A 54,949-nucleotide genomic window follows, 5' to 3' on the forward strand; every position below is an offset into this window, starting at 1 on the left:
GGCATCAACAACACCATCAAGGTCATCAAGCGCCGTGCCTACGGGTACCGCGATCAGGAGTACTTCTTCCTGAAGATCCGCGCAGCCTTCCCCGGAATTCAGCGATGAACCTTTTTTTTGGGCGCGAGATCAGCGCGCTCTGGTGAGCGCGGCGTCGAGTTCGGCGAGCCGCTCGGGAGTGCCGACATCCGTCCAGGCACCGCGGTGATGCTCGCCCGAGACTGCGCCCCGGTCCATCGCCGCGCGCAACAGTGGCGCCAGCCGGAACCGTGGCGGCGTGGCGTCGGCCCCCGGTGTGTCACCGATGATATCGCGCCACCCCGCCAGCAACGTGGGGCGATAGACCCCAATGCCGGCGAAAGTCAGCCGGTCCGAGCCCGCTGCGCGTACGCGGTCGCCCTCGAGCACGAAGTCGCCCTGCGTGTGGTGCGCCGGATTGTCGACCAGCACCAGGTGCGCGTCGCCGGCCGGCTCGCGCGGCAGCGACGCGGGGTCGTGGTCGCTCCAGATGTCGCCATTGATCGCCAGGAATGGCGCCTCGCCCAGCAGGGGCAGCGCCTGCAGCATGCCACCGCCGGTTTCCAGCGGCGGTGCGCCCTCGTGCGAATAGTGCAGGCGCAGGCCCCAGCGCTCACCGTCGCCCAGTGCGGGAGCGAACTGCTCGGCCAGCCACGAGACGTTGAGGACGACCTCGCGCACGCCCGCGGCCGCCAGGCGCTCCAGGTGCCAGACGATCAGCGGCTTGCCGCCTGCGACCAACAGTGGCTTGGGCGTGTGGTCGGTCAGTGGCCGCATGCGTTCGCCCAGGCCGGCCGCGAAGATCAGCGCCTTCATCGGGCGGCGTTCGTGCCGAATGCGCACGTCCGGTCAGCGGGGGGATAAAAGGCGGGAAGCAACGCAGCGGCCTGCTCAGGTGACGGGCCGCCAGCTTACCGACTGGAATGCGGGAGTGCTGGACCGAGCGTCCGAAGCTCAGCGGGCGGCGCCGGCCACGTGATCGAACAGTCCGCCGGCGGCGAAGTGCACCCGCTGGGCGTGTTGCCAGCCGCCGAAGGCCGCGTCGACAGTCACCATCGGGACCGCGCGAAAGCGCGCGCGTTGCGAGGCCGGGACCTGGCTCGGGTCGACAGGGCGATAGTGGTGCTGCGCGGCCAGCCGCTGGCCGGTCGGCGAGTACAGATACTGCAGATAGGCGTCCGCGCGCTCGCGGGCGCCGTGGGCGTCGACATTGCGGTCGATCCGTGCGACCTGGGGCTCGGCGCGAATGCTCAGGCTGGGATAGACGATTTCCAGCGCCTGGCTGGTGCGCGGATCGGCGAGCAGGCGCAACGCTTCGCTTTCCCAGGCCAGCAGCACGTCGCCGCGACCGCCCTCGACGAAGGTCGTGGTCGCCGTGCGCGCGCCCGCATCCGCGGCCACGACGTTGCGAAACAGGCGCCGCATCCAGTCCAGCACCTGCGTGCCGTCGCGATGCGCGCGCGAGGCCCAGGCCCATGCGGCGAGGTAGTTCCAGCGTCCGCCGCCGGAGGTCCGGGGATCGGGCGTCACCACCCGCACGCCGGGCCGCACGAGATCGCCCCAGTCGTGAATCCGCTGCGGGTTGCCCTTGCGTACGAGCAGGACGATGGTCGAGGTGTAGGGCACGCTGGCGTCGGGCAGGCGTGTGCGCCAATCCGCAGCCAGCAGCCCGGCCTGGGCCAGTGCGTCGATGTCGGCAGCCAGCGCCAGTGTCGCCACGTCCGCGTCCAACCCGCCCAGGATCGCCCGAACCTGCTCGCCCGAGCCGCCATGGTGCATGCGGATGTCCACGGCTTCGCCGGTGCGCTGGCGCCAGTACGAGGCGAACGCACGGTTGTAGTCGACGTAGAACTCGCGGGTCGGATCGAACGACGCGTTATACAGCGCCGTCTCGCGCGCGGCCGCATGGCCACAGGCCACGAGCGACGCCAGCGTCAGGACGAGCAGGGCGATCGCGTGTGGACCAGAGCGCATACGCGAGTGACGGAAAGAACCGGGGCGTCCGACCTTAGCGTGCCGCTGGGCGGGGCGACAGTGCGCACCGCCGGGACGATGCCGCGGCATCGTCCCGGTGGGCGGTCAGCAGCAGCCGTGATCGCCGTGACGCTTGCCGCTGTCGGCGGCGACCGCCGACCCCGAGGTCTCGCCGCGCTGGCTGGCGTGGTGATGCTCGGCGATCACACGGGCCACGCACGCGGTGACCCGCTTGCCCATCTCGATGTGCAGGAACTCGTTCGGCCCGTGGGCGTTGGAGTGCGGGCCGAGCACGCCGGTGATCATGAACTGCGCGCCGGGAAACTTCTCGCCCAGCATGCCCATGAACGGGATCGAGCCGCCTTCGCCCATGTACATCGCCGGCTTGCCGAAGAATGCCTGGCTGGCCCCTTCGATCGCCTCCGACAGCCACGGCGACATCGCCGGCGCATTCCAGCCGGTCGCGGCCTTCTCCAGCGACAGCGTGACCGTGGCGCCATTGGGCGGGTTCTGGGTCAGGGCCTGCTGCAGCAACTCGCCGGCGTGCTTGCCGTCGACCGTCGGCGGCAGGCGCAGCGACAGCTTGACCGCGGTATGCGGACGCAGCACGTTGCCGGCCGACTGCAGCGACGGCAGCCCGTCGACGCCGGTCACCGACAGCGCCGGGCGCCAGGTGCGGTTGAGCACGAGTTCGGCAAGATCCTCGGAGACCGTGCCGTCGGCATCGACGGGGAACATCGGTCGCAGCGCGCCGGTCAGGGGGAACTTGTCGTAGATCGCCGTATCGAGCACCTCGGCGGCGCGGCGCGCCTGCTCGAGCCGCTCGGCCGGGATGTCGGCATGCAGCCCTTCGGGCAGGATCCGGCCACTGCGCTCGTCCTCGATGCGCGACAGCAGCTGGCGCAGCAGGCGGAAGCTCGAGGGGACCACGCCCGAGGCGTCGCCCGAATGCACGCCCTCGTCGAGCACCTTGACCGTCAGGTTGCCGCCGGCCAGGCCGCGCAGCGAGGTGGTGCACCACAGTTGGTCGTAGTTGCCACAGCCTGAGTCCAGGCAGACGACCAGCGACGGCTTGCCGATGCGGTCGGCGAGATGATCGACATAGGCGGGCAGGTCGTAGCTGCCCGATTCCTCGCAGGCCTCGATCAGCACCACGCAGCGTGCGTGCGGCAGGCCCTGCTCGTGCAGGGCCAGGATCGCGGTCAGCGAGCCGTAGATCGCGTAGCCGTCGTCGGCGCCGCCGCGCCCGTAGAGCTTGCCGTCGCGCAACACCGGCTCCCACGGGCCGAGGTCGTCGTCCCAGCCAGTCATCTCCGGCTGCTTGTCGAGGTGGCCGTACAGCAGCACGCAGTCGGCGTCGCTGCCGCCGTTGGCGGCCGGGATTTCGATGAAGATCAGCGGCGTGCGCCCTTCCAGGCGCACGACCTCCAACTGCATGCCGGGGATCGTCTGGGCGCGGGCCCAGCCGGCCATCAGCTCGACGGCGCGCTCCATGTGGCCATTGGCCACCCAATCGGCGTCGAACATCGGCGATTTGTTCGGAATACGGATGTATTCGACAAGCTGCGGGACGATCTCGTCGTCCCATTTGGCGCCGACGAAACGGTCGGTGCGGCGGGTATCCATGGCGCGAGCTCCACTTGCGGCGTAGGTGGCCATTCTACCGCGCGGGCGTTGTAGGACTTTTCCTACACGAAATTGGGGAGTCGGCCTGCTTCGCGATGTCGGACAGGCGGATAGGCTGTGTTCATGGCGTTGGGGAGACTGGCAACACCGGCAGGGATGACAGATCGCCAGTCGGGAAAGGAATCCACCCAATCGCCAAGGAGTTCGCCATGAAGCCGTTCAAAGCCCTCATCGCCGCTCTCGTCCTCTCGCTGTTGATGGCCGGTTCGGCCTTCGGCGCAGACGGGGTCGAGAAGGTCAACGTCAACACCGCCGATGCCACGACCCTCGCCCGGGTGCTGCACAACATCGGGCCGGCCAAGGCCGAGGCGATCGTGGCCTACCGGGATGAGAACGGGCCGTTCCGCAGCGCCGAGCAACTGGCCATGGTCAAGGGCATCGGTCTGCGCACGGTCGAGAACAACCGGGATCGGATCGAGTTGGGGTCGCCGATGGCGCGCCAGCAGCAGACCGCCCAGCGGGCGTCTGGGACGCCGGGCAAGGGCGCAGCGCAGCAGCGCTGAGCCAACCATCGCCCGCACCGGGGCAAGGAGCATCGGTGCAGGTCGAGGAGCGGGATGCTCCATTGGATCCGGCAAGGACGCCATTACATGGATGTAGCCGTCGCCCGCCCCGCATTGGATGCGTGGCGGGCGACCTCTTTTGGGCGCAACGCGCCGATTGTAGGACGCGCCCATCTCGGAGCCAGCGTCGGCCTGGTGGCGCGCTGCGGCCCCGGTCGTCTACCCGGGCCCACCCGATCCGGGTTGGTCTTGATCGGGGCCTGTTGTCGATCAGGCTTTAGACTCGCGCGATGCCTGTCCCTGAGACCGTCCGGATCGTTCCCGCCGCCGCCGCACGCTCCGTGCGCTGGCGCAATGGCCACGGCTGGACGCGCGAACTGTTCTGCGCGCCTGCGCTGACGGCCGCGCCTTCGGTCGACGATACCGCGGCCCCCTGGCCGTGGCGGATCTCGATTGCACGAATCGACCGCGATGCGCCGTTCTCGGCATTTCCCGGCGTCGATCGCGAGCTGATGCTGCTGCGCGGCGGCCGGCTGGATCTGCGGGTCGCGGACCGCCGCGTCGCGCTGGCGTCGCGATATGCCCGGCATCGCTTCGCCGGCGAACGCGATGTGGCCGCCTGCGTGCCGACAGGCGGCGTCGAAGTGTTCAACCTGATGTGGCGGCGCGACGCGTACCGGGCCCGGCTCTGGCATCTGCCGCTGGCCGGCGCCCTGGCATGGCGTGCCGACCCGGCGACGACCTGGGCCATCCACCTGCTGGCCGGACACGCGCGATGCGGCAGCGGCGTGGCGCATGCGGCGTTGGCGGCAGGCGATACCGCCGTGCTGACCGGTGCCTCTGCGTCCGGCCGGGTGTCGATCGAGGGCGAGGGCGCCTTGCTCGCGGTCTGCTTGCGTGACCGGTCGGGGGCCGGCCCGGACGAGGCGTGTGCGCCTGCCGGGCCGGACCTCACTCCAGGGTTCAGAAGCTGACGTTCACGCTCAGCCAGACATTCCGCGCCTTGTCCTTGTTGTTGTAGTCGTCCTGGGCCGACAGCGTGTAGCTGCCGCTGTCTTCGACGAAGCTGTACTGGTAGGACGTGAAATCGCGATCGAGCAGGTTGTTGATCCGGCCGTTGACGGTCACTGTCTCGTTGATGCGGTAGGAGGCGCCGAGGTGGAGCACCTCGTAGTCCTTCCAGTACAGCTCCTGCGCCAGCACCGTGTCGAAGCCGCGATAGCGCTTGGAGCGCGCCTCGGCGGTCAGGAAGACCGTGAAGGCTTCGGTCGCGCGCCAGTCGAGCGTGGCGTTGGCCATGTGCCGGGCGCTGTTGCCCAGCGGCCGTCCGGCATTGCTGCCGCTCTTCTGCTCGCTGTCGGTGAAGGTGTAGTTGGCGCGGAAGCCCAGAGCGTCGCTGATCTGCCAGCGTCCGGCGAGTTCGGCGCCCTGGACCACGACCTCGTCGATGTTGACCGTCTTGTTGGAGTTCGAGTACCCCAGATCGGCGTAGTCGCCGGTGCCGCTGCAGGCGATCGTGAGCGTCGGACCGCAGGCTTCCTGGCCGATCTTGTCGTCGAACTTGTTGTGGAAGATCGTCGCATTGAAGCTGTGGCCGCCGGGGTGCTGCCAGTACGCGGCCAATTCGGTGCTGGTGCTGGTCTCGGGTTGCAGGTTGGGATTGCCGAACATCGGCGACACGCCCTGGGCGCCGAAGCCGGTGATGCCGTCGTAGAGCTGGGTGGTCTTGGGGGTCTTGAATCCGGTGCTGACACCGCCCTTGACCGTCCATTGCTCGCTCAGCGTCCACACGCCGTACAGGCGCGGACTGAGGTGGTTGCCGAAGGTCTTGTGATCGTCGTAGCGCAGACCGGCGGTGATCGACACCGGCTCGGCGATGGTCCAGGTGTCCTCGGCGAACAGCGAGACCATGTCGTGCTTCTGCTTGGCGCCAGCAACACCGCGCTCCATGCCGAACACGCCATCGATCAGTTCGCCACGGATGAGCTGGGCACCGACCACGGCAACGTGAGTGCCATTCCACTCGAAGGGCAGGTCCAGCTTGGCGTCGAGCGTGTACTGATTGCTCTCGAGCGTGCGATCGGGGCGGGGCAGGTAGGCCAGCAGTTGAGCGTACTGCTCGGATGTGAGATTGGCCGCCATGACCGCCAGTTTCTGGGCCTCGGAAAGCCCGTTCCATGCGGGAGGGCTGTAGCCAGTGCCGGCGGCCGAGTTGGGGCAGCGGCCGGCAGCGTTGACCGTGCCGCCCAGGTTGCCGCAGGCCGTGTTCCACAGCGACTGCAGGTGCTGGCGGTCGGCCACGGTGTAGGGCAGCGTGCGGCCCTCGTTGCGGGTTTCGACATAACCCAGCGACACCAGGCTGTTGCCGAACGACCAGCGGCCCTCGTGCGCGATCGACCAGTTGTCGCGGGTGAACTCCTGGCTGGGCCGATAGCCGGCACGCGGTTCGATGCGACCGTTGTTGCCGATGCGCAGCATCGCGCCGTAGTCGTCGACGGTGCCCACCGGATACTCCGCCACGCCGTTGTCGTTGAGCCGGGTGCTGTTGTCGTACTTCTGGCGCGAGGCATCGATATCGAAGGTGATCGTCTGCGCCTGCGTCGGTGTCCAGCTCAGCGAGATGCCGGCGGCCTTGTTGGTGTTGTCCACGGTCTTGCCGCCGCCGCCGAAGCCCAGTGCGCGGGTGTGGACCTCGCCGTTGGGGTCGGTGACCGGCGCGTACACCGGATTGGAGGCCTCGCGGTCGTACCAGCTGGCGCGCGCGCTCAGGTTCAGCACGCCCGGCACCAACGGCCCGGTGACGAAGAGGTCGGCGGTGGTGTCGTCGCCGAACTGGTCGTCGGTCTCGAAGGTGCGGCCCAGCGTGAGCGACCCGGCCCAGCTGTCGAGCTCGCGTTTGGTGATGATGTTGATCACCCCGCCCATTGCGTCGGCGCCGTAGAGCGTGGACATCGGGCCGCGGATCACTTCGATGCGCTCGATCGCGTCCAGTGGCGGAATGTGGTTGAACTGGTTGCCGGCGAAGTTGTTGGGGTAGATGTCGCCGTGGTTGTTCTGGCGCCGGCCGTTGATCAGGATCAGCGTGTAGTCCGCGCCCATGCCGCGCATCGAGATCGTGCCCTGGCCGGTCTTGTCGCGGGTCTCGCCGACGTCGATGCCTTCGATGTCGCGCACCGCATCGAGCAGGGTCATGTAGGGACGATGGGTCAGGTCTTCCTGCGTGATCACGCTGATGCTGGCCGGGGCGTCGGTGATCTTCTGCTCGAAGCCGGCCGCGGTGACGACGATGGTGTCGAAGTTGCGGGCGTCGTCCTGGGGCAGAGCGGTATCGGCCAGTGCAGGGGTGGACAGCAGGGCGAGCAGGCTCGCGGCCAGCGCACGGCGGCGCGGGGCGGTCGAATCAATCATGGGAGGTCCTTGTCGAAACATGGGAAAGCGGCCGCGCGTGCGGCCTGGCGCGCCACCGGGCGGCGGCGTCGCAAGACGGGGGCATCAAACGCTGGGGCGTACGCGTGCGCCGGCCTCGGCGGCGCGCGGCCCCACGCTGGCTGGCGGGGGCTTCAGGCGTGCGGAGGCGCGTGGCCGGGCGGCAATGTCAGATCCGGACGCAGCGCCTGTGGCGCGTCGACGGCGTCGGGGGGCGGTCGGTCGGCCAAGGCCCGCATGGCGTCGACGCGCGACATCGGCGGTGTCGACGCCACCGCCGGACACGGCGGCAGGCTGGCGCCGGGCGCGGCATCCCGCGGCGCGACGCGGGCCGACAGGGGCAGCGGACGGCGGAACTTCGCCTCGGGCGGTGGATCCTGCGTGGCCGGGAGGTCGGGCAGCGCGGTCGCATCGCCGAGCCCGGCAGACATGAGCGGCAGGTCGCAGGAAGCGACACCGAGGACGACAGCCAGCGACAGCAGGGCCGCCAGGGCCAGCCTGATGCGCCCCGATGCCGTCCACTGCGATGTAGGCCGCGTCGTCACGAACCGGGCACGCTCGAGCAAGAAAGCTGACGCGCAATTATATGAGAATGATTTTCATAAGCAAGTCTTAACGCAATTCATTCGCATGTATGGCACGGCAGCGGGCGCGACGGATCCGCCGGATCTCGTACTGGTGCAGCGCGACGATCACTGCAGGACCGTCAGTCCCGGTCGTCGCGCGTCCAGACCCCGCCGTGCTCGATCTTGGTCGGGAACTTCGCCACCGGTTCGTAGGCTGGTGCGCACAGGGCGCGGCCATCGCGCACGTCGAACTTTGCACCGTGCAGCACGCATTCGATCGTTGCCTCGCCCGGGTCGAAATCGCCCCCGCCCGACAGCGCGAAGTCCTCATGGGTGCACTGGTCCTCCAGCGCGTACAGGTCGCCATCGAGGTTGAACACCACGATCGGCGCCCCGGTCACCTCGTCGAAGGTGGTCCGCATCTCGCCGGGCAGCAGTTCGGCGGTCGCGCAGACGAAGGTCCAGGTCTCGCTCATGGTGCGACTCCGACGGGTGAGGCGCCGAAGGTCTTCTCCAGCACTTCGAAGCGCAGATCGTCGCGCAACGGGATGCCGAAACGTGCGTCCCCATAGGGAAATGGCTTGTGACGCCCGGTGCGGCGATAGCCGCGGCGTTCGTACCACGCGATCAACGCCTCGCGCAGGTCGATGACGGTCATGCGCATGCCGGGCAGGCGCCAGTCGTCGCGGACGATGCGCTCGCATTCGGCCAGCACCGCATCTCCGGTGCCCAGGCCCTGCAATCGCGGGGCGACGGCGAACATGCCGAAGTAGCCATGGCCGTCCTCGATCGCGACATGCGCGCAGGCCTGCGGCATGCCATCGGAGCCGTCGACCACGACCACACGGCTGTCGGGACGCACGATGTCGGCGCGCAGCACGTCCGGGTCGATCCGGGCGCCGTCGAGCAGGTCGGCCTCGGTGGTCCAGCCGGCGCGGCTGGCATCGCCGCGGTAGGCGGACGTCACCAGCGCGACCAGCGCGGGCACGTCGTCGAGGTTGGCGAGGCGAAACGCGGGAGAGGCGGGCATCGTGACGAAGCTGGCGGGGAAGGGCGGCCATTATGGCCGTCGGCGCGCGTGGCGCCGATCGGCATGCCGCAATGCGGCGCGTCAGCCCAGCAGCCGGCGGACCTTGCGCAGCGCGGCGACGAAGGCGTCGATCTCCTCGTGGGTGTTGTAGAACGCCGGCGATGCGCGACAGGTGGCCGCGACACCGTAGAACTGCAGCAGCGGATGTGCGCAGTGCTGGCCCGAGCGCACGGCCACGCCTTCGAGGTCCAGCAGTGTCGCCAGGTCGTGCGCATGCGCGCCTTCGACCAGGAACGACACCACGGCGGCCTTGTCCGGTGCCGCGCCGAGGATGCGCAGGCCGTCGATCGTGCCCATCGCCTCGGTCAGGTGTGCGAGCAGCGCGGCCTCGCGCCGCTCGACGTGGTCCATCCCGAGGCGTTCGAGATAGTCGACCGCAGCGCCCAGGCCGACGAAGCCGGCGATGTTCGGGGTGCCGGCCTCGAAACGCTGCGGCGGGTCGTTGTAGACCGTGCCGCTGAAGGCGACCTCCTTGATCATCTCGCCGCCGCCCAGGAACGGCGGCATCGCCTCGAGGTGCTCGCGGCGCGCCCATAGCGCGCCGGTGCCGGTCGGCCCGCACATCTTGTGGCCGGTGAAGGCGTAGAAGTCGCAGCCGATCGCGGCGATGTCCACCCTGCGGTGCGGCACCGCCTGCGAGCCATCGACGACGGTCGTCACGCCGTGTCGGCGCGCCAGGCGACAGATCTCGCGCACCGGATTGACCGTGCCCAGCACATTGGAGACGTGGGTGATCGCGAGCAGCTTCACGTCCGGCGTCATCGCGCGGCGCAGCGACTCGAGGTCGAGCGTGCCGTCTTCGCCGATCTCCGCCACGCGCACGGTCGCGCCGGTGCGCTCGGCGACGATCTGCCAGGGCACGATGTTGGCGTGGTGCTCCATGCGCGAGACCAGGATCGTGTCGCCGGCCTTCAGTCGCGGCAGCGCCCACGAGTACGCCACCAGATTGATCGCGAACGTGGTGCCGCTGCACAGCACCAGGTCGTCGGCGCGCACGTTGAGGAACCGCGCCAGTTTGCGCCGCGTACCTTCGTAGGCCTCGGTCGCCTCGGTGCCGAGCTGGTGCACGGCCCGGCTGACGTTGGCGTTGTGGCGGCGGTAGTGGCCGTCGACCGCGTCGATCACGCACGCCGGCTTCTGGCCGGTGTTGGCATTGTCGAAGTAGATCAGCGGCTTGCCGTGGACCTCGCGCAGCAGCAGCGGGAAGTCGGCGCGCACGCAGGCCCAGTCGACCTCGCCATCGTGCCGGTCCGGTGCGCTGGGGCCATCGAACGGCGGCTCGAGCGGCGGCAGGGCGCTCATGCGCGCACGAGCGCGGTGAGCGCGCGATCCAGTGCGGACTCGGCCAGCGTGCGCAGCGCGTCGTCGACGATCGCGGCCAGCGGCTCGCGTACGAAGGCGGCGGTGAGCAGTCGCTGGGCATCGGTCGCGGGCAGGCCGCGCGAGCGCAGGTAGAACAGCGCGCCGGGATCGAGCTGGCCGACCGTGGCGCCATGCGCGGCCTGGACCTCGTCGGCATGGATCACCAGCACCGGCTGGGTATCGATCTCGGCGGTTGCCGACAGCAGCAGGTTCTTGTTCGACAGTCGCGCATCGGTGCCGTCGGCACCGGCGTCGATGGTGATGCCGCCGTGGAAGACCACCCGGCCACGGCCGTCGCCGATGCCGCGCCACAGCAGCTGGCAGGCGGTGTCCCGGGCGATGTGGCGGATGCCCAGGCGCGTGTCCAGATGACCACGACCGCCGGCCAGCAGCACGCCGTTGGCGGTCAGGCGCGCGTCCGGGCCGAGCAGGCGCACGTCGAGTTCGTGGCGCGACAGCGCCGCGCCGGCCTCGACGTCGACGCGGTCGTAGATGGCGCCGGCCTGCAATTCGGCGTCGGTGCGCAGGAACGCAGTCGCGCCGGCCTCGCGCCGTTGCAGTCGCAGATGACGCAGGTGCGCGCGATCGGCGAGGCGCAGTGAGCACACGCCGTTGTCGAGATGGCGATGGGGGCCGGCATCGAGATGGTGTTCGACCACGGTCAGCCGCGCGCCGGTACCGAGCGCGATGTGGTGACGCAGGTGCCACGCCTGGTCGGTCTCGGTCGGCGCACCGACGAACACCAGATGCAGCGGCGCCGCGACCTCGGTATCGGCGTCGACGGTGATCGCGACCCCATCGGTGGCGAGCGCGGCGTTGAGGCGCACGAACACCGCGTCGTCCCGATCCTCGATCGCCGGCAGTGCGTTAGCAGACAGGCCGGTGCCGATCGACAGCCCGGCGATAGCGGGGCCGGGATCGGACAGCGCGGGCGCGGCGCGGCCGTTGACGAACACCAGGCGCGGCGCCGGGATGTCGGCCAGCAGCGCCGGATCGATCGCGGCGTCGCCAGCCGGCGCGAAGCTGCGGCGCTCGAGCGCGCGCAGCGAGGTGTACTTCCACGACTCGCTGCGCGGGCCGGGCAGGCCCGCCGCCAATGCGGCGTCGAGCGCCGGGCGGCGCGCAGCGTCGCCGTCGAAACCCGCGGCAAGGGACTCGAGCAGGGCGCTCATCACGCCGCTGCCTCGGGCGCGACGCGGTCCTTGACCCAGGCGTAGCCCTTTTCTTCGAGCTGCAGGGCCAGTTCCGGGCCGCCACTCTGCACGATGCGGCCATCGGCGAGCACGTGCACCACGTCGGGGCGGATGTAGTCGAGCAGGCGCTGGTAGTGGGTGATCACGATGAACGCGCGATCGGGCGAGCGCAGCGCATTGACGCCGTCGGCGACGTTCTTGAGCGCGTCGATGTCCAGGCCCGAATCGGTCTCGTCGAGAATTGCCAGCTTCGGCTCGAGCACGGCCAGCTGGAAGATCTCGTTGCGCTTCTTCTCGCCGCCCGAAAAGCCCTCGTTGACGCCGCGGTGCAGCAGGCGGTCGTCGAGGTGCAGCACCGCGAGCTTTTCGCGCACCAGGCGCAGGAACTGCATCGAGTCGAGCTCCTCCTGGCCGCGCGCCTTGCGCTGGGCGTTAAGCGCGCTGCGCAGGAAGTAGGTGTTGTTCACGCCCGGGATCTCGACCGGGTACTGGAACGCCAGGAACACGCCGGCCGCGGCGCGCTCCTCGGGCTCGAGCGCCAGCAGGTCATGGCCCTCGAACGCGACCGTGCCGGCGGTGACGTCATAGCCGTCGCGACCGGAGAGGATGTTGCCCAGCGTGGACTTGCCCGCGCCGTTGGGGCCCATGATCGCGTGCACCTCGCCCGGTTTCACGTCGAGCGAGAGGCCCTTGAGGATGTCGCGTTCGCCGATGCGGGCGTGGAGGTTGTCGATCGTCAACATAGGAATGCCTGGATGGAAAATTCAGCCGCGAGGGGCGAGATAGGCGTCGCGGAGGAACCGCGAGCGCGCGTTGTTCAGACGCAGGATCAGGTCGTTGTAGAGCACCGAGCCGCGTGTCCGGGGTCATCTTCGGGCAGCACCGCGCCCCAGCTCGCCCCAGGCGCCTCGAGGTCGCGATCGCGCAGCGCGATCCAGCTGCGCTGCGCGTCGCGGATCGCCTCGACCGCGCCCGGCACGTCGGCGTACTCGGCCAGGACGGCACGGTAGGTGCGGTTGAGCTCGGCGTCGGCGTCGATGCCTGCCTTGACCGGATCGGTCTGGGGACCGGTGCAGCCGCCGACGCAGCAGATGTTGTCGCGTTCCGCGTCCGCCGCCAGCACCGGCAGCGCGATCGCGGGGGCGGCCACAAGGGCCAGGGCGCCGCGGGCCGCAAGTGACAGGACCGCGCTCATCCGACCGAGCCTTCGAGCGAGACCTCCAGCAGCTTCTTGGCCTCGACCGCGAACTCCATCGGCAGCTCGCGGAAGACCTGCTTGCAGAAGCCGTCGACGATCAGGCTGACCGCGTCTTCCTCGGAGATGCCGCGCGCCCGGCAGTAGAACAGCTGGTCGTCGCTGATCTTGGAGGTCGTCGCCTCGTGCTCGACGGTCGCGCCGGGGTGGCGGACCTCGATGTAGGGGAAGGTGTGTGCGCCGCAGTCCTTGCCGATCAGCAGCGAGTCGCACTGGGTGTAGTTGCGCGCGCCCTCGGCGCCGCTGCCGACCTTGACCAGACCGCGGTAGGTGTTCTGGCCGCGGCCGGCGCTGATGCCCTTGCTGACGATCTTGCTCTTGGTGCGCTTGCCGACGTGGATCATCTTGGTGCCGGTGTCGGCCTGCTGACGATGGTGGGTCAGCGCCACGGAGTGGAACTCGCCCGAGGAGTCGTCGCCCAACAGCACGCAGGAGGGGTACTTCCAGGTGATCGCCGAACCAGTCTCGACCTGGGTCCAGGTCACCTTGCTGCGCGCGCCACGGCACTCGGCGCGCTTGGTCACGAAGTTGTAGATGCCACCCACGCCGTTCTCGTCGCCGGGGTACCAGTTCTGCACCGTCGAATACTTGATCTCCGCATCCTCGAGCGCGACCAGCTCCACCACCGCGGCGTGCAGCTGGTTCTCGTCGCGCATCGGCGCGGTGCAGCCTTCCAGGTACGAGACGTAGGCATTGTCCTCGCAGACGATCAGCGTGCGCTCGAACTGGCCGGTGTGGCCGGCGTTGATACGGAAATAAGTGCTCAGCTCCATCGGGCAGCGCACGCCCTTGGGGATGAACACGAAGCTGCCGTCGGAGAACACCGCCGAGTTGAGCGCGGCGAAGTAGTTGTCGCCGACCGGCACCACGGTGCCCAGGTACTGGCGCACCAGCTCGGGGTGTTCGTGGACCGCCTCGGACATCGAGCAGAAGATCACGCCCTTCTCGGCCAGCTCCTTGCGGAACGTGGTGCCGACCGAGACCGAGTCGAACACCGCATCGACCGCGACCCCGGCCAGCTTGGCGCGCTCGTGCAACGGCACGCCGAGCTTGTCGTAGGTGTCGATCAACTCCTTGGGCACCTCGTCGAGCGACTTGTACTTCGGCCCCTTGGGCGCGGAGTAGTAGCTGACCGCCTGCAGGTCGATCGGGGCGATCTGCAGCTTGGCCCAGTGCGGCACCGGCATCGTCAGCCAGTGGCGATAGGCGGCGACGCGCCAGTCGGTCATCCACTCAGGCTCGCCCTTCTTGCGCGACAGCGCGCGTACGACGTCCTCGTCCAGGCCCGGCGGGAAGCTGTCGGACTCGATATCGGTGACGAAGCCGGCGTCGTAGCGACGGCCGAGCTGTGCGTGGATCTCCCGGTTGGTCTCGGGGGCTTCGATGATGTCGGTGGCCATGGGGGCGGCTGCCTACTGTCTATGGGTGCGCGAGGCGGGCGTCGATGCGCTTCGCCCCGGCAGGGGTGGGAAAGGAAGGGACGCGCGGGGCGTCGTCGAGCATCTGCGCCAGCGTCACGCCGCGCAGGGCCTCGGCGACGACCTCGTTGATGCGGCGCCAGTTGCCCTGGACACCGCACTGGTCGGAAATCCCGCACTGGCTGTCGTGCAGGCTGCATTCGGTCATCGCCAGCGGGCCTTCCATCGCCTCGACGATCTGCACCAGGTTGATCGCCGATGGCGCGCGCGCCAGCCGGTAGCCGCCGTTGGCGCCGCGGAAGCCCTCGACCAGTCCGGCCTGGGCCAGGGGCTTGAGCAGCTTGCTGACCGTCGGCGTCTCCAGGCCCGCGCGCTCGGCCAGATCGGTCGCGCTCATCACCGCATCCGGCCGTGCGGCGAGCACGGTCAGAACCACGGTGGCGTAATCGGTGAGCTTGGTGACCCGGAGCATCGGAAGAAGCTGACTGCGGAATGCGGACCAAAATTGTACTTTTTTGACCGGCCGACCACAACGTGCGCATGGGCCGGCGTTCAGCGCGACGCGCCAGTGGCGGCCGGCGTGCGGGTCCGCGACAATGCGACGCTTGTCCTCATCGCCCCAGAGCGCACGATGCCCAAGAAGAAGACCAGGAAGATCGAGGCCCGCCGCTCGGCGATCCACGGCAACGGCGTGTTCGCCACCGAAGCGATCGCCAAGGGCGAGCGGGTCATCCGCTACAAGGGCTTCCTGCGCAGTCACGCCGACGTCGATGCCCAATACGGCGACCAGGAGGAGGACGGCCACACGTTCCTGTTCACGCTCAACGACGACTACGTCATCGACGCGAACATCGAGGGCAACGTCGCACGCTGGATCAACCACTCCTGCGATCCGAACTGCGAAGCGGTGGTCGAGGAGGACGCCAAGGACCGGCGGCACAAGGACAAGGTCTTCATCGAAGCGCTGCGCGATATCGCCCAGGGCGAGGAGCTGACCTACAACTACGGCATCACCCTGGCCGAGCGGCACACGCCCGCGCTCAAGAAGCTGTGGGGCTGCCGCTGCGGCGCCGCGAACTGCACCGGTACCATGCTCCAGCCCAAGCGCTGACCCAGCAGATGTCCGCCCGCGCCCACGATCAGGGCGCGGCCACCTCGCGCAGGTCCGCCGACGCGATGTGCCAGGCGCGCTGGGTCTGGCTGGCGCCGTCGACCACCGCTGCGCGCAGGACGTAGCGCCCCTCGTAGCGTCGGATCGAGCCGTCCGCCTGCTGGGCGCGCAACGACACCGGCACCTCGATATAGCGCGAGCCGGCGGCCCCCTCGATGGCGCCCGGCGTGCCGATGTCGACCATGACCGTGGACGTCTGCGCGAAGCCGGCCGCGAACTGCTCCGGTGTCTGCCCGCTCGCCCGGCCGCCATCCGACCACTGGGCATAGGCGCTGGCGTAGTCGAGCGCGTTGATCGCCGCGTAGTAGGTGCGAAGCGCCGCCACCGCCGCCTCCGGGCTCGGCGGTGCCATGTCCACGGCGGGGTCCGTCGCTCCCGGCAACAGGCCGGTCTCGGGATTGTCCTCGAGTGGGACAGCCGCCAGGTCGGGAACCGCGGGCGCCGGGGCCCGGCCGCCCAGTGGCACGTCGCCGGGGCCCGGGGCACCGGGCATGCCGGTCACCGGATCGCCGGTGGCGACGGGCTGCGGCAGACTGGCGGTGTCCGCACTGTTATCCGCGGTGTTGCCGCGCTGGGCGTCGCGGTCGCCGCAGGCCGCTAGCGCCAGCGCGGCGCACAGCGCCAGCGCAGTGCGGTCAGCGCGCAAGGTGCACCACCACGCGGCCGTCGCCGACCGCGACCTCGCCGATGCGTTTGCCGGCCGGCAGCTTGGACAGCAGGTCGTCGTCGAGCCGGTAGATCGGCTCGCTGCGCGCGTATTCGGCCAGTAGGCCGTTGACGATGCCCTGCGCGCCGCCCTTGAGCAGCGCATGGGTTCCCGGCAGGTCGAATTGCAGCAATTGCGGATCCTCCAGATGCAGACCGCGCGTGGCGGCGTCATAGCGCAGGCCGCTGACCAGTGTCAGGTGGCCCGGACGGTCGTCGGCGAGCGCGCCGCCCACGCCCAGATCAAAGTCCAGTCGCAGCCGGTGCTCGCCCTGCGGAATCGTCAACTGCGGGTTCTGCAGCGTCACCGAAACCAGCCCGCCGACGCGCTCGAACGTCCGGGGGAAGCGTGTGTCGAGCTGGCGCTGCAACTGCGGCGCGGTGAAGGCGACCTGGTCGCCGAGCCAGGCCGAGACCACGCCCAGCGATGTGCAGGCGGTCAGGACGAGCAGCAGCGACAAGGCGACGGGACGGGCGAGGGCACGCATGCGACGGTTTCCTGGTGCAGTCCTGCGCACCCTACGTGTCGGCAGTGAATGCCGGGTTAGCGGGGGCTGCGCTCATCGGGCGCGGGCGCGAGCACGCGGCGATGCGGTTGCAGCCACGCCAACAGCAGGCCGAGCAACTGCATCGCGATCACATCGAGCACGATCTGGCGCAGCGTCAGGCCGAGCGGGAACGGCTGGCCGGCATGGGCCAGCAGGTGCCAGGGCACGAACGACACCAGCGCCAGTGCCAGCCCGAAGCGGGCGCCATGCCAGCGCTTGCTGCGCACCGGCGGCGGCAGCCAGCGGTAGAGCCAAGTCATCGCCAGGCCGAGCGACAGATACGCCAGCAGGATCCAGCCGACATTGGCATTGGCATCCTCGCGCGTGCGGAACAGATGGGACAAGGCCAGGTAGTCGGCGCGCAGCAGCACGCCATGGACCAGCAAGCCCAGCAGCAGCGCGCTGGCCGAGAGCGTCAACCCGCAGATCCAGAAACGCTTGTCCATCTCCAACTCCGATGATGCACGCCGGCGCCGCGCGCAGGGTAACCCGGAAGTGCGGCGCGGTGCCGGCCGCGGCGGTGCCGCGATGCACGCCGCAGGTGGCACTTCAACGCATCGCGGCGGTGTCGTCGGCCGCCGCGGCGGCGGCGCGCAGCAGCGGCAGCGGATCGAACGCGCCGCCGGCCGCGTAAATGCCGTAATGCAGATGTGGCGGCGTGCCGCGCGCATTGCCGGTGTCGCCGACCGTGCCCAGCATGTCGCCCGGGCGCACCACGTCGCCGACCGAGAGCAGTTCGGCGAAGTCGTCCAGATGCGCGTAGTAGTGGCGCTGCCGCCCCGGGCCGACCACCCACACCTGACGTCCGCCGAGGCCAGCATCGCGAATGCCCACGACCAGGCCTTCGGTGGTGCTGCGCACCGGCGTGCCGCGGGGCGCGAAGATGTCCACGCCCTCATGTTGCCGATCGCGCCCGCGTGGCGCACCAAAGGTGTCGGCGACGCGGTGGGGGGCGACACCCTCGACCGGCATCGGCAAGGCTTCCGGCGCCGGCGCGGCGGCGATCCGGGCGACGGCGCGCGGTTGGGCCATGAAGGGTTGATGCCAGGCCCAGTGGCCAGCGGCGGCCAGCACTGCCAGCACCAGCAGCGCGCGCAAGGTGCGGCGCAGCTGCGGCGTGTAGTCGCGGGGGCGGGATGGGGAAGGCGGCGTCATCGCAGCGACGGTAACCGCGTCGCTGCGAAGATCGGGTCGGCGCGGACGCGTCAGCCTCCTGCGGCGGCGCGCACTTCCTGCTCGAGGCGCGCCTTGAGTTCAGGCGCGATGCCCAACTGGCGCGCGAGCTCGTCGAGATAGCTGCGCTCCATGAAGCTCGTGTCGTCGGCCACCAGCACGCTGGCCAGGTACATCTGCGAGGCGATCTCCGGCGACGTCGCGGCGCGTGCGATCTCGGCTGGATCGAGCGGCTTTTCCAGCTCGGCGTGCAGCCACGACTGGATGTCGGCGGCGCTGTCGATGCGGCGGAACTCGGCCTCGATCACCTCGCGCTCGCGTGCGTCGAGATGGCCGTCCGCCTTGGCGGCGCCGACCAGCGCCTTGAGGATCGCCTGGCTGTGAAGGTCGGCCTGCGGCGGAGGCAGCCGGTCGACGGTTTGTGGCGCCGGTACGGCCGCGCCCGCTTGCTGCTTCTGGTAATCGCCGTAGGCGCGGTAGGCCATCATGCCGATCGCGGCCAGACCGCCGTAACTGGCGAGCTTGCGGGTCTTGCGGTGCTTGCCGAGCAACAGGCCGAGCGCGCCGCCGGCGACCGCGCCCTTGCCGAAATCCGCATTGAGCAGGCTGCTGCCCGGCTTGCCGCCGCTCTGGGAGGTGAGGAGATGGTTGAGAAATCCCTGGAAACTCATGGCGACGATCCGACGTGACGGGGCGCACAGGCGCGGGGCGGCGAGCTTGCGATGCAAACCGTTCGCATCGTGTGCACGTTGCGCGACAGCATCCATGCACGATGCCCGCGGCGGGTTGGGCACCCATTGGGTGGCAAGGCGCGACAGCGCCAGGCCCTGAAACGCGATCGGGACGGCCAAGGCCGTCCCGATCGGGCAACGCAGCGTCCGCCTGGGATCAGGCAGCGGCGTCCTTGAGCTTCTTGAGCGGGCGCACCTTGACCTTGACCGAGGCGGGCTTGGCGGCGAACCACTGCTCTTCCTTGGTGAAGGGGTTGATGCCCTTGCGCTTGGGCTTGGCCGGCACGCTGACCGAGGTGATCTTCAGCAGGCCCGGCAGGGTGAACGAACCGGCGCCCTTCTTGCTGATCGAACCGTGCACGGCGCCTTCGAGTGCGGAGAACACCGCACGGACGTCCTTCGCGGCCAGGCCAGTGGAGTCGGCGATGTGTGCGACCAGGCCCGACTTGCTCAGCGCTTCCTTGATCGGCTTGGGTGCTGCGGACTTGGCGGCGGTCTTCTTCGGCGCAGCCGCCTTCTTGGCCGGCACTTTCTTGGTGGTGGCCTTCTTCGTTGCCATGGGTCTGTGGTTCCCTCGTCAAATATGGATTGGATGATTCCTGGCCGAGCGAGCCGGCAAGCGAAATGTAGGGCATCCCTGCGCACCCGCCAATAGGAAAACGCAAAAAAAACAGCGGTTTTAGGCGGCCCACGGTGCCGCCAATCACATTTGCGCCTGTCTGGCGGCTGTCCGCACGCGCAAGCGTGGCCCGTTGACAGCCCCGCGACCGCCTGGCGGCCGGCGCGTTGCCGCCCCGAAACGTCCGCGTCACGTCCGCGCCGATACGATCGCCGGCTCCTGTCTCGATGGAGAACGCGTCATGGGTATTTCCCGCCACGCCACCGCCCGCTGGAGCGGCGACCTGAAATCCGGCAAGGGCGCTTTGTCGACGCCGCAAAGCGGCCTGCTGGACGCCGTGCGCTACGGGTTCAACAGCCGATTCGGCGACGAGAAGGGCACCAATCCCGAAGAGCTCATCGCCGCCGCGCATGCCGGCTGCTTCACGATGGCGCTGTCGGCCAAGCTCACCGAGGCCGGTTTCGCGCCCGAATCGATCGACACGCGTGCCGACGTCGATCTGTCGATGGAGGGCGGTCCGCAGCTGAGCGCGATCCGCTTGAAGACGCGTGCCAAGGTGCCGGGCATCGACGCTGCGAAGTTCCGCGAGATCGCCGACGACGCCAAGCAGAACTGCCCGGTCTCCAAGGCCCTGTCGGCGGTGCCGCTGTCGCTGGAGGCCGAACTCGACGGCTGATGGACCATGCCCTGCCGTGCCGCACTGGCGGTGCGGCAGGGGCCTTGCGGCGTGGAATGGCGGCGTGGAATGGCGGCGGGCCGCGCTCAGCTCAGCGCCAGTCGATCGTGCCGCGCACCACGCTCTGGACGCGCCCGCCCGACCAGACCTCGCCCTCGGCGTCGACGCGCAAGTCGAGGATCGCATCGTGACCGACCTCGCGGCCCTGGCTGACGCGGTAGCGACCGGCTGTCCCAGGCAATGCGTCGCGCGCCGCCAGCCAGGCGGCCAGCGTCGCATTGGCCGCGCCCGAGGCGGCGTCCTCGAAACACGCGGTGGCGCCGACGAACGCGCGCACCGCCAGGTCGTAGTCGCGACTGCCCGCGCTGCGCGCAAAAGCGCAGACGCCCATGCTGCCGGTGGCCTCGGCCAGGGCGGCGATCGCCTCCCACTGCGGGGCGGCGGCGCGCAGCGCCGCCTCGTCGGCCACCTCGGCCAACCACCAGCGACGCCCGCCGTCCATCAGCACCGGCGGTAGCGCCCCCGGCGGTAGCGACCCCAGCGCTGCGCGCAGTCGCGGGTCCTCGTTGCGCGCGACGTCGACGATCCGTGCGCGCGGCGTGCGTACGGCGATCGTCCGGTCCGCGCCTGCGCCGACCACCGCCAGCGGCAGGCTGCCGGCGATGCCCTCCTGCACCAGCACGCCGTCGCGCGGGCGCGCCAGGCCGGCGTCGAGCACGACATGCGCGGTACCGACGCTCGGGTGTCCGGCGAACGGCACTTCGCGGCGGGGCGAGAACATGCGGATGCGGTAGCTGGCCGCGTCGCTGGCGGGCGGGAACACGAATGTGGTCTCGGGCAGCCGGGTCCAGCGGGCGATGGCCTGCATCGTCTCGTCGGTCAGCCCGTCGGCATCGAGCACCACCGCCAGCGGATTGCCGGCACCGGGCCGGTCGGCGAACACGTCCACCTGGACGAAACGTCGGGAAGTCATGCGCGGGCGGGCGTCGTGCGGCGCGACAGCTTACCCAAACTGTCGCCCGAATCGAGCGGTTCGATTCCCTCCGCCTCCGCCAGCGCTAGAATCGGCGGTCCGCCGCGCTTGGCCTTGTGTCGGCGACGTGTCCGCTGCAGCGCCTGCGCGGTGCTGTTCTCTTCCTTCCGTCCGAGACCCCACCTCCGATGTCCTCACCCTCCGACGATCGCTGGATCGTGCTCAAGTTCGGCGGCACTTCGGTGTCGCGCCGCCACCGCTGGGACACCATCGGCCAGCTGGCGAAACGCCGGGCCCAGGAGCACGACGCGCGCGTACTGGTGGTGGTGTCGGCGCTGTCGGGGGTGACCAACGCACTGACCGCGATTGCCGATGGCGATGCGGCCGACGGGATCGTCGATGCGCTGGTCGAGCGCCATCGCGCGTTCGTCGCCGAGTTGGGACTCGACGCCGACACGGTGCTCGGCGCCCGGCTCGCCGCGCTGCAGGCCCTGGTGCGCGATGCGCGTGCGCCCACGCGGGCGCTGGACTGGCAGGCCGAGGTGCTGGGGCAGGGCGAACTGCTGTCATCGACGATCGGCGCGGCGTACCTGGCTGCGCAGGGCCTGGATTTTGGTTGGTGCGATGCGCGTGACTGGCTCGACGCGGTGGCGTTGCCCAACCAGAGCGGCTGGGCGTCGCGGCTGTCGGTGAACTGCCGGCGCGAGTCCGACGGCGATTGGCGTGCGCGTTTCTGCGCGCAGCCGGCACGCATGCTGCTGACCCAGGGCTTCATCGCCCGGCATGGCGACGGCGGCACTGCGATCCTCGGCCGCGGCGGCTCGGACACCTCGGCGGCGTATTTCGGGGCGTTGCTGGGCGCGCGCCGCGTGGAAATCTGGACCGACGTGCCGGGCATGTTCAGCGCCAACCCGCGCGACGTGCCCGATGCGCGCCTGCTTGCGCGGCTCGACTACGCCGAGGCGCAGGAGATCGCGACCACCGGTGCGAAGGTGCTGCACCCGCGCTCGATCAAGCCCTGCCGCGACGGCGGCGTGCCGATGGCGATCCTCGACACCGAGCGTCCGGACCTGCCGGGCACGGCGATCGACGGCAGCGCCGAGCCGGTGCCGGGGGTCAAGGCGATCAGTCGGCGCAACGGCATCGTGCTGGTGTCGATGGAAGGCATCGGCATGTGGCAGCAGGTAGGCTTCTTAGCCGACGTGTTCGAGCGCTTCAAGCGCCACGGCCTGTCGGTCGACCTGATTGGCTCGTCGGAAACCAACGTCACCGTGTCGCTCGACCCGAGCGAGAACCTGGTCAGCACCGATGTGCTGGCGCGATTGAGCGACGACCTGGCCGAGGTGTGCCGGGTCAAGGTCATCGCGCCGTGCGCGGCGATCACCCTGGTCGGGCGCGGCATGCGCTCGCTGCTGCACAAGCTCTCCGACGTCTGGGCGACGATGGGGCGCGAGCGCGTGCATCTGATCTCGCAGTCGTCCAACGACCTCAATCTGACCTTCGTCATCGACGAGGCCGACGCCGACGGCCTGCTGCCGGTGCTGCATGCCGAGCTGATCGGCAGCGGCGCGATGCCGGTCCACGACAGCGCGGTATTCGGCCCGAGCTGGCGCGAAATCGCCCACGGCCGCCGCGAACGCCCGACGCCGTGGTGGCAGCACGCGCGCGCGCGCCTGCTCGCACTGGCGACGCCTGGGACGCCGCGCTACGTCTACCACCTGGCCACGGTGCGCGAGCGGGCGCAGTCGCTGGCGGACGTCGCCGCGGTCGACCGGCGGTTCTACGCGATCAAGGCCAACTCGCATCCGGCGGTGCTGCGCACATTGGTCGAGGCCGGGTTCGGCCTGGAATGCGTCTCGCGGGGCGAGCTCGAGCACGTGTTCGCGACGTTGCCGGACCTCGACCCGGCACGCGTGTTGTTCACGCCGAGCTTCGCACCGCGCGACGAGTACGCTGCCGCCTTCGCGCTCGGCGTCACGGTGACCCTGGACAACGTCGAGGCGCTGCAGCGCTGGCCCGAGGTCTTCCGCGGCCGCGACCTGTGGCTGCGGCTCGATCTGGGCCGCGGCGACGGCCACCATGCCAAGGTCGTCACCGGCGGCGCGGCCTCGAAGTTCGGGCTGGCGCTGCCGGCCTTCGACGCCTTCGTCCATGCCGCCACTGATCTCGACGTACGCATCACCGGGCTCCACGCCCATCTGGGCAGCGGCATCGAAACCGTCGCCCACTGGCGCGAGGTCTACGCCGAGCTGGCAGCGTTTGCCGATGCGGTGGGCACCATCGACACCATCGACATCGGCGGCGGACTGCCGATTCCCTACCGCCCCGACGACGCCCCGTTCGACCTTGCGGCCTGGGGCGTGGGCCTGGCCAGCATCAAGGCCGAGTACCCACGCTATCGCCTGGCGATCGAGCCCGGGCGCTTCCTCGTCGCCGAGGCCGGCGTGCTGCTGGCGACGGTGACCCAGGTCGTCGACAAGCTCGGCACGCGCCGCGTCGGCCTCGATGCCGGCATGCACAGCCTGATGCGACCGGCGATGTACGACGCCTGGCACGGCATCCACAACCTGTCGCGGATCGACGACGAGCGCCAAGTCGTCTGCGATGTCGTCGGCCCGATCTGCGAATCGAGCGACGTCTTCGGCACCCGGCGCCTGCTGCCCGCGGCGACCGCCGAGGGCGACACCGTGCTGCTTGCCGACGCCGGCGCCTACGGTTTCGCGATGGCCAACACCTACAACCTGCGGTCGCTGCCGCAGCAGGATGTGATCGAATGACTTCCGGATTCGACCGCAGCGCCATCCGCTGCTTCCGCTTCGTCGACTGCGACCTCGACGCCGCGACCGGCGTGGCGCGGTTGCGCTACGCGTTCGACGATGGCCCGGAGCTGGTCGAGACCGTGACCGTGCCGGGCGCCCCGTTCGAACTCGACGGCGCGCGCGCGCAGGCCGCGACCCATGCGCTGCGCCTGCTGCACCTGCTCGCCGGCGTGAGTTACTACAAGGCCGCCGTGCCGCCGCAGATCCGCATCGACGGCTATACGATCGACGCTGCCACGGCGGCCCTGCTCGAGGATGCCTATGTGCATGGGCTGGGCGAATTCGCCTACCGCAACGGGCTCGACCTGCACGGCAAGATCCGCTTCCCGGCCGACGCCGCGGCCGATGAGGTCACGGCACCGGCGCTGGATCTGCGTGCCCATGCGCTGGTCGCGATCGGCGGCGGCAAGGATTCGCTGGTCTCGATCGAGGCGCTGCGCGCGCTGGACGTGGCGCAGACCGTGGCATGGATCGGCGGCTCGCAGCTGATCCGGGTCTGCGCCGAGCGCACCGGGCTGCCGACGCTCAACATCGGCCGCCAACTGGCGCCGCAGTTGTTCGAGTACAACCGCCATGGCGCACTCAACGGTCACATCCCGGTCACCGCGATCAACTCGGCGATCCTGGTGCTGGCCGCGGTGCTGCATGGTGTCGACCAGGTGGTGTTCTCCAACGAACGCTCGGCCAGCTACGGCAGCCTGATCCAGGCCGCCGATGGCAGCACCACCAACGAGGTCAATCACCAGTGGTCGAAGGGCTGGGCGTTCGAGCGCGCGTTCGGTGAGCACGTGCAGCGCCACGTCGCCGCCGATCTGCACTACTACTCGCTGCTGCGGCCGCTGTCGGAGCTGGCGGTCGCGCGCCAGTTCGCCAGGACCGACCGCTATGACGCGCATTTCTCCAGCTGCAACCGCAACTTCCACCTGCTCGGCGAGCGGCCGGTCAACCGCTGGTGCGGCATCTGCCCCAAATGCCATTTCGTGTTTCTCGCGCTGGCCCCGTTCATGCCCAAGCCGCGGCTGGTAGCGATCTTCGGCCGCAATCTGCTCGACGACGCGGCCCAGGTGGCCGGCTTCGACGCGCTGCTCGAGTACCGCGACCACAAGCCGTTCGAATGCGTCGGCGAGGGCCGCGAATCGCGTGCGGCGATGGCAGCGCTGGCGCAGCGCCCGGAATGGCGCGAGGACGCGGTGGCCGCCCGCTTTGCGCGCGAGATTGCGCCGCGGCTCGACGCGGGCGAGCTGGACATCGCGCCGCTGCTGGTGGTCGACGAGGAACATCGCGTGCCCCCGGCCTTGTGGGAACGCCTGCGTGCGCATCTCGCCGCTTGACGCGCTCGCCGCCGACGGCGGTCGCATCGCGCTGTGGGGCTGGGGACGCGAAGGCCGGGCCGCGTATGCCGCGCTGCGCACCGCGCATCGGGCAGGCTCCGCTCTGTCCGCGCCGTCGTCCGGCCAGCGCTTGGCGTCGACGGCGGCGCTGCCGCTGACCGTGTTCTGCACGCCCGCCGAAGCCGACGAGGTGCGCGGGCTGGGCGATCCGGCCCTGTCGGTCGAGACCGAGGCGAGCGCCGAACGCCTGGCGCGCTTTGCCGTGGTGATCAAGTCGCCGGGCATCAGCCCGTACCGGCCCGAGGCCTTGGCCGCGGCGGCGCAGGGCACACGGTTCATCGGCGGCACCGCGCTGTGGTTCGCGCAGCGCGCAGCGCCCGGTGAAATCGCTGAGGGCACGGTCTGTGTCACCGGCACCAAGGGCAAGAGCACCACGACGGCGCTGCTCGCCCATCTGCTGCGCAGCGCCGGCCGGCGTACCGCGCTTGCCGGCAACATCGGCCTGCCGTTGCTGGAACTGCGCGATGTCCAGGCCGACGCCTGGGCGATCGAGCTGTCGAGCTACCAGACCGGTGATGTCGCCGCGAGCGGCGTGCGGCCGGACGTGGCAGTGGTCACCAATATTTTTCCCGAGCACCTGGACTGGCACGGCAGCGAGCGGCGCTATGTCGAGGACAAGCTCGCGCTGGTGACCCGGGCCCGGCCACGGATCGCGGTGCTCAACGCCGCCGATCCGCGTCTGGCCGCGCTGACGCTGCCAGACAGCGAGGTGCGTTGGTTCGCGCGCGCCGATGGCTGGCACCTGCGCGGCGACGTGCTGTATCGCGGTGATGCCAGTGTGCTCGACACCGCCGGCCTGCCGCTGCCCGGGCGCCACAACCGCGGCAACCTGTGTGCGGTGCTGACCGCGATCGAGGCGCTCGGTATCGACGCCGCGCCACTGGCCGCTGCGGCCGCCGGGTTTGTGCCGCTGCCGCACCGGTTGCGGGCGCTGGGCACCCGCGACGGCGTGACCTGGGTCAACGATTCGATCAGCACCACGCCGCACGCCACGCTGGCCGCGCTGGACGTGTTTGCCGGCCACCGGGTCGCGCTGCTGGTCGGCGGTCACGACCGCGGCCTCGACTGGCAGGCCTTCGCCGATGCGATGCAGGTGCGCGCGCCGCACGCGATCGTGACGATGGGCGCCAACGGCCCGCGGATCCATGCGCTGCTTGCGTCGGTCGCGCGCACGCGGGGCTTCGCGCTGGCCGAGGCGGCGGATCTCGCCTCGGCGGTGCGGCAGGCGCGCGCCGCACTCGGCGGCGACGGCGTGCTACTGCTCTCGCCCGGCGCCCCAAGCTTCGGCGCCTACCGCGACTACACCGCGCGCGGCCGCCATTTCGCCGAACTCGGGGGCTTCGACCCCGATGCCATCACCGCGATCCCGGGCCTGGGGATCGCCTGACGGCGCACGCCCGGCCGCGCGTCGGGCGGAGTAGGCTGGACCGGTCCCCGCCGCCCGGAGCCGTCCGATGAAACGCCTGTCACTGTTCGTGTTGTCGCTGGCCTGCGCCACGTCCGCGCTCGCCGCCCCGAAGGCCGACCCGGTCGAATGGACGCTCGATGGCGAGACCTTCGCCGGTGTGCTGGTCTACGACGATGCCGTCCCGGGTCCCCGGCCGGGCCTGGTGATGGTGCCCAACTGGAAGGGCGTCAACGACGCGGCGATCGAGAAGGCGCGGCAGGCCGCCGGCGACCGCTACGTGGTGCTGGTCGCCGACGTCTACGGCAAGCAGGTCCGGCCCACGACCGATGCCGAGGCCGGCCCGGTCGCCAAGGCGCTGCGCGACGATCGGCCGACGCTGCGCGCACGCGCACGCAGGGCGGTGGAGGTGCTCAAAGCGCAGCCCCAGGTCGATGCGGGCCGGATCGCCGCATTCGGTTTTTGTTTCGGTGGGACCACCGTGCTCGAACTGGCCCGCGCCGGCGAGGCGCTCGCTGGCGTCGTGAGCCTGCACGGCGGCCTGACGACGCCGTTGCCGGCGGCGGCCGATGTGGTGAAGGCGTCGGTGCTGGTGCTCAACGGCGCCGCCGATCGCAGCGTGAGCGCCGAGGACATTGCCGGTTTCGAGCGTGAGATGGACGCGGCCGGCGCCGACTGGCAGTTCGTCAACTACAGCGGCGCGGTGCATTGCTTTGCCGAGGTCGATGCCGCGAGTCCGCCGGGTTGCATCTACGACGAACGCGCCGCCAGGCGTGCGTGGCGGCAGATGGGCGACTTCTTCGCCGAGGTGCTGGCGTCGCCGAGTCGCTGAGACGGGCTTGTGGCGTGATCCCGGCGTGCGTCCGGCCGCGGGTCAGTGCCCGCGTTCGACCGCGTAGCGGGCCAAGCCGCGCAGTGCGGCCACGGCCTCGTTGTCCGGCAGGCCGTCGAGCACGCGTTCGGCGGCGTCGGCGTACTCCACGGCGCGGGCGCGGCTGTAGGCGAGGCTGCCGGCATCGGCGATCGCGGCGAGCACCTCGGGCAGCGCCGTGGTGTCGCCTTGCTCGACGATCGTGCGCAGCCGCGCGCGGCGCTCGGGCGTGGCCTGGGCCATCGCGTGGATCAGCGGCAGCGTCGCCTTGCCCTCGGCCAGGTCGTCGCCGAGGTTCTTGCCCAGCGCCGTGGCGTCGCCCGAGTAGTCGAGCACGTCGTCGGCGATCTGGAATGCGTAGCCCAACTGCATGCCGTAGTCATAGAGCGCCTGCTGGACGGTCTCGTCGGCGTTGGACGCCATCGCGCCCAGGCGGGTGCCGGCGGCGAACAGCACCGCGGTCTTGCGCTCGATCACGCGCAGGTACGCGGCCTCGTCGGTGTCGGGGTTGCGCACGTGCAGCAGCTGCAGCACCTCGCCTTCGGCAATGCGGTTGGTGGTGTCGGCGAGCAGGCGCATGACCGCCATGCTGTCGAGCTCGACCATCAGCTGGAAGCTGCGCGAATACAGAAAATCGCCGACCAGCACGCTGGCGGCGTTGCCCCAGATCGCGTTGGCCGTGCTGCGGCCGCGGCGCAGGTCGGACTCGTCGACGACATCGTCGTGGAGCAGGGTCGAGGTGTGGATGAACTCGACGATCGCAGCAAGTTGGTGGTGGTCGCCGCGCACCTGGCCGGTGGCCTGGCCGGCCAGCATCACCAGCATCGGCCGCAGCCGCTTGCCGCCCGCCGAGACGATATGCTCGGCCACCTGGTTGATCAGCAGCACATCCGACGCCAGCCGGCGCCGGATCAGCGCATCGACCTGGGCCATGTCCGCGGCGGCGAGCGACTGGATCGCCGGCAGGTCGAGCCTGGCGGCCGGGGCGGCGGCGTTGTTCATGCGGGATCCGGGACGGGCAGACCCGGAATTATAGGAGAGCCCCGACGGCGGCGGGGGCGCTTTCCCGGCCCCACGCCAGGGGGTTGCCGGATCGCACCCCGGCGACCGGTATAATTCACTGTCCGCGCCCCCTCTTCATTCCCGGACACCCGCGCCGGCGCAATTCCAAGGACTCCTTATGGCCCGTGGCATCAACAAAGTGATCCTGGTCGGCAACCTCGGCAACGATCCCGACACCAAGTACACCCAGGGCGGCATGGCCGTGACCCGCATCAGCCTGGCCACCACCAGCGTGCGCAACGACCGCGACGGCAACAAGCAGGAGCGCACCGAATGGCACCGCGTGGTGTTCTTCGGCAAGCTCGGCGAGATTGCCGGCGAGTACCTGCGCAAGGGCAGCCAGGTCTATGTCGAAGGCGAGATCCGCTACGACAAGTACACCGGCCAGGATGGCGTGGAAAAGTACTCGACCGATATCGTCGCCAACGAGATGCAGATGCTCGGTGGCCGCGGCGAGGGCGGTGGCGGCGGTGGCGGCGGCGGTTACGAGCGCGCTAGCCGTCCGCAGCGCGGCCCGGGCAACGACGGCCCGCCGCAGCGCAGCGCGCCCGCGCAGCGCCAGGCCCCCCAGCAGCAGCGTCCGGCCCCGATGGACGACTTCTCCGACGACGACATCCCGTTCTGATCGCGGGCAACACCGCGTCGACGACGAACCCCAGCGGGCCCATGCACGCTGGGGTTTTTGTTTGGTCGGATGCCTGGGGCCTTGCGGCACCGCGATCGCGCTGCCGACCGCCCGGGGCCGCGAGCGGCCGCCTGGTGCCGTGGCCGGACCTGCAGGACCGCGGCACTTGCGATGGCGGCTATCCCAGCAGGATCGAGGCCCAGACCGTGCCGACCATCAGCAGCGCAATGCTCTGGGCGGCGCTGCCCATGTCCTTGGCGCGCTTGGACAGCGGATGGCGTTCGAGCGAGATGCGATCGACCACTGCTTCGATCGCCGAGTTGAGCAGTTCGGTCAGCAGGCTGATGAAGCAGACCGCCAGCATCAGGGCGCGTGCGAGCGGCCCCACGTCCAGCACGCAGGCTGCGACGATGAGCACGCCGTGCAGGCCCAGCAGTTGGCGGAACGCGGCCTCGCTGCGAACGGCGGCGAGGAAGCCGTCGCGCGAGTAGAGCAAGGTGTGCGCGATCCGGCTCAGGCCGGTCTTGCCGTGTGGGTACTTGCCGGTCTCGGCGGGGCCTGGCGATGGCATCTGCATATCCTGCGACGTTGGATCAGCACGAGCGTGGCGCGGGGTCCGTCAGATCTTCGTCAGCCGCGGCGCCTTGGGATCCGGGCGGGCGGTCGACGCGGAGCGACCGGCCATTGGGTCGGGCATCGTCCCGCATGTCGAGCGTGAACCGGCATCCGTCCTCCGAGCTGTCGACCGTCATGCGCCAGTTCAGGTGCTCCACGATGCGCTGCACGATCGACAGGCCCAAGCCTTCACCGCTCTGCCGTGCGCTGGGCTGGAAGCGCTGGAACTGCTGTGGGTCGATGCTGGGCGGCAGGCCGGGGCCGGTGTCGGCGATCACCAGGGTCGTGCCATGCAGGGCGATGCGCACCTCGCCTTCGTCGGTGTACTGGCAGGCGTTGCGCAGCAGGTTCCAGATCACGCTGCGGGCTAGCTCCGGGTTGGTGTGCAGGTGGGCATCCTGCGGCGCGTCCAGGAGCAGGGCCACAGGCTTGCCTGCAAGCCATGGCCGGCAGCGCACCATGCTCTCCTCGATCAGCGGCTGCAGTGCGACGTCGGTGCGGGTCAGGCTCTGCGGGTCGCGCGAGAGCAGCAGCATGCACGCGAGCTGCCGCTGCATCTCCTGGGTGGTGCGCACGATCCGTTCGGCGCTGCCGATCAGGCGGCTGTCGGCAGGCAGCTGGTGCGCGATCGTCTCCGCAGCGCCGGCGATGATGGCCAGCGGCGTGCGCAGTTCGTGGCTGGCGTCGCCGACGAAGCAGCGCTCGCGCTGCAGGAACTGTTCCGCTTCGTCGCTGTGCTGGGCGAATGCGCGGGCCAGGATGCCGATCTCGTCGCGCGCCTCCTGAAACGGAAAGGGTTTTTGCTTGCGCTCCACCGCCTCGGCCAGGCGGGTGATCGGCGCGATGACCCGGGTCGCGGTGGCGCGCCCGATCCAGAATGCGCACAGGATGCACAACAGGATGATGAACAGCGCGTAGATGTTGATCGCAAGCTCGAGATACGCGAAGTGCGCATCGGCCTGCTGCAGGTAGTAGCGTTCGCCATCGCGCTCGAAGACCAACAGGTGCCAGTCGCCCGGCCGCTCGGCGCCGTGGTAACCGAGCGGATACCAGTGCAGTGTCTCGGGCACGCTCTGCGCGTCGTAGAGCCGGGTGTCCTGGGCAAGCGTGGATGCGACGCCTTGCGCGAGGTCGGCCTCCAGACGCTGCGCCGTGCGGATCAGGCTGTGGGAGATCACATTCTCCCGGAGTTCGTCGTAATCGAGCTGCTCGGCCAGCACCACGAGCGTCATCGCCGCCACCATCGCAAGCACGAACGACACCGTGATGCGGGTCTTGAGCGTCATCTGGCGGAGGGTGGTGCGCAGGATCATCACGTCGGAGCGTCCTCGATCAGTCCGGCATCGTGGATGCGGGCGCCAGCAGGCGCCAGCCCACGCCGTGCACCGTCTCGATCAACGCCGGCTCGAAGCCCTTGTCGATCTGCTGCCGCAGTTCGTGGATATGGGTGCGCAAGGCGCCGCTGTCGGGTGGGTCGTCGCCCCAGAGCAGGTACTCCATTTCCTGCTTCCGGACCACGGCGGGGGCGGCGCGCATCAGACACAGCAGGAGCTTGTGGGTGCTGGGCGTCAGTCCGATGGGCTGGTGTTGCCGCCAGGCCTGCGGGGCGCGGGTGTCCACCTGCAAATCCTCCCAGCGCAGCATGCCCTGCACCTGACGGCCCTGTGCGCGGCGCACCAGGGCCTTGATGCGTGCGTCCAGTTCCTTGAGCGAGAACGGCTTGACCAGGTAGTCGTCCGCGCCCAGCGCGAAGCCCTGCACGCGATCGTCGACCGGATCGCGTGCGGTCAGCATCAATATCGGCACCGGGTTCTGGAACTCCTCGCGCAACTTGCGGCACAGCGTCATGCCGTCGAGTCGCGGCAGCATCAGATCCAACAGGATGGCGTCGTAATCGTTCTGGGTGGCCATGTACAGGCCGGTGACGCCATCGCGGGCGTCGTCGAGAACGTAGCCCAACGGCTCGAAAAAGCCGTACAGGTTGGCCACCAGTTCCGGGTTGTCTTCGATGATGAGCAGTCGGGTCATGGGGCGTGTGCTCTAACAACTTCCTGACGATGGGTTTCAAAGACTGCGCGCACTTTCCCCGGCTGGATCCTGCGCATGTCACCGCCTTCGACGCCCCTGCGGCTCAATCCCGTGCAGCTGACCTGGGTGGCGGCGTTGTTCTTCGCCACCATCGGCAACGTGGTGCTCTGGCGGACGTTGTGGCTGGAGGTGGAGATCGACGGCCTGCGCAGCCTGTCGTTCTTCCTCAGCCTGCCGGTCTTTCTGTTCTGCATCATCAACCTGCTGCTCACGCCGGTCGTGGCGCTGCCGTACATCAGAAAACCCCTGCTGGCCACCCTGGTGGTGATCAGCGCCGGATGCAGTTACTTCATGTTGCATTATAACGTGCTGATCGACCGCAGCATGGTGCAGAACTTTTTCGAGACCAATCAGGCCGAAATGGCCTCCTATTTCTCCCTTCCGCTGTTGCTCACCATTCTCGGGCTCGGGATCGTGCCGGCAGTGGCCACGCTGCTCCTGCAGACCAAATCGGTCGGCACGCCGATGCGGACGCTGGCCTGGTGGCTGGGCAATGTGGTGGTCACTTCGATCGTACTGATCGCGGTCACGATGGGGTTCTACAAGGACTATGCGTCGTTGCTGCGCAACAACGGGCATATTCGCGATCAGCTGCTGCCGTTCAATTTCGTGCGCAATACCAATGGGTATCTCAAGCGCAAGTACAGCGCGACTTCGCAGCCGCTGCGGACCGTTGCCGAAGACGCCACGCGCCCAGCGCCGGTTGCGGGTGCGCGGCCGAAACTGGTGATCGCAGTCGTGGGGGAAACCGCGCGTGCGCAGAATTTCCAGCTCAATGGTTATCCGCGTCCGACCAACCCGGTGTTGTCCAAGCGCGCGGACATCATCAGTTTCTCGGATGTGTCGTCCTGCGGCACCGCCACTGCGATCTCGTTGCCGTGCATGTTTTCGCGCATGACCCGCCCGCAGTACGACGAGGTGCGGGCGGCGACGGAAGAAAATCTGCTCGACATTCTGCAGCGCGCCGGAATCGAGATCCTCTGGCGCAACAACAACAATGGCGGTTGCAAGGGCGTGTGCGCGCGCGTGCCTACCGACGACATGCCCAAGCTGCGGGTTGCTGAGCACTGCGTCAACAAGGACGGCACCTGTTACGACGATGTGCTGCTGCACCAGCTCGAGGCGCGGATCGACACGATGCACGGTGACGCATTGATCGTTCTGCATCAGCTGGGCAGCCATGGGCCGACTTACTTCGAGCGCTATCCGCCCCAGGCGCGCGCCTTCACCCCCACCTGCGACAGCAATCAGATCCAGAAGTGCAGCAGCGAGGCGCTGACCAACACTTACGACAACACGCTGGTCTACACCGACCGGATGCTCGCCAACACCCTCGATTTGCTGCAGCGCTACGCCGACCGGCGCGATGTGGCCATGATCTACCTGTCCGATCACGGCGAATCGTTGGGCGAGCGCGGCATGTACCTGCACGGCACGCCCTACATGATCGCGCCCGACGAGCAGAAGAAGGTGCCGATGCTGATGTGGTTCTCGCCGGGGTTCGCGCAGCATGCTCGGCTCGACCTCGCCTGCCTGCGCGGCGCTGCCGCACGCCGGGCATACAGCCACGACAACTTCTATCACGCCATGCTCGGCCTGTTCGATGTGCGCAGTAGCGTGTATGCGCCGGGCCTGGATCTGTTCGCCGCCTGTCGTACGACGTCGCCGCGATCCGCCAACTGAGCGTCGATGCGGCACCTGCGTGCCGGGCTTCGATCGGCTGATCTCAGGGGCACGGGTTGGGATGACTGGGCAGGGGGCGCGTCGGTCAGGACGCCGCGGGCCCGGGGCGCGCGAGCGCGTCGCCGGTGGCCTCGAGCAGGCGTCCGGACGCGTCGAGCAGCAGCCGCGCGCGACGGCCGGCGTAGTAGAACGTCGCGCGGTAACGGCCGGCATCCTCGCCGATGCCGCGTTCGCACAGCACGCTGACCTTGCCGTCGGTCATCAGCTGGCGGAACGCGTCGCCAGCCAGGCCCAGGCGGGCGGCGACCAGTGCGCCGTCGACTTCCAGCGCCGGCTGCCGCCTGCGCGGCGCGGCGATCGTCAACGCCTCGCTCATAGCGAGAGGCCGGCCAGCGACTCCGCATCCAGCGCACCGAAGTCGCTGGCGGTCGCGGCGAAGCGCTCGATCAATGCGCCGCGTGCGGTGTCGTGGTCCGGCGGGGACACCGGCAGCTGGTCGCCCGCAAGATCCTGATATCCGTGCATGAGAGGCCTCCTGGTTCACGGGTATCCTCGCCCGCTCGCGCACGCCACGCCTTGATCTGGATCAGAGCAACCGTTCGACCGGCCGTGGGGCGTGCCGTGGCTGTGACCGGTGCGCGGGCCGCCGCGACCGAAAGGCAGCGCGCACCGCCGTTCAGCGCAGGCCGTGCATCCAGCGCCGCACCAGTGGCGAGAGTACGAAGTAGGCCAGGCCCGAGCCGACCCCGATCCACAGCATGATCTGGAACAGTTCGGCGTACTTGGCTGCGGCCACGGCCATGTCGATCGCCTCGCCCTCGGCAACCTCGAGCGCGGTGAGCTTGCCGAACTGTGCGGCCAGGACTTCCGAGTACGCGGTCGCCAGCCAGAAGGCGCCCATCATCAGGCCGACCACGCGTGCGACCGACAACTGGGTGACCGCCGACAGCCCGATCGGCGACAGGCACATCTCGCCGATTTCCAGCAGGAAGTACGCCAGCACCAGCCACCACACACTGGCCAGCACGCCGTTGCCCGCTGCCTGCGCGGCCAGCAGCAGCGGCACGAACGCCAGCCCCGCGAACACCAGGCCGATCGCCATCTTCGTCGGCTTGCCGGGGTTGAGCCCGCGGCGGTCGAGCCAGGGCCACAGCCAGGAGAACACCGGGGCGAGCACGACGATGAAGAACGCGCCGAGGAAGGTCAGTGAGCCGGCCGTCTGGGGGACCAGCACGACGTCGTGCACCAGTGCGATCGCCAGCGCCACGACCATCGCGATCGCCGCCGCGCGCGCGGTGCCGGTGCGGCCGCGATCGCTGGCACGCAGCGCGAGCACCATCAGCAGCGGGCTCGCGCCCAGTGCGAAGATCGCCCACGGCACGCCCGGCGTGTAGCCGCCCGGGGTCAGACCGAACAGGTCCTTGGTCAGCATCCGGTCGGTGAAGGTGACCCAGGAGCCGTAGGTCTGCTCGTAGAGCGTGAAGAAGATCAGCACGCCGAAGATCAGCAGCACCAGCGCCAGCATCTGCTCGCGCTCGACCCGGCTGCAGTGCCGGATCAGGAACCAGACGAACCAGACCACCAGCGCGGCAGCGATCAGGTGCATCGCGCCGTGCACCGTCCACGTGCGCTGGATCAGCTGCCACACCACCAGCGCGCCGCCGAAGCTGCCGGCGTAGATCCACCACTCGCGGCTCAACGGCCCGAGCTTCTCGGTCAACTTCGCCGGATCGTTCGGCTCGGCGTGGCCGCCGAGGTATTTCTGTCCCCATAAAAACACGATCAGGCCGGCGACCATGCCGATGCCCGCGGCGCCGAAGCCGTACTTCCAGCCATAGGTCTCGCCGAGGAACGCGCAGACCAGGCTGGCGAACAAGGCACCGACGTTGATGCCGGCATAGAACAGCGTGAAGCCCGAATCGCGACGCGGATCCTCGGGGGCGTAGAGCTTGCCGACGATCGTCGAGATGTTCGGCTTGAGAAAGCCCACGCCCATGATGATCAGCGCAAGCGACAGGTAGAACACCTGCAGCGCGGTGTCGTCGCGCACGACCGTACCGTCGACGATGCGCGCCTGTTCGCCTTCGAAAGCCATGCCCAGATGGCCGAGCACCAGCAGCACGCCGCCCAGCACCACTGCCTTGCGCATGCCCAGGTAGCGGTCGGCGAGCAGGCCGCCGAGCACCGGCATGGCGTAGACCAGGCCGCCATAGGCGCCGAGCAGATCGAAGCCGGCGTCGTCGCCGAACAGGTGGTACTTGAGGATGTACAGCAGCAACAGCGCTTTCATGCCGTAGAAGGAGAAGCGCTCCCACATCTCGGTGAAGAAGCAGACGAAAACCCCCTTGGGGTGGCCGAGGAAGTCGTCGGTGCCGCTCCGGGCGGTGATGGGGGCTGCGGCCATGGGCGCGTCGTCGTGAAATGGCGGAAGGCGCGAGTATAGGCGGCATCCGCGGGCGCCTGCCGCGCGCTACACTAAGCGGCACGCGCGGGGAGCGCGTCATCGGCCGGCCCTCTGGCGGCGGCCGCCCATCAAAAGGAGTCGGAAGGATGGTCCGCAAGGGACTGCAATGGATGCTTGCGTTCGTCGTGGCGGCCGCGTGCGCGGGCGCGTATGCGCAGGTCGACCTGGCGCCGTTCGTCGAGGACGACGGTTTCCGTGACATCAAGATCTCGCCGACCGGCGAGTACTTCGCCGCGACGATGCCGTACGGCGACAGCACCGCAATCGGCGTGGTTCGCTGGGCCGACCGCAGCATCGTCGGCAGCTACCGGCTGCCGCGCAACACCCACATCGCCGAGTTCTGGTGGGCCAAGGACGACCGCCTGGTCTTCGCATTGGCCGAGCGCTTCGGCGCGCGCGACTATCCCAACCCGACCGGCGAGCTGTACGCGATGAACGCCGACGGCTCGCGCGCGCAGTTGCTCGTGGGCTGGCGCGTGCGCGGCACGCCGACCGGCACCCGGATCCCCGCCGGTGGCAAGGCCGAACTGGTCCAGGCGTGGCCGATCGACCTGCTGGCCGGCGATGCGCGCAATATCCTGGTATCGGTGGCGCCCTTGACCCGCGATCCGCTGACCCGGGTCGATCGGTTGGACGTCTATACCGGTCGGCGTACCACCGAGGCCACGGTGCCGGTCGGGCGCGCAACGTTCACCACCGACCATGCCGGCGAGGTGCGCTTCGCAGTCGGCGCGCGGTCCGACAACCTCAGCCAGCTCTACTACCGCGTCGGCCGCGGAGAAGGCTGGCGGCTGATCAACGACGAACGCCAGAGTGGACGCCAGGAGTTCCCGATCGGATTTTCCGATGACGACCGCATCGCCTATCTGCGCGTTTCCCAGCCCACCGGGCCCGACGCGATCGTCGCCTGGGACATCGCCGCGGACACGCGGCGCGAGGTGCTGCGCGACGCCGTCGTCGATCCCGAGATCATCTATCGGCCGGGCACGGAGACGCCGGTCGGCGCGCGGTTCCTGGGCGCGACGCCGCGGCAGGCGTTCTTCGACGACACCTCGGCCGACGCCAGGCTCGGGCGCATGTTCGAACAGGCGTTCCCTGGCCAGGTCGTGCGGATCGCTTCGGCCACGCGCGATGCCTCGACCAAGCTGTTGCTGGCGACCAGCGACGTCGACCCGGGCACGTTCTACACCTATGACGCGGCCACCAAGCAGGCGGATTTCGCGCTCGCGCGGCGCGCCGGCGTCGACCCGACGCGCATGGCCCCGATGCGCGCAGTCTCGTTGCCGGCCCGCGACGGGCTGGTGCTCCATGGCTATCTCACGCGGCCGGCCGGGCACGAAGACGGCCCGCTGCCGCTTGTGGTGCTGCCGCACGGTGGGCCTTTCGGCATCTTTGACGATTGGGCATTCGATCCCGACGTGCAGGTGCTGGCGCAGGCCGGCTACGCGGTGCTGCAGATCAACTATCGCGGCTCGGGCAACCAGGGGCGCAGCTTCCGCCAGGCCGGTGCACGCGGCTGGGGCACGACGATGCAGGACGACCTGACCGATGCGACCCGCTGGGCGGTCGCGCAGGGCATCGCCGACGCCGAGCGTATCTGCCTCTACGGCGGTAGTTATGGCGGTTACGCGTCGTTGATGGGGGTGGCGCGCGAGCCGGATCTGTATCGCTGCGCGGTCGGCTATGTCGGCGTCTACGACTTGCCGTTGATGCGGGCGGAAAACCGGCGATCCGCGGCCTGGGCGGGAACCTGGACCGATGAATGGGTCGGTGACGATACCGCGCAGCTGGCGGCGCGTTCGCCCACGCGGCTGGCGACGCAGATCCGCGTGCCGGTGCTGTTGGTGGCTGGCGGCGAGGACGAGGTCGCGCCGGTCGAACACACGCGCCGGATGGAGCGTGCGCTGCGGGCAGCCAATGTGCCGGTCGAGACCTTGTATGTCGCCAAAGAGGGACACGGCTTCTACAAGCCCGAGAACAAACGCGCGTTCTACACCCAATTGCTCGCGTTCCTGTCCACCCATCTGGGCGGCGCCACCGCGAAGGAATGAATGCGGGCCGGCGCCGGCAGGACGCCCGGTCATGCAGCGCCCTGCACATGCGGGGCGCCGTCCGGCGCTTTGCCAGCCCGGCGGCACCGGCCTACCATGCGGACTCTTTGCCCGGAGCCCGCCCCATGTCATTGCGTCCTGCCCTGCTGTCGTTGTGCCTGCTCGCCGTATTGCCGGCTGCCGCCCAGGAGCGCGGGCTCGACGTCCGTGATCTGGTCAAGCTCGACCGTGTGTCCTCGCCGTTGCTGACCACCGATGGCCGCCAGCTGGTCTTTGCCCAGCGCACGCTGGATTTCGATTCGGGCAAGGCGACCACGGCGCTTTACGCGCGCAACCTGGTGACTCGTGACCTGGCGCCGCCGAAGCGGATCACGCCCGATGGCTGGAACGTCAACTCGCCTGCGTTGTCGGCCGATGGTCAGACGGTCTACTTCCTCAGCAGTAAGCACGGCAGCTCACAGGTCTACGCGATGCCGCTGGGCGGCGGCGCCCCGCGCCAGTTGACCGACGTCGCAGTGGACATCGGCAGCTTCCAGGTGTCGCCCGATGGCCGTCGCGTGGCCTTCAGCGCCGACACCTTCGGTGATTGCGCGGCCGATCTGGCGTGCACCCAGCGCAAGCTCGGCGAGCAGAAGGACGCCAAGGCCAGCGGCGTGGTCTACGACCAACTGTTCGTGCGCCACTGGGACACCTGGAAGGACGGCACGATGAGCCGCCTGTTCGTCGCCGATCTGCCGGCCGCAGGTGCGCGCCCGGTCGCCACCGTGCGTGCGCTGGGGCATGCACTGCAAGGCGATATCCCGTCCAAGCCCTTCGGCGGCGCGGAGGATTACACTTGGGCCCCGGACGGCCGCTCGGTCGTGGCCAGCGTCAAGGTCGCGGGTCGTGAGGCGCCGTGGTCGACGAACTTCGATCTCTACCGCATCGACGCTGCCGGCGATGCCGCGCCGGTCAATCTGACCGCATCGAACCCGGCCTGGGATGCCGGCCCGGTGTTCAGCGCCGATGGCCGCACGCTGTTCTACCGCGCGATGAAACGACCGGGCTTCGAGGCCGACCGCTACGCGCTGATGGCGCTGGATGTCGCCAGCGGCCAGGCGCGCGAGATCGCGCCGCAGTGGGACCGCTCGCCGAGCAGCCTGCAGCCGTCGGCCGATGGCCGCACGCTGTATGTCGCTGCGCAGGACACCGGCGAATACCCGCTGTTCCGCGTCGATGTCGCCACCGGCGAGGTCACCAAGCTCATCGCCGATGGTTCGATCTCCGCGTTCGCGATTGCGGGCGACACCATCGCGCTGAGCCGCAATTCGATCCGCAGTGGCGATACCCTCTACACCGGTTCGCTGCAGTCGCTGGGCGCCGATACGCAACTGCGCCAGATCACCCCGACCGCCGCCGAGCGCCTGCCCGATGTTGCCTTCGGCGACTACGAGCAGTTCTCGTTCAAGGGCGCAGGCAACGAGACTGTCTATGGCTATGTGGTCAAGCCCTGGAACTATCAGGAGGGGCAGACCTATCCGGTCGCGTTCCTGATCCACGGCGGCCCGCAGGGCAGCTTCGGCAACGGCTGGAGCTACCGCTGGAACCCGCAGACCTATGCGGGGCAGGGCTATGCAGTGGTGATGATCGATTTCCACGGCTCCACCGGCTACGGCCAGGCGTTCACCGACGCGATCAGCGGCGACTGGGGCGGCAAGCCGCTCGAGGATCTGCAAAAAGGCTGGGCGGCGGCGCAGCACAAGTACGCCTTCCTCGACGGGGACCGCGCCTGCGCGCTGGGTGCCAGCTATGGCGGCTACATGATCAACTGGATCGCCGGCAACTGGTTCGACCGCAGCGGCAATTCGCCGTGGAAGTGTCTGGTCAACCACGACGGCGTGTTCGACACCCGCTCGATGGGTTACGTGACCGAGGAGCTGTGGTTCACCGAATGGGAGAACCAGGGCACGCCGTTCGACCAGCCCAAGAACTACGAGCGCTTCAACCCGGTCAACCACGTCGCCAACTGGAAGGTGCCGATGCTGGTGGTGCAGGGCGAAAAGGACTATCGCGTGCCGGTGGACCAGGGCCTGTCGACGTTCACCGCGCTGCAGCGCAAGGGCATCGAATCGAAGCTGCTGTACTTCCCCGACGAGAACCACTGGGTGCTCAAGCCGCACAACAGCGTGCTGTGGCACGACACCGTCAACGCCTGGCTCAAGCAGCACCTCGGCCAGTAAGCGTCGCGCGCCTCGTCGCAACCGACGGGGGCCTGCATCCGCGCGTCCGGCATATGGCTGGACGCGGGGTGTTCTGATCCGACTCCGTTTTCCTGAAGGCCCGACCGCATGGCGATCGACTCTGCTGCACCCAATACCGCGCTGATCACCAGCGACATCGTCCTGTTCGGCCTGCTCGCCGCGACCCTGGGCTTGATCTTCTGGCTCTCCAGCGGCCCGACGCCGTTCTGGAAGAAGGTCTTCACCTGGGTGCCGGCGCTGCTGCTGTGCTACTTCGTGCCGGCGTTCTACAACACCGTCGGGCTGATCGACGGCGAGAACAACAGTCTGTACAACCCGATCGCCAGTCGCGTGCTGCTGCCCGCGGCGCTGGTGCTGCTGACGTTGTCGATCGACCTCAAAGGCATCCTCAAGCTCGGGCCGAAATTGCTGTTCGTGTTCGTCGCCGGCACCGTCGGCATTGTGCTGGGCGCGATCGTCTCGTTCCAGATCATGGAGTGGGTGCATCCGCCGGCGGTCGCCGGCGATACCTGGAAAGGCATGGCGGCACTAGCGGGCAGTTGGATCGGCGGCGGTGCGAACATGGTCGCGATCCGCGAGGTCTACGGCGTGGACGCGACCCTGTTTGGGCAGTTCGCGGTGGTCGATGTCGCCATGGCCAGCCTGCTGATGGCCACGCTGCTGTTTTTGGCCAACCGTGCCACGCAGATCGACCTGCGCTCGGGCGCCGACACCGCGGCGATTGACGAGATGAAAGCGCGCATCGCCGCCTACGAGGCGGCCAATGCGCGTATCCCCACGCTCACCGACCTGATGGTCATCATCGCGGTCGCATTCGGCTTCGTCGGCCTGGCGCACGCGATCGCCGGGCCGCTGTCGGCCTGGTTCGCTCAATTCGAATGGGCGGCGCGTTTCAGTCTCGATTCCTCGTTCGTCTGGGTCGTGTTGATCTCGACCGCCGCCGGCCTGCTGCTGAGCTTCACGCCCGCGCGCAAGCTGGAGAACGCCGGGGCGTCGCGGATCGGCACCGTCTGCCTGTACTTCCTGATCGCCTGCATCGGCATGCAGATGGATTTCATGAAGCTGTTCGACCGGCTGGAGCTGATCGCGATCGGCGCGATCTGGATGACGGTCCACGTGCTGGTGATCTGGGGGGCGGCCCGCCTGGTCAAGGCCCCGATGTTCTACATCGGCGTCGGCTCGATGGGCAACATCGGCGCCGCCGCCTCGGCGCCGGTCATCGCCGCCGCGTTCCATCCCTCACTGGCCCCGGTCGGTGTGTTGCTGGGCACCGTCGGCTACGCCACCGGCACCCTGATCGCCTACTTCGTCGGCCAGATCCTGCGCATCATGGCCGGCCAATAACCGGGGTCAGAGTGCATTTTTAAACTCCGGGTCAGGGGCCATGTCACCGCGGCGCCTGGCGATCAGGTCCAGAAGATCGCGTGGTCCGGGTCATCGGGAGCGCCGTCCGCGCCGGATCGGCCGATACGGCGCCGATGCAGGTCGGAGGTGACGAAAGACCGCCACACGCCGGGCGGTGCGCAGAAGGCTCGCGCGCATCGATCGATCGCGCCCAATCGGGCGGGCAACGCGGCGCATGCACCGCCCCAGGCCCCACACAAAGCAAAACCGGGGTCAGAGTGCAGTTTCGCGAGCGAAATGCACTCTGACCCCGGTTTGCAGGGTGGGGTCAGCAGCAGCGGAAACCGCTGCGCCCGCCGAAGCGGGCTTCCTGGCGTTCGCGAAAGAAGGTCTTGTAGTCCATCGGTTCGCGATCGGGATGCTTCTCGAGCATGTGGCGGACGTAGTTGTCGTAGTCGGGCACGCCGCAGCATAGCCGCGCGGTCTGCACCACTCTTCGCCACACACGTTTGTGTGTGGCGAAGTAGTCGACCGGGACCAGGGTGCCGGCCATCAGCGCATCGCTCCGGCGACGGCCCGCATCACAGCCAGGCCTTCTGCTGGTCGGGCGAGAGCTCGACGTACGGGGTCTCGCGCGCGGTCGGCGTGGCCACGCGGCGGGCACGTACGATCGCGCGGATCGCGAAGAATAGCGTGCTGAACACCACGAACAGGAACAGTGCCGTCAGGCCCGCGTTGACGTAAGCGTTGACGACCACCTGCTGCATCTGGCCGGCGGTCTTGGCCGCGCCCAGCAGCTCGCCGTTGGCCAGCGCCGCCTTGTAGTGGCTGGCCTGGGCGAGGAAGCCGACGGCCGGCTTGGGGTCGAACAGCTTGATCAGGCCCGCCGCGGTGGTGCAGATCAGCAACCACACCGCCGGCACGACCGTCACCCACGCATAGCGGTCCTTCTTCATCTTGAACAACACCACCGTGCACAGCATCAGCGCGATACCGGCCAGCATCTGGTTGGCGATGCCAAACAGCGGCCACAAAGTGTTGATGCCGCCCAGCGGATCGACCACGCCCTGATAGAGGAAGTAGCCCCACAGCGCCACGCAGCCGGCCGTGCCCAGGGCATTGGCGCCCCAGTTGTCGGTCTTGCGCAGCACCGGCACGAAGTTGCCGAGCAGGTCCTGCAGCATGAACCGGCCCGCGCGCGTGCCCGCGTCCACCGCGGTCAGGATGAACAGCGCCTCGAACAGGATCGCAAAGTGGTACCAGAACGCCATCGCCGCCTCGCCGGTGAAGGGCAGGGCGTCGTGCAGGATCACCGCGATGCCCACCGCCAGCGTCGGCGCGCCGCCGGCGCGCGAGATGATGGTGTGCTCGCCGATCTGCTGGGCCTTGAGTTCCAGCGCCTCGGGGGTGATCACAAAGCCCATCTGGCTCACCGCCGCCGCCGCGCTGTGCACGTCGGTGCCGACGATCGCCGCGGGGCTGTTCATCGCAAAGTAGATGCCCGGATCGAGGATCGAGGCCGCGACCAGCGCCATGATCGCCACGAACGATTCCATCAGCATGCCGCCGTAGCCGATGTAACGGGCGTGGGTCTCGTTGGCGAGCAGCTTGGGCGTGGTGCCCGAGGAGATCAGCGCGTGGAAGCCCGACACCGCGCCGCAGGCGATGGTGATGAACAGGAACGGGAACAGGCCGCCCTTCCAGACCGGGCCGTCGCCGGTGGACGCGAACTCGGTCAACGCCGGCATCTTCAGCGAGGTGACCTCGGGGCTGGCGATGACGATGCCGATCGCCAGCGCAACGATCACGCCGATCTTGAGGAACGTCGACAGGTAGTCGCGCGGCGCCAGCAGCAGCCACACCGGCAGCGTCGCGGCGACGAAGCCGTAGCCGATCAGCATCCAGGTGATCTGGGTGCCGGTGAAGGTGAACGCCGGGCCCCAGGTCGGGTGGGCGCCGACCTTGCCGCCCAGCCAGATCGCGCCCAGCAGCAGCACGATGCCGACCACCGAGATCTCGCCGATCTTGCCGGGTCGGATGTAGCGCATGTACAGACCCATGAAGATCGCGATGGGCATCGTCGCGATCACCGTGAACATGCCCCATGGGCTCTCGGCCAGCGCCTTGACGACGATCATCGCCAGCACCGCCAGGATGATGATCATGATCATGAAGGCGCCGAACAGCGCGATGGTGCCGGCCACCTGGCCCATCTCCTCGCGCACCAGGTCGCCGAGCGAGCGGCCGTTGCGGCGGGTGGACACGAACAGGACCATGAAGTCCTGCACCGCGCCGGCCAGCACCACGCCGACGATCAGCCACAGCATGCCGGGCAGGTAGCCCATCTGCGCCGCCAGCACCGGGCCGACCAGCGGACCAGCACCCGCGATCGCAGCGAAGTGGTGCCCGAACAGCACGTGCTTGTTGGTCGGTACGTAATCCAGACCGTCGTTGTTGACGTGCGCGGGCGTTGCGCGGCGCACGTCCAGCCCCATCACGTTCTTGGCGATGTACAGGCTGTAGTAGCGATAGGCGACCAGATAGATCGAGACCGCCGCGACCACAATCCACAACGCGCTGATCTGTTCGCCTTGGCGCAGGGCGACGACGCCCATGCAGGCGGCGCCCAGCAGCGCGACCGCGCCCCAGACGACGTGGTTGACGACACCCTTCATAGCGATTCCCCGGAAAGACCGCGCACAGGGTCGCGCCGGGGGACGGCGCGGTCAATGCGGATCGACGCCGATCGCGGCGCGAAGGCTTACGACTTTCGTCTTAGACGGCGCGCCCGAAGGGTGAATGGGGCCGGGCGAAGCGCCTGCTAGGATGACGCGCCTTCCGAGCCGGACCCCCCCCAGTGCCCCCGATTCTGCCGCCCGCCCCGCGCACGCCCCAGGGGCGCCGACCGGTCGCCCGACGATGAACGCACCAATGGAGGCGTCGCTGCGCGAGCAGTTGCAGTCGCTGATCGCGGGGCTGCCCGACGGCGATGTACAGGTCGGCCCCCTGGTCGACGAACTCGGCGCGCAGGGCATGCTGCTGCTGGTGATCCTGCTGACCCTGGTCTTCCTGATCCCGGTCTCGATTCCGGGCGTCAGCACAGTGTTCGGCGCGGTCATCGTCCTGGTCGGCGTGGCCCGGATGATGGGGCGGCCCTTGTGGCTGCCGGCCGCGGTGCGTCGCCGCTCGGTGCCGGCCGGGCGCATGCGCGGCGCGCTCGACGCCGGATTGCGGTGGGTGCGCCGGCTGGAGCGCATCACCCGGCCCGGCCGTCTGGCCGGCCTGACCCACGGCCGCGGCATCGGGCTGTTCAACGACGCGGCGCTGATCCTGGGCGCGGTGCTGCTGATGGCCCCGTTCGGCTTCATCCCCTTCAGCAACACCGTGCCCGGCGTGGCGCTGATGTGCCTGGCGATCGGCCTGCTGCAGCGCGACGGCATGATGGTGCTGCTGGGCCACCTGGCCAATGTGCTGACGATCGTCTACTTCGCGGTGCTGATCGGCGGCGGCGGGCTGGCGATCCGAGAGGCGCTCACGCGCTTGTGGCCGGCGTAGCGCCGGCCGCGGGCGGCCTTTGGCGCTGCCCAAGCGTCGGCGCTACAGCCAGCCCGCCCGTTTGAACATCCGGTAGAGCAGGCCCATGACCACGGCCGTGCCGCCGATCAACAGCGGGTAGGCGTAGCGCTCGTCGAGCTCGGGCATGTTGTGGAAATTCATGCCGTACCAGCTGGTGATCAGCGTCGGTGCGGCGAGCAGCGCGGCCCAGGCGCCGAGCTTTTTGACGATCTCGCCCTGGGTCAGCGTGACGAGCGCCTGGTTCACCGCCAGCGCAGTGCCGAGCATGTCGCGCAAGGCGTCGACGGTTTCGTTGATGCGGGCGGAGTGGTCGAGCACGTCGCGGATGTAGGGCTTCATGTCGGCGGGGACCAGCGGCCCGGTGTTGCGCATCAGTTGCGAGAGCACGTCCTGCAGCGGCGTGGCCGCGACCCGCATCCAGGTCAGCTCGCGCTTGAGCTCGTAGAGGCGGATCAGGATGCGGCGATGGAACTGCGCGCTGACGATGTGGCGCTCGAGCGCGTCGAGCGTGGTGCGGAACTCCTCGACCACCGGCAAGTAGTTGTCGACGATCGCGTCGAGCACCGCGTACAGCGCCGACGACGGCCCCATCGCCAGCAGCGCCGGTTCGCGCTCCAGGCGACGGCGGGCCGGCGCATACGACAACGAGGCGCCATGGCGCACGGTCACCAGGTAGCGGGCGCCGAGGAATAGGTGGGTCTCGCCGTAGGCGATGCGCTCGTCGACCGCCTGCGCGGTGTTGGCGACGATGAACAGCGAATCGCCGTAGGCCTCGATCTTCGGGCGCTGGTGCGCCTTGCCGGCATCCTCGATCGCCAGGTCGTGCAGGTCGAACTCGGCCTGCAACTGCGCCAGCACGCTCTGGTCGGGTTCGTAGAGACCAATCCAGGCAAAGCACGACGGGTCGTCAACCAGCGCCTCCCCGACATCGGCCAACGCGACGTCGCGCTTGCCGCCGGGGCCGTAGACCGCGCAGTTCACCACGCTCGGCGGATTGGTCGCAGGAGAATTGCTCATCGACGCATCCTCCGCGAAACCGGGGTCAGAGTGCAATTTCCCGCCGCGTGGCGAGACATTGCACTCTGACCCCGGTTTTGTTTAGAGGGCGACGAGGCGGACGGCCAGGCCGCCGGCAGGGGCCAGTCGGACCGACAGGGTGTCGCCGGCATCGACACTGCGCGTTTCGATCACCAGGTCGTGGGGGTCGTCGCGCCAGCCGGCGTTGTCGCCGTCGCGGTAGATCTGCGCGGTGTAGCGTCGGCCGGCGGCCAGGAAGTCCAGCGGGACTTCGATGGTGCGCGCGGCGTCGTCGGTGACCGCACCCAGGTACCAGTCGTCGCCATCGCGGGCGCGACGCGCGATCACCGCATACTCGCCGACCTCGCCGGCGACCGCGCGGGTGTCCTCCCAGTCGACCGGCACGTCGCGGATGAACTGGAAGGCCTCGGGACGCGCCTCGTAATGCTCAAGCAGGTCGGCGGCCATCTGCAGCGGGCTGTAGATCACCACGTACAGCGCCAGTTGCTTGGCCAGCGTGCTGGCCATCGGCTCGCCGGACTTGGTGTCCATGCCGAACACGCCGGGCGTGAAGTCCATCGGCCCGGCCAGCAGTCGCGTAAACACCAGCGTGGCCTCGTGTTCGGGCGGGTTGCCGGGATTGCCCCAGGCGTTGAACTCCATCCCGCGCGCGCCCTCGCGCGTGATCAGGTTGGGATACGTGCGGCGCAGTCCGGTGTCCTTGACCGGCTCGTGGGGATTGACCGCGATACGGCGCTTGGCGGCAGCATCGACCACCCGCTGGTGGTGGCGCACCATCGCCTGGCCCTCGTGCCAGGCGTAGCGGAGCCGGCCCTGGGCATCGCGCACCTTGGCCTGTCCTGCGTCGGCGACATAGCCGGTCTTGACCGCGTGCACGCCCAGGCGCGCGTACAGGTCGAACGCGTCGTCGAGCTGCTGTTCGTAATGCGCGGCATTGCCCGAGGTCTCGTGATGGCCGATCAGCATCACGCCCTTTTCGCGCGCATAGCGGGTGACTTCTTCGAGGTCGAAGTCGGGGTAGGCGCGGGTGAAGCTGAAGGTCTCGCCGTTGCCGAACCACTCGCCATCCCAACCGACGTTCCAGCCTTCGACCAGCACGCCGCCCAGGCCGTTGGCGGCGGCGAAGTCGATGTGGCGCTTGGCGTGGGCGGTGGTCGCGCCGTGCTTGGGGCCCGAGGCCCAGGTCTTGCGGTCGAGGTGCATCTCCCACCAGATGCCGACGTACTTCATCGGCTGGATCCAGGAGACGTCGCCGAGTGCGTTGGGCGCGTTGAGGTTGAGGATCAGTCCCGACTCGACCAGGCCACCGGCGCGATCGGCGATCTGGATGGTGCGCCACGGCGTCGCGAACGGCGCGGCGACTTCGACCTTGGCCTCGCCGATGCCCGGCGTCAGTGCAGCTTTGAGCTTGCGGCCGTCGACGCGGGTCAGGTTCATGCCCGAATAGTCGACCAGCGCCGCCTCGTGGATCGACAGATGCAGGCCGGCATCGGTGCGCAACGTGATCGGCGTCTGCGCGTCGCCGACTTGCTCGATCGGGGTGCGGCGGTAGAGGTACTCCTCGCGGTTCCATTCGAAGGCCGGGATCCACCAGGCCGTCGCCGCATCGGCGACGACGAATTCGGTCAGCTCTTCGCTGATCGCCAGGCGGCGCAGTCCCGGCTGGTCGGGAAAGTCGTAGCGGAAACCGACGCCATCGTCGAACACGCGGAATACCACGTCGAAACGGCGCTTGGCGCCGCTGGTCTCGGCGAAGGTGACGCGCAGTTCGTTGTGGTGGTCGCGCATGTGCCGGCGCTCGCCCCACGGCAACTCCCAGGCCTCGTCATGGCTGCGCGTGCGCTGGTCGACGATGGCGAGATTGCGTTCGAACTTCGGCGCGTCGGCGAACAGCATGCCCAGGCGCGAATCAGCGATCACCGGTCGACCGGCCCGACTGATGCGGTAGCTGGCGCGGCCTTCGTTGTCGGTCGTGACTTCGACGGCGATCGTCGCGTCGGGCGAGGTGACGCGGGCGGCCGATCCGGACGAAGGATTCGCAAACGCCGACAGCGGCAGCAGCAGGGCGAGACAGAGCGTGAACCGGTTCGACATGTGCAGCGCCCTCCCAAGCGCATTCGCGTGCGGTCGTCCCGATTCTGTCACGCAGGTCCCAGGCGCCGTGGCTGCATACGTATGCGGCGCAGCGGGCGCGGCATCCGGGATGCGGTAGCGAACAGGGCTGCGAGCCGCAGCCGTCCGGTCGCGGGTGCGGGCGGGCCTAGGGGAGGGCGGGCGGCTGCTTGGCGCGCAGCGCCGCAAGCAGGGCGACATGCACCGGCAGCACCAGCGACAGCCAGGCCGCGTTGCGCTGCGGCAGCACCGGTAGCCAGTGCAGGAACAAGGCGACGATGCCGAGCGCGGCGACCGTCGGCAGCACCACCGCGAACAGACGCCCAGGCGCGCGGCCGCGCGCGAGCCGCCAGCCGCCCGGCAGCAACAGCAGGCACAGCGGGTTGAACAGCAGCAGGTTGTGGTTGCGCCAGCCGAACACGTGCTCGGTGCCGAGCCACAGGAACAGCATCACCGCGCCCAGCAACGCGCAGAGCATCCAGAACCCGAGCGCGCTTGCGGCCAGCGCGCGCGGTGCGCGCCGCCCCAGCCCGAAGGCAGCGGCGCCCAGCAGCAGGCCCGCCAGCAGCCACGGCCACCATTGGCGCGCGCGCTCGGGCGGTTCGGCTGGCTGGCGGTGCGGCAGCACCTCGACTTCCTCGGCGACCAGCGGCCGGCCGTCGGCATGGCGGATGCCGCGCAGCGCTTCGGCCAGCCGCATCGGCACGAACATGTCCTGCCACAACGCGTTCGGCCGGTCGGCGGCCGGGCCCAGGCCGATATCGAAGCCCAGCCACATCCATGGTGCCGGCGAGGCCAGTCGGACCGCATCGCCGCGGAAGGTGTTGCCCCGCGAACGCCCCTGCAGTTGCCGGTGCAGCAATCCGCCCAAGGCGTCGTCTAGCGCGTCGCGCACGCGCGTCGAGCAGTTGTCGGTGAAGTAGTCGTAGCGGTAATGCGCGTTCTCGGGACGCGCATTCCAGGCCAGAGCTGTCGCCAGATGCCGGGCCTGGGCCGGATCGAGGTCCAGCCACTGGATCGACACCCCGCGCCCGACATCTCGGTAGTAGGCCAGGTCGTCGGCCAGCGGCAGCGCGGCGAGCTGATAGCGCATGTCGCCACGCACGAAGCGCGCGACGAAGTCGGGCTCCGACGGGTCGAAGAAACCGAAGTTGTAGGACACCGGGCCGGGGGCGGCCGGGTCGTCGATCACGATCGCGTTGTGGCCGAAGCGTTCGAAGAACACTTCGCCCGGTTGCATCGTCGCCACACCGACCCGCGGGGCGTCGCTCCCGACCTGGGCCAATGCCGGCCAGGCGATCAGCGCGAGCAGCAGCGCGAACGCCCGTCGCCACGCGCGTGCGACGGACGTGTGCGGCGCCTCAGTCCTGGGCATGCACGCTGACGTGCAGCGCATGCAGCCGGCGCGAGTCGGCATCGGTGACGCGGAAGGCGAACCGGCCCAGCGCCAGTTCCTCGCCGACCTCGGGCAGGTGGCCGATCGCGCCGATGATCACCCCGCCGATGGTGTCGTACTCGTCGTCGTCGAAGTCGGCGCCGAAGCGCTCGTTGAAGTCGGCGATCGGGGTCAGTGCGCTGACCGCGAACTGGCCATCGGCCTGGGCGGCGATCAGCGCATTCGGGTCCTCGGCGTCGTCGTGTTCGTCGTCGATCTCGCCGACGATCTCTTCGAGCACGTCCTCGATCGTCACCAGCCCGGCGACACCGCCGTACTCGTCGATGACGATCGCCATGTGATTGCGCGAGAGCCGGAACTCGCGCAGCAGCACATTGAGTTTCTTGGACTCGGGGATCAGCACCGCCGGGCGCAGCAGCTCGTGGATCGAACCGGGGCCGTTGTCGGCGACCACGCCGCGCAGCAGGTCCTTGGCGAGCAGGATGCCGAGCACCTCGTCCTTGTCGTCACCGTGCACCGGAAAGCGCGAATGGCCCGATTCGACCACCTGCTTCATCAGGTCCAGAAACTTGGCGTCGGCCGGCAGCGCGACCATCTGCGCACGCGGCACCATGACATCGCCGACCGTCTTGCTGGAGATGCTCAGCGCGCCTTCGAACATGCGCAGCGTGTCGGCGTCGATCAGGCCGTCGGCATGCGTGTCCCGCAGCAACTCCACCAGGTCCTCGCGGTTGGTGGGCTCGCCGGAGATCGCCGAACTGATCCGGTCCAGCCAGCTGCGGCGTTTTTCGTGAGGCTCGGTGGCGGTTTGACTACTGTCGTCTTCTGACATTGCGTTGGTATGGGCGCCCCAGGGGGGAGGGGCGATGGTGGGGCGTGCGGCGAAAGTCTAGCGCGTCCGCCGCCGCCGATGTCCAGGCGGCCGTCACGGCCGGAACTCCGGCGCCGGGTGCGGCGATGTCCGACGCCGCGCCGCGACGATGCCCGATCGCGGCGGTACGCGGCTGGCTGCGATGCTGGCCACACATCCATTCAGGAGCACCGACATGCCTGCTGCAATCCGTCCCGCCCGCCTGGCCGCCCTTGCGCTGGCCGCCGTGCTCGTCCTGCCTGGCTTGGCCAGCGCCCAGGCGCGCCTGGACGGGCCGTATATCGACGCCGCGACCTACGCCCGCGGCGACGACGCGCTGGTCGAAGCCTGGTACGCGATGACCTACCAATTGCCGCGGCAGTTCGACCAGGTCTGCGGCGACACCTTCTGCGAGGGCGAATACACCAACATTCAGCCACTGCGCTTCGAATGCTCGGTGCGCCGGGACGACGGGCGGATCGGCATGTGCGTGTGGAGCTTCGCGGCCAGCGACGAGTTTCTGGTGGCGCGCACGGGCCGGATCGTCGTGCAGCCGAAGGCCTGGCACTGCCACACCCCGCTGGCGGCCGGCGCCACGCTGCCGGCGATGCTCGACGCGGTGGCCGCTGGGGACGCGCTGCACGCCGTGCTCCCGGGCGGGCACTCGATCTTCGACGGGCTGGTCGACTGCCTCTGAGCGCCGCGCACGGGCCGGCTGCTCAGCCGGGCAGCCGGTAGGGGTCGTCGATGCCGAGCGAGGCGAGGACCTCGCGCTCGAGCTGTTCCATCGCCTCGGCGTCCTTGTCGTTCTCGTGGTCCCAGCCCAGCAGATGCAGCACGCCGTGCACGGTCAGGTGGGCGTAGTGGTCGTTGGGGCGCTTGCGCTGTTCGTCGGCCTCGCGCGCCACCACCGGCGCGCAGATCACCAGATCGCCCAGCAGCGGCAAACGCACGCCTTCGGGCAACCCCTCGGGAAGCTCGGCCGGGAAACTCAGCACGTTGGTCGCGTAGTCCTTGCCGCGGTAGTGGCGGTTGAGCGCACGGCCCTCGTCCTCGTCGACCACGCGGATCGCCAGGTCCGCGTCGCGGATCCGGCCATCGAGCGCGGCACTTGCCCAGCGTCGGAAGCTGGCGGCCGAGGGGATGCCCTTGCGCGGCAGCGCATAGCCGACGGCGATGTCGAGATGGGGCGCGGCCTTGGTCATGGCAGGTCTCGTGCAGGCAGGAAAATCGAGGGGCGGGCGGTCAGGCGATCCATTCGACCAGCATCAGGAACGGGCGTTCGCCCTCGTCCAGCCGATAGAGCACGGCCCCCATGGGGCCCCGTTCCGGACAGTAATCGGTGCGTGTGACCAAGACCGCATCGCGCAGGCTAGCCTCGCCGGAATGCCACACCGCGGCGTCGCCGCTCTCGAGCATCGCACTGATCAAGTAGCGCGCATCGCCCGGTACGTCGTCCAGCGCCACGCGCAGGCAGCCGTAGCGGTCGTATCCTGGCAGCCGGGACGAGGCCAGAAGCTCGGCCGCGCGATTGCCTCGGATCAGTGCGAGGCGTTCGGACTCGTCGCGCCACAGTGGGGCCTCGAGGTCGGCCACGCGATCGCTTTCGTCCTGCGGGAGCTGCGGTCGCGCCGCGACCGCATGTTCGAGCGCCGTCAGCGGCAGGCTCACCCGGGCCGTCTCGATTTCGATCGACAGGCAAGGGGGGGTGATGCGGCTGGCCGTGGCGATCCGCCTTTCGGGGTGCATGTCGGTGACGTGCGGTTGCGCTGCGCCGGCCCAGGGCAGCGCGGATGCCAAGACGAGTGCACAGGCGCGCCGCAGGGGCATGGCTCAGGCCGGTCCGGTCGCCGCGTCACTGGCATCGCGACGCTCATAGGCGCCGACGATGCGCGCAACCAGCGGGTGGCGCACGACGTCGCGCGCCTCGAAGAACGTGAAGCTCACCCCCTCGACCTCGCGCAGCACGTCCAGCGCGTCGCGCAAGCCGGACTTCACGTGCTTGGGCAGATCGATCTGGGTCAGATCGCCGGTGACCACGGCCGTCGAGCCGAAGCCCAGGCGGGTCAGGAACATCTTCATCTGCTCGATCGTGGTGTTCTGCGCCTCGTCGAGGATCACGAACGCATCGTTGAGCGTGCGCCCGCGCATGTAGGCCAGCGGCGCGATCTCGATGACGTTGCGTTCCAGCAGCTTGGCGACCTTCTCCACGCCGAGCATCTCGTACAGCGCGTCGTAGAGCGGGCGCAGGTACGGATCGACCTTCTGGCTCAGGTCGCCGGGCAGAAAGCCCAGCTTCTCGCCGGCCTCGACCGCCGGGCGCACCAGCACCAGCCGCTGGACCTTGGATTCGTTGAGCGCCTCGACCGCCATCGCCACCGCGAGGAAGGTCTTGCCGGTGCCTGCCGGGCCGATCCCGAAGTTGATGTCGTGGGTGGCGATGCGGTGCAGGTAGCGAGCCTGGTTGGCGCCGCGCCCGCGGACCGTGCCGCGCTTGACCCGGACGGCCACCTCCTGCGGCACGACGTCCTCGTCGCGCGCCACGTTGGCGTCCGACAGCCGCATCGCCACGGCCTGGCTGTCGAGCGTCTCGGTCTCGGTCTCGTCATAGAGCGCGCGCACAAAAGCTTCGGCGCGTGCGACCACATCGCGGTCGCGGCCGGTGATCCGGAACACGTGGCCGCGGTTGGCGATCTCCACGCCCAGGCGCAATTCGATCTGGCGCAAGTGGCCGTCGAACGGGCCGGCAAGGTTGGCGAGGCGCTCGGTGTCGTCCGGTTCGAGGACGAAGTCGGTCTGGGGGCTGGTCTGCATAGGGCGCGCAGGGTAGCGCATCGCCATGCCGGGTGCCGTCGCAGCGCGGGATTCAGCGCGCATTCGAGCATTAATTGATTAGTCAATTAATATCGCCGGCATGGCCAGATCCCGCTCCTCCGATCCCGCCCGGACGCCAGGGCGTCCGCCCGCCGGCGACACCGACCGGCGCGGCAGCGCGCTCGACGCCGCGCTCGCCTGCTACGTGCGCCGCGGCATCGCGGCGACTTCGCTGCGCGACATCGCCACCGAGGCGGGGGTGACGCCGGCGCTGCTGCATTACTACTTTCGCGATGCCGCCGGCCTGCGCGATGCGGTGATCGCCGAACGGCTGATGCCGGTGTTCGACGAAGTCCGCGGCACCCTGCTGGGCATGGCGGACGCGTCGTTGCGCACGGTGCTGGTCGCGTTCGTCGAGCTGCTGTGCGCACTGGTCGCGCGGCACCCGTGGATGCCGGCGCTGTGGATCCGCGAAGTGGTCAGCGAGGGCGGCGACCTGCGCGACCTGCTGGTTACTCGGCTGGCACCGGAGATCAGCGCGTTCATGGCCGCGCGCTTCGCCCAGGAGCAGCAGGCCGGCCGGCTCAATCCTGCGCTCGATCCGCGGCTGCTGATGGTCTCGCTGGTCGGGCTGACGCTGTTTCCCGCCGCCGGCACGCCGATCTGGCGGCAATTGTTCGCCAGCGACGAGCTGGGGATCGACGACATCCGACGGCACGCGCTCGCCTTGCTCGATCGCGGCCTGGAGCTGCCCGCATGACCCGTCTCGCCCCGATCCCGATTCTCATCTTCGTGGTCCTGCTGGTCGCCGGCTGCCGCCGTGAGCCGCCGCATGCGCTCGGCACTCTGGAGTACGACCGCATCACGCTGCCGGCCCCGGCCGCCGAGCGCATCGCCGAGATCGCGGTACGCGAGGGCCAGCGCGTGGAGGCCGGCGAGCGCATCCTGACGCTGGAGCGGACCCGTGGCGATGCCCAGCTCGCGGCTGCCCAGGCCGAGGTCGCACGCCAGCGCGAGGCGCTGGACGAACTGCGCAACGGCGCCCGTCGCGAGGACATGGACCAGGCGCGGGCCAATCTCGCCGCTGCCCAGGCGCAGGCGCGCGACGCGCGCGCCTACTACGAACGGTTGCAGCCGCTGGGCGGCCGGCAACTGGTCTCGGCCGCCGATGTGGATCGCGCGCGCGCGGCGGCCGGTAACGCCCAGGCGCAGGTCGCCGGCGCCCAGGCCGCGTTGGCCGAGCTGCAGAACGGCGCCCGCCCCGAGCAGATCGCGCAGGCCCAGGCCGCGCTCGAGGCCGCGCAGGCCCAGGCACGGACGCAGTCGGTCAGCACCGGGCGGTTGGATGTCGTCGCGCCACGCGCGGGGCGGGTGGACAGCCTGCCGTACCGGCTCGGCGACGAGGCCCCGGTCGGCGC

Annotated in this window: 54 protein-coding genes (1 of these 54 cut by a window edge); 18 read left to right on the forward strand and 36 right to left on the reverse strand. The window is 69.2% G+C overall.

The features are described 5' to 3' along the window. Positions 1-108, forward strand: a 108-nt coding sequence (locus tag ABE487_RS00005) for a transposase (RefSeq protein ID WP_346448926.1), incomplete at its 5' end; no start/stop codon positions are given. Positions 109-129: 21 nt separating this feature from the next. On the opposite strand, the gene murU is transcribed toward ABE487_RS00005, so the two are convergent. The 3 genes from murU to ABE487_RS00020 all read right to left on the reverse strand — a co-directional run bounded on the left by murU (position 130) and on the right by ABE487_RS00020 (position 3,618). Further along, positions 130-834, reverse strand: coding sequence for an N-acetylmuramate alpha-1-phosphate uridylyltransferase MurU (gene murU, locus ABE487_RS00010; protein ID WP_346451970.1), 705 nt, complete (start codon positions 832-834; stop codon positions 130-132). Positions 835-972: 138 nt separating this feature from the next. After that, positions 973-1,992: a sulfate ABC transporter substrate-binding protein gene (locus ABE487_RS00015; protein WP_346451971.1), complete on the reverse strand. Its 1,020-nt coding sequence runs from the start codon at positions 1,990-1,992 to the stop codon at positions 973-975. Between the two features lie 105 nt (positions 1,993-2,097). Next, positions 2,098-3,618, reverse strand: coding sequence for a M20 family metallopeptidase (locus ABE487_RS00020; RefSeq protein WP_346451972.1), 1,521 nt, complete (start codon positions 3,616-3,618; stop codon positions 2,098-2,100). A gap of 209 nt (positions 3,619-3,827) precedes the next feature. On the opposite strand from ABE487_RS00020, the gene ABE487_RS00025 reads away from it, so the two are divergent. Further along, entirely contained in the window at positions 3,828-4,181 is a 354-nt protein-coding gene (locus ABE487_RS00025; RefSeq protein WP_346443355.1) for a ComEA family DNA-binding protein, read from the forward strand. 290 nt (positions 4,182-4,471) lie between these two features. Next, entirely contained in the window at positions 4,472-5,155 is a 684-nt protein-coding gene (locus ABE487_RS00030; protein ID WP_346443357.1) for a HutD family protein, read from the forward strand. Here ABE487_RS00030 and ABE487_RS00035 read toward each other — a convergent pair. From ABE487_RS00035 to ABE487_RS00080, 10 genes are all read right to left on the reverse strand, one after another. Continuing rightward, on the reverse strand, positions 5,145-7,589 hold the full coding sequence (locus ABE487_RS00035; RefSeq protein WP_346443359.1) for a TonB-dependent receptor: 2,445 nt from the start codon (positions 7,587-7,589) through the stop codon (positions 5,145-5,147). The two genes, ABE487_RS00030 and ABE487_RS00035, sit on opposite strands and share 11 nt — an antisense overlap. A gap of 152 nt (positions 7,590-7,741) precedes the next feature. Continuing rightward, on the reverse strand, positions 7,742-8,173 hold the full coding sequence (locus ABE487_RS00040; RefSeq protein ID WP_346443361.1) for a hypothetical protein: 432 nt from the start codon (positions 8,171-8,173) through the stop codon (positions 7,742-7,744). Positions 8,174-8,313: 140 nt separating this feature from the next. Further along, positions 8,314-8,649, reverse strand: coding sequence for a non-heme iron oxygenase ferredoxin subunit (locus ABE487_RS00045; RefSeq protein ID WP_346443363.1), 336 nt, complete (start codon positions 8,647-8,649; stop codon positions 8,314-8,316). Further along, positions 8,646-9,203 (reverse strand): GNAT family N-acetyltransferase, encoded by a 558-nt coding sequence (locus tag ABE487_RS00050; RefSeq protein WP_346451973.1) that lies wholly within the window; start codon positions 9,201-9,203, stop codon positions 8,646-8,648. Before ABE487_RS00050 ends, ABE487_RS00045 begins: the two co-directional genes overlap by 4 nt. An 81-nt stretch (positions 9,204-9,284) precedes the next feature. Then, a complete protein-coding gene (locus ABE487_RS00055; protein ID WP_346443366.1) occupies positions 9,285-10,565 on the reverse strand; it encodes a cysteine desulfurase in 1,281 nt (426 codons plus the stop codon). Beyond that, the gene (gene sufD, locus ABE487_RS00060; protein WP_346451974.1) at positions 10,562-11,797 is read right to left on the reverse strand and encodes a Fe-S cluster assembly protein SufD; all 1,236 of its coding nucleotides are present in this window, start codon (positions 11,795-11,797) and stop codon (positions 10,562-10,564) included. The genes ABE487_RS00055 and sufD overlap by 4 nt, the downstream gene beginning before the upstream one ends. After that, positions 11,797-12,561, reverse strand: a complete 765-nt coding sequence (gene sufC / locus ABE487_RS00065) for a Fe-S cluster assembly ATPase SufC (protein WP_346451975.1) — start codon at positions 12,559-12,561, stop codon at positions 11,797-11,799. The genes sufD and sufC overlap by 1 nt, the downstream gene beginning before the upstream one ends. An 86-nt stretch (positions 12,562-12,647) precedes the next feature. Beyond that, positions 12,648-13,013: a lysozyme inhibitor LprI family protein gene (locus ABE487_RS00070; protein ID WP_346451976.1), complete on the reverse strand. Its 366-nt coding sequence runs from the start codon at positions 13,011-13,013 to the stop codon at positions 12,648-12,650. Continuing rightward, positions 13,010-14,473, reverse strand: a complete 1,464-nt coding sequence (gene sufB / locus ABE487_RS00075) for a Fe-S cluster assembly protein SufB (RefSeq protein ID WP_346451977.1) — start codon at positions 14,471-14,473, stop codon at positions 13,010-13,012. Before sufB ends, ABE487_RS00070 begins: the two co-directional genes overlap by 4 nt. A 19-nt stretch (positions 14,474-14,492) precedes the next feature. After that, positions 14,493-14,963: an SUF system Fe-S cluster assembly regulator gene (locus ABE487_RS00080; RefSeq protein ID WP_346443375.1), complete on the reverse strand. Its 471-nt coding sequence runs from the start codon at positions 14,961-14,963 to the stop codon at positions 14,493-14,495. Between the two features lie 159 nt (positions 14,964-15,122). Here ABE487_RS00080 and ABE487_RS00085 point away from each other — a divergent pair, with 159 nt between their 5' ends. Then, entirely contained in the window at positions 15,123-15,602 is a 480-nt protein-coding gene (locus ABE487_RS00085) for an SET domain-containing protein-lysine N-methyltransferase (RefSeq protein WP_346443376.1), read from the forward strand. A 28-nt stretch (positions 15,603-15,630) separates the two neighbouring features. On the opposite strand, the gene ABE487_RS00090 is transcribed toward ABE487_RS00085, so the two are convergent. From ABE487_RS00090 to ABE487_RS00115, 6 genes are all read right to left on the reverse strand, one after another. Further along, entirely contained in the window at positions 15,631-16,308 is a 678-nt protein-coding gene (locus tag ABE487_RS00090) for a hypothetical protein (protein WP_346447862.1), read from the reverse strand. Further along, the gene (locus tag ABE487_RS00095) at positions 16,298-16,855 is read right to left on the reverse strand and encodes a DUF1439 domain-containing protein (RefSeq protein WP_346451978.1); all 558 of its coding nucleotides are present in this window, start codon (positions 16,853-16,855) and stop codon (positions 16,298-16,300) included. The genes ABE487_RS00090 and ABE487_RS00095 overlap by 11 nt, the downstream gene beginning before the upstream one ends. Before the next feature lie 56 nt (positions 16,856-16,911). Further along, positions 16,912-17,361: a hypothetical protein gene (locus ABE487_RS00100; protein WP_346447858.1), complete on the reverse strand. Its 450-nt coding sequence runs from the start codon at positions 17,359-17,361 to the stop codon at positions 16,912-16,914. Positions 17,362-17,464: 103 nt separating this feature from the next. Continuing rightward, positions 17,465-18,070 carry a M23 family metallopeptidase gene (locus ABE487_RS00105; protein WP_346451979.1) on the reverse strand — a complete coding sequence of 202 codons (606 nt, stop codon included), beginning with the start codon at positions 18,068-18,070 and terminating at the stop codon, positions 17,465-17,467. A gap of 50 nt (positions 18,071-18,120) precedes the next feature. Then, on the reverse strand, positions 18,121-18,759 hold the full coding sequence (locus tag ABE487_RS00110; protein WP_346443385.1) for a tellurite resistance TerB family protein: 639 nt from the start codon (positions 18,757-18,759) through the stop codon (positions 18,121-18,123). A 217-nt stretch (positions 18,760-18,976) separates the two neighbouring features. Then, a complete protein-coding gene (locus tag ABE487_RS00115; RefSeq protein WP_241943980.1) occupies positions 18,977-19,378 on the reverse strand; it encodes an HU family DNA-binding protein in 402 nt (133 codons plus the stop codon). A gap of 301 nt (positions 19,379-19,679) precedes the next feature. Here ABE487_RS00115 and ABE487_RS00120 point away from each other — a divergent pair, with 301 nt between their 5' ends. Further along, positions 19,680-20,114, forward strand: coding sequence for an OsmC family protein (locus ABE487_RS00120; protein WP_346443387.1), 435 nt, complete (start codon positions 19,680-19,682; stop codon positions 20,112-20,114). 91 nt (positions 20,115-20,205) lie between these two features. On the opposite strand, the gene ABE487_RS00125 is transcribed toward ABE487_RS00120, so the two are convergent. After that, positions 20,206-21,087: a PhzF family phenazine biosynthesis protein gene (locus tag ABE487_RS00125; protein ID WP_346443388.1), complete on the reverse strand. Its 882-nt coding sequence runs from the start codon at positions 21,085-21,087 to the stop codon at positions 20,206-20,208. Between the two features lie 188 nt (positions 21,088-21,275). On the opposite strand from ABE487_RS00125, the gene ABE487_RS00130 reads away from it, so the two are divergent. The 4 genes from ABE487_RS00130 to ABE487_RS00145 all read left to right on the forward strand — a co-directional run bounded on the left by ABE487_RS00130 (position 21,276) and on the right by ABE487_RS00145 (position 27,534). Continuing rightward, complete coding sequence (locus ABE487_RS00130) at positions 21,276-23,864, forward strand: bifunctional aspartate kinase/diaminopimelate decarboxylase (RefSeq protein WP_346443390.1); 2,589 nt, start codon at positions 21,276-21,278, stop codon at positions 23,862-23,864. Beyond that, complete coding sequence (gene murL / locus ABE487_RS00135) at positions 23,861-25,237, forward strand: UDP-N-acetyl-alpha-D-muramoyl-L-alanyl-L-glutamate epimerase (RefSeq protein WP_346447850.1); 1,377 nt, start codon at positions 23,861-23,863, stop codon at positions 25,235-25,237. The genes ABE487_RS00130 and murL overlap by 4 nt, the downstream gene beginning before the upstream one ends. Further along, a complete protein-coding gene (murD, locus tag ABE487_RS00140) occupies positions 25,218-26,684 on the forward strand; it encodes a UDP-N-acetylmuramoyl-L-alanine--D-glutamate ligase (RefSeq protein WP_346451980.1) in 1,467 nt (488 codons plus the stop codon). The genes murL and murD overlap by 20 nt, the downstream gene beginning before the upstream one ends. 67 nt (positions 26,685-26,751) lie before the next feature. Next, entirely contained in the window at positions 26,752-27,534 is a 783-nt protein-coding gene (locus ABE487_RS00145; protein WP_346451981.1) for a dienelactone hydrolase family protein, read from the forward strand. Positions 27,535-27,576: 42 nt separating this feature from the next. Here ABE487_RS00145 and ABE487_RS00150 read toward each other — a convergent pair whose 3' ends face one another. Continuing rightward, on the reverse strand, positions 27,577-28,575 hold the full coding sequence (locus ABE487_RS00150) for a polyprenyl synthetase family protein (RefSeq protein ID WP_346447844.1): 999 nt from the start codon (positions 28,573-28,575) through the stop codon (positions 27,577-27,579). A 178-nt stretch (positions 28,576-28,753) separates the two neighbouring features. Here ABE487_RS00150 and ssb point away from each other — a divergent pair, with 178 nt between their 5' ends. Continuing rightward, positions 28,754-29,260, forward strand: a complete 507-nt coding sequence (gene ssb / locus ABE487_RS00155; RefSeq protein WP_346443399.1) for a single-stranded DNA-binding protein — start codon at positions 28,754-28,756, stop codon at positions 29,258-29,260. Positions 29,261-29,438: 178 nt separating this feature from the next. On the opposite strand, the gene ABE487_RS00160 is transcribed toward ssb, so the two are convergent. The 3 genes from ABE487_RS00160 to ABE487_RS00170 all read right to left on the reverse strand — a co-directional run bounded on the left by ABE487_RS00160 (position 29,439) and on the right by ABE487_RS00170 (position 31,903). Then, positions 29,439-29,831, reverse strand: coding sequence for a diacylglycerol kinase (locus ABE487_RS00160; RefSeq protein ID WP_346443401.1), 393 nt, complete (start codon positions 29,829-29,831; stop codon positions 29,439-29,441). Positions 29,832-29,853: 22 nt separating this feature from the next. Beyond that, entirely contained in the window at positions 29,854-31,107 is a 1,254-nt protein-coding gene (locus ABE487_RS00165) for a HAMP domain-containing sensor histidine kinase (protein WP_346452015.1), read from the reverse strand. A gap of 100 nt (positions 31,108-31,207) precedes the next feature. Beyond that, a complete protein-coding gene (locus tag ABE487_RS00170) occupies positions 31,208-31,903 on the reverse strand; it encodes a response regulator transcription factor (RefSeq protein WP_346443403.1) in 696 nt (231 codons plus the stop codon). Between the two features lie 75 nt (positions 31,904-31,978). Between ABE487_RS00170 and ABE487_RS00175 the strand changes: the two genes are divergently transcribed. Further along, positions 31,979-33,646, forward strand: a complete 1,668-nt coding sequence (locus ABE487_RS00175) for a phosphoethanolamine--lipid A transferase (protein WP_346451982.1) — start codon at positions 31,979-31,981, stop codon at positions 33,644-33,646. An 85-nt stretch (positions 33,647-33,731) separates the two neighbouring features. Here ABE487_RS00175 and ABE487_RS00180 read toward each other — a convergent pair whose 3' ends face one another. The 3 genes from ABE487_RS00180 to ABE487_RS00190 all read right to left on the reverse strand — a co-directional run bounded on the left by ABE487_RS00180 (position 33,732) and on the right by ABE487_RS00190 (position 36,050). Beyond that, positions 33,732-34,022, reverse strand: a complete 291-nt coding sequence (locus ABE487_RS00180; RefSeq protein ID WP_346451983.1) for a DUF6522 family protein — start codon at positions 34,020-34,022, stop codon at positions 33,732-33,734. Further along, positions 34,019-34,171: a hypothetical protein gene (locus tag ABE487_RS00185; protein WP_346443408.1), complete on the reverse strand. Its 153-nt coding sequence runs from the start codon at positions 34,169-34,171 to the stop codon at positions 34,019-34,021. Before ABE487_RS00185 ends, ABE487_RS00180 begins: the two co-directional genes overlap by 4 nt. 151 nt (positions 34,172-34,322) lie before the next feature. Further along, positions 34,323-36,050, reverse strand: a complete 1,728-nt coding sequence (locus ABE487_RS00190; RefSeq protein ID WP_346443410.1) for an oligopeptide:H+ symporter — start codon at positions 36,048-36,050, stop codon at positions 34,323-34,325. 146 nt (positions 36,051-36,196) lie between these two features. Between ABE487_RS00190 and ABE487_RS00195 the strand changes: the two genes are divergently transcribed. The 3 genes from ABE487_RS00195 to ABE487_RS00205 all read left to right on the forward strand — a co-directional run bounded on the left by ABE487_RS00195 (position 36,197) and on the right by ABE487_RS00205 (position 41,745). Continuing rightward, positions 36,197-38,161: a S9 family peptidase gene (locus ABE487_RS00195; protein WP_346451984.1), complete on the forward strand. Its 1,965-nt coding sequence runs from the start codon at positions 36,197-36,199 to the stop codon at positions 38,159-38,161. A gap of 125 nt (positions 38,162-38,286) precedes the next feature. Further along, on the forward strand, positions 38,287-40,380 hold the full coding sequence (locus ABE487_RS00200) for a S9 family peptidase (protein ID WP_346451985.1): 2,094 nt from the start codon (positions 38,287-38,289) through the stop codon (positions 40,378-40,380). Between the two features lie 108 nt (positions 40,381-40,488). Further along, positions 40,489-41,745, forward strand: coding sequence for a DUF819 family protein (locus ABE487_RS00205; RefSeq protein ID WP_346451986.1), 1,257 nt, complete (start codon positions 40,489-40,491; stop codon positions 41,743-41,745). Between the two features lie 328 nt (positions 41,746-42,073). Here ABE487_RS00205 and ABE487_RS00210 read toward each other — a convergent pair whose 3' ends face one another. Beyond that, positions 42,074-42,298: a CstA-like transporter-associated (seleno)protein gene (locus ABE487_RS00210; RefSeq protein WP_346443417.1), complete on the reverse strand. Its 225-nt coding sequence runs from the start codon at positions 42,296-42,298 to the stop codon at positions 42,074-42,076. A 28-nt stretch (positions 42,299-42,326) separates the two neighbouring features. Beyond that, on the reverse strand, positions 42,327-44,420 hold the full coding sequence (locus ABE487_RS00215) for a carbon starvation CstA family protein (protein ID WP_346443419.1): 2,094 nt from the start codon (positions 44,418-44,420) through the stop codon (positions 42,327-42,329). 244 nt (positions 44,421-44,664) lie between these two features. Here ABE487_RS00215 and ABE487_RS00220 point away from each other — a divergent pair, with 244 nt between their 5' ends. Then, positions 44,665-45,300, forward strand: coding sequence for an exopolysaccharide biosynthesis protein (locus ABE487_RS00220; RefSeq protein WP_346447837.1), 636 nt, complete (start codon positions 44,665-44,667; stop codon positions 45,298-45,300). A 42-nt stretch (positions 45,301-45,342) separates the two neighbouring features. Here ABE487_RS00220 and ABE487_RS00225 read toward each other — a convergent pair whose 3' ends face one another. The 4 genes from ABE487_RS00225 to ABE487_RS00240 form a co-directional block, all read right to left on the reverse strand. Further along, positions 45,343-46,338 carry a magnesium and cobalt transport protein CorA gene (locus ABE487_RS00225; RefSeq protein ID WP_346451987.1) on the reverse strand — a complete coding sequence of 332 codons (996 nt, stop codon included), beginning with the start codon at positions 46,336-46,338 and terminating at the stop codon, positions 45,343-45,345. An 81-nt stretch (positions 46,339-46,419) separates the two neighbouring features. Beyond that, positions 46,420-48,453 (reverse strand): glycoside hydrolase family 97 protein, encoded by a 2,034-nt coding sequence (locus tag ABE487_RS00230; RefSeq protein WP_346451988.1) that lies wholly within the window; start codon positions 48,451-48,453, stop codon positions 46,420-46,422. Between the two features lie 166 nt (positions 48,454-48,619). Then, complete coding sequence (locus ABE487_RS00235) at positions 48,620-49,846, reverse strand: DUF4105 domain-containing protein (RefSeq protein ID WP_346443427.1); 1,227 nt, start codon at positions 49,844-49,846, stop codon at positions 48,620-48,622. Then, a complete protein-coding gene (locus ABE487_RS00240; RefSeq protein ID WP_346443429.1) occupies positions 49,833-50,699 on the reverse strand; it encodes a transporter associated domain-containing protein in 867 nt (288 codons plus the stop codon). The genes ABE487_RS00235 and ABE487_RS00240 overlap by 14 nt, the downstream gene beginning before the upstream one ends. 214 nt (positions 50,700-50,913) lie before the next feature. On the opposite strand from ABE487_RS00240, the gene ABE487_RS00245 reads away from it, so the two are divergent. Then, positions 50,914-51,414, forward strand: coding sequence for a hypothetical protein (locus ABE487_RS00245; protein WP_346443431.1), 501 nt, complete (start codon positions 50,914-50,916; stop codon positions 51,412-51,414). Positions 51,415-51,436: 22 nt separating this feature from the next. On the opposite strand, the gene ybeY is transcribed toward ABE487_RS00245, so the two are convergent. From ybeY to ABE487_RS00260, 3 genes are all read right to left on the reverse strand, one after another. Beyond that, a complete protein-coding gene (ybeY, locus tag ABE487_RS00250; RefSeq protein ID WP_346443433.1) occupies positions 51,437-51,922 on the reverse strand; it encodes an rRNA maturation RNase YbeY in 486 nt (161 codons plus the stop codon). Between the two features lie 40 nt (positions 51,923-51,962). Further along, positions 51,963-52,466 (reverse strand): hypothetical protein, encoded by a 504-nt coding sequence (locus tag ABE487_RS00255; protein ID WP_346451989.1) that lies wholly within the window; start codon positions 52,464-52,466, stop codon positions 51,963-51,965. An 84-nt stretch (positions 52,467-52,550) separates the two neighbouring features. Beyond that, a complete protein-coding gene (locus ABE487_RS00260) occupies positions 52,551-53,531 on the reverse strand; it encodes a PhoH family protein (protein ID WP_346447827.1) in 981 nt (326 codons plus the stop codon). A 100-nt stretch (positions 53,532-53,631) separates the two neighbouring features. Here ABE487_RS00260 and ABE487_RS00265 point away from each other — a divergent pair, with 100 nt between their 5' ends. Then, the gene (locus ABE487_RS00265) at positions 53,632-54,291 is read left to right on the forward strand and encodes a TetR/AcrR family transcriptional regulator (protein WP_346447825.1); all 660 of its coding nucleotides are present in this window, start codon (positions 53,632-53,634) and stop codon (positions 54,289-54,291) included. Continuing rightward, positions 54,288-54,949, forward strand: the 5' portion of a protein-coding gene (locus ABE487_RS00270; RefSeq protein ID WP_346451990.1) for an HlyD family efflux transporter periplasmic adaptor subunit. The gene runs 286 nt beyond the window's last position; 662 of the gene's 948 nt are visible here — the first part of the coding sequence; it begins with the start codon at positions 54,288-54,290; the stop codon falls past the right edge of the window. Before ABE487_RS00265 ends, ABE487_RS00270 begins: the two co-directional genes overlap by 4 nt.

Origin of the sequence: Luteimonas sp. TWI596 (genome assembly GCF_039674105.1) — a bacterium.
Lineage (GTDB): Bacteria > Pseudomonadota > Gammaproteobacteria > Xanthomonadales > Xanthomonadaceae > Luteimonas.

Excerpts from the sequence above, each read along its gene's own strand:
- murU (WP_346451970.1), bottom strand. The coding sequence starts at position 834 with ATGAAGGCGCTGATCTTCGCGGCCGGCCTGGGCGAACGCATGCGGCCA.
- ABE487_RS00015 (WP_346451971.1), bottom strand. The coding sequence starts at position 1,992 with ATGCGCTCTGGTCCACACGCGATCGCCCTGCTCGTCCTGACGCTGGCG.
- ABE487_RS00020 (WP_346451972.1), bottom strand. The coding sequence starts at position 3,618 with ATGGATACCCGCCGCACCGACCGTTTCGTCGGCGCCAAATGGGACGAC.
- ABE487_RS00025 (WP_346443355.1), top strand. The coding sequence starts at position 3,828 with ATGAAGCCGTTCAAAGCCCTCATCGCCGCTCTCGTCCTCTCGCTGTTG.
- ABE487_RS00030 (WP_346443357.1), top strand. The coding sequence starts at position 4,472 with ATGCCTGTCCCTGAGACCGTCCGGATCGTTCCCGCCGCCGCCGCACGC.
- ABE487_RS00035 (WP_346443359.1), bottom strand. The coding sequence starts at position 7,589 with ATGATTGATTCGACCGCCCCGCGCCGCCGTGCGCTGGCCGCGAGCCTG.
- ABE487_RS00045 (WP_346443363.1), bottom strand. The coding sequence starts at position 8,649 with ATGAGCGAGACCTGGACCTTCGTCTGCGCGACCGCCGAACTGCTGCCC.
- ABE487_RS00050 (WP_346451973.1), bottom strand. The coding sequence starts at position 9,203 with ATGCCCGCCTCTCCCGCGTTTCGCCTCGCCAACCTCGACGACGTGCCC.
- ABE487_RS00055 (WP_346443366.1), bottom strand. The coding sequence starts at position 10,565 with ATGAGCGCCCTGCCGCCGCTCGAGCCGCCGTTCGATGGCCCCAGCGCA.
- sufD (WP_346451974.1), bottom strand. The coding sequence starts at position 11,797 with ATGAGCGCCCTGCTCGAGTCCCTTGCCGCGGGTTTCGACGGCGACGCT.
- sufC (WP_346451975.1), bottom strand. The coding sequence starts at position 12,561 with ATGTTGACGATCGACAACCTCCACGCCCGCATCGGCGAACGCGACATC.
- ABE487_RS00070 (WP_346451976.1), bottom strand. The coding sequence starts at position 13,013 with ATGAGCGCGGTCCTGTCACTTGCGGCCCGCGGCGCCCTGGCCCTTGTG.
- sufB (WP_346451977.1), bottom strand. The coding sequence starts at position 14,473 with ATGGCCACCGACATCATCGAAGCCCCCGAGACCAACCGGGAGATCCAC.
- ABE487_RS00080 (WP_346443375.1), bottom strand. The coding sequence starts at position 14,963 with ATGCTCCGGGTCACCAAGCTCACCGATTACGCCACCGTGGTTCTGACC.
- ABE487_RS00085 (WP_346443376.1), top strand. The coding sequence starts at position 15,123 with ATGCCCAAGAAGAAGACCAGGAAGATCGAGGCCCGCCGCTCGGCGATC.
- ABE487_RS00095 (WP_346451978.1), bottom strand. The coding sequence starts at position 16,855 with ATGCGTGCCCTCGCCCGTCCCGTCGCCTTGTCGCTGCTGCTCGTCCTG.
- ABE487_RS00100 (WP_346447858.1), bottom strand. The coding sequence starts at position 17,361 with ATGGACAAGCGTTTCTGGATCTGCGGGTTGACGCTCTCGGCCAGCGCG.
- ABE487_RS00105 (WP_346451979.1), bottom strand. The coding sequence starts at position 18,070 with ATGACGCCGCCTTCCCCATCCCGCCCCCGCGACTACACGCCGCAGCTG.
- ABE487_RS00110 (WP_346443385.1), bottom strand. The coding sequence starts at position 18,759 with ATGAGTTTCCAGGGATTTCTCAACCATCTCCTCACCTCCCAGAGCGGC.
- ABE487_RS00115 (WP_241943980.1), bottom strand. The coding sequence starts at position 19,378 with ATGGCAACGAAGAAGGCCACCACCAAGAAAGTGCCGGCCAAGAAGGCG.
- ABE487_RS00120 (WP_346443387.1), top strand. The coding sequence starts at position 19,680 with ATGGGTATTTCCCGCCACGCCACCGCCCGCTGGAGCGGCGACCTGAAA.
- ABE487_RS00125 (WP_346443388.1), bottom strand. The coding sequence starts at position 21,087 with ATGACTTCCCGACGTTTCGTCCAGGTGGACGTGTTCGCCGACCGGCCC.
- ABE487_RS00130 (WP_346443390.1), top strand. The coding sequence starts at position 21,276 with ATGTCCTCACCCTCCGACGATCGCTGGATCGTGCTCAAGTTCGGCGGC.
- murL (WP_346447850.1), top strand. The coding sequence starts at position 23,861 with ATGACTTCCGGATTCGACCGCAGCGCCATCCGCTGCTTCCGCTTCGTC.
- ABE487_RS00145 (WP_346451981.1), top strand. The coding sequence starts at position 26,752 with ATGAAACGCCTGTCACTGTTCGTGTTGTCGCTGGCCTGCGCCACGTCC.
- ABE487_RS00150 (WP_346447844.1), bottom strand. The coding sequence starts at position 28,575 with ATGAACAACGCCGCCGCCCCGGCCGCCAGGCTCGACCTGCCGGCGATC.
- ssb (WP_346443399.1), top strand. The coding sequence starts at position 28,754 with ATGGCCCGTGGCATCAACAAAGTGATCCTGGTCGGCAACCTCGGCAAC.
- ABE487_RS00160 (WP_346443401.1), bottom strand. The coding sequence starts at position 29,831 with ATGCCATCGCCAGGCCCCGCCGAGACCGGCAAGTACCCACACGGCAAG.
- ABE487_RS00165 (WP_346452015.1), bottom strand. The coding sequence starts at position 31,107 with ATGACGCTCGTGGTGCTGGCCGAGCAGCTCGATTACGACGAACTCCGG.
- ABE487_RS00170 (WP_346443403.1), bottom strand. The coding sequence starts at position 31,903 with ATGACCCGACTGCTCATCATCGAAGACAACCCGGAACTGGTGGCCAAC.
- ABE487_RS00175 (WP_346451982.1), top strand. The coding sequence starts at position 31,979 with ATGTCACCGCCTTCGACGCCCCTGCGGCTCAATCCCGTGCAGCTGACC.
- ABE487_RS00180 (WP_346451983.1), bottom strand. The coding sequence starts at position 34,022 with ATGAGCGAGGCGTTGACGATCGCCGCGCCGCGCAGGCGGCAGCCGGCG.
- ABE487_RS00185 (WP_346443408.1), bottom strand. The coding sequence starts at position 34,171 with ATGCACGGATATCAGGATCTTGCGGGCGACCAGCTGCCGGTGTCCCCG.
- ABE487_RS00190 (WP_346443410.1), bottom strand. The coding sequence starts at position 36,050 with ATGGCCGCAGCCCCCATCACCGCCCGGAGCGGCACCGACGACTTCCTC.
- ABE487_RS00195 (WP_346451984.1), top strand. The coding sequence starts at position 36,197 with ATGGTCCGCAAGGGACTGCAATGGATGCTTGCGTTCGTCGTGGCGGCC.
- ABE487_RS00200 (WP_346451985.1), top strand. The coding sequence starts at position 38,287 with ATGTCATTGCGTCCTGCCCTGCTGTCGTTGTGCCTGCTCGCCGTATTG.
- ABE487_RS00205 (WP_346451986.1), top strand. The coding sequence starts at position 40,489 with ATGGCGATCGACTCTGCTGCACCCAATACCGCGCTGATCACCAGCGAC.
- ABE487_RS00210 (WP_346443417.1), bottom strand. The coding sequence starts at position 42,298 with ATGGCCGGCACCCTGGTCCCGGTCGACTACTTCGCCACACACAAACGT.
- ABE487_RS00215 (WP_346443419.1), bottom strand. The coding sequence starts at position 44,420 with ATGAAGGGTGTCGTCAACCACGTCGTCTGGGGCGCGGTCGCGCTGCTG.
- ABE487_RS00220 (WP_346447837.1), top strand. The coding sequence starts at position 44,665 with ATGAACGCACCAATGGAGGCGTCGCTGCGCGAGCAGTTGCAGTCGCTG.
- ABE487_RS00225 (WP_346451987.1), bottom strand. The coding sequence starts at position 46,338 with ATGAGCAATTCTCCTGCGACCAATCCGCCGAGCGTGGTGAACTGCGCG.
- ABE487_RS00230 (WP_346451988.1), bottom strand. The coding sequence starts at position 48,453 with ATGTCGAACCGGTTCACGCTCTGTCTCGCCCTGCTGCTGCCGCTGTCG.
- ABE487_RS00235 (WP_346443427.1), bottom strand. The coding sequence starts at position 49,846 with ATGCCCAGGACTGAGGCGCCGCACACGTCCGTCGCACGCGCGTGGCGA.
- ABE487_RS00240 (WP_346443429.1), bottom strand. The coding sequence starts at position 50,699 with ATGTCAGAAGACGACAGTAGTCAAACCGCCACCGAGCCTCACGAAAAA.
- ABE487_RS00245 (WP_346443431.1), top strand. The coding sequence starts at position 50,914 with ATGCCTGCTGCAATCCGTCCCGCCCGCCTGGCCGCCCTTGCGCTGGCC.
- ybeY (WP_346443433.1), bottom strand. The coding sequence starts at position 51,922 with ATGACCAAGGCCGCGCCCCATCTCGACATCGCCGTCGGCTATGCGCTG.
- ABE487_RS00255 (WP_346451989.1), bottom strand. The coding sequence starts at position 52,466 with ATGCACCCCGAAAGGCGGATCGCCACGGCCAGCCGCATCACCCCCCCT.
- ABE487_RS00260 (WP_346447827.1), bottom strand. The coding sequence starts at position 53,531 with ATGCAGACCAGCCCCCAGACCGACTTCGTCCTCGAACCGGACGACACC.
- ABE487_RS00265 (WP_346447825.1), top strand. The coding sequence starts at position 53,632 with ATGGCCAGATCCCGCTCCTCCGATCCCGCCCGGACGCCAGGGCGTCCG.